This is a genomic window from Bacillus sp. EKM420B, from assembly GCF_011065565.1.
Classification (GTDB): domain Bacteria; phylum Bacillota; class Bacilli; order Bacillales; family Bacillaceae; genus Bacillus; species Bacillus velezensis.
Genome location: NZ_JAAMNX010000002.1, coordinates 287,245 through 343,896 on the forward strand (window position 1 = coordinate 287,245; position 56,652 = coordinate 343,896).

Annotated in this window: 64 protein-coding genes (2 of these 64 cut by a window edge); 49 read left to right on the forward strand and 15 right to left on the reverse strand. The window is 47.6% G+C overall.

Annotated features, from left to right (window positions below; translation table 11 throughout):
• Positions 1–471 carry the end of a sucrose-6-phosphate hydrolase gene (locus tag G9F48_RS06380; RefSeq protein WP_165409231.1) on the forward strand. It extends 969 nt beyond the left edge of the window, so 471 of the gene's 1,440 nt are visible here — the last part of the coding sequence; the start codon falls outside the window, past its left edge; the stop codon is at positions 469–471.
• 63 nt (positions 472–534) lie between these two features.
• On the forward strand, positions 535–810 hold the full coding sequence (locus G9F48_RS06385; RefSeq protein WP_046341456.1) for a hypothetical protein: 276 nt from the start codon (positions 535–537) through the stop codon (positions 808–810).
• Between the two features lie 30 nt (positions 811–840).
• Here G9F48_RS06385 and G9F48_RS06390 read toward each other — a convergent pair whose 3' ends face one another.
• Positions 841–1,653: a bifunctional hydroxymethylpyrimidine kinase/phosphomethylpyrimidine kinase gene (locus G9F48_RS06390; RefSeq protein ID WP_003150959.1), complete on the reverse strand. Its 813-nt coding sequence runs from the start codon at positions 1,651–1,653 to the stop codon at positions 841–843.
• 149 nt (positions 1,654–1,802) lie between these two features.
• Between G9F48_RS06390 and G9F48_RS06395 the strand changes: the two genes are divergently transcribed.
• The 8 genes from G9F48_RS06395 to G9F48_RS06430 all read left to right on the forward strand — a co-directional run bounded on the left by G9F48_RS06395 (position 1,803) and on the right by G9F48_RS06430 (position 7,184).
• Positions 1,803–2,141: a PadR family transcriptional regulator gene (locus G9F48_RS06395; protein WP_003150960.1), complete on the forward strand. Its 339-nt coding sequence runs from the start codon at positions 1,803–1,805 to the stop codon at positions 2,139–2,141.
• Positions 2,134–2,769 (forward strand): permease prefix domain 1-containing protein, encoded by a 636-nt coding sequence (locus tag G9F48_RS06400; RefSeq protein WP_165409232.1) that lies wholly within the window; start codon positions 2,134–2,136, stop codon positions 2,767–2,769. The genes G9F48_RS06395 and G9F48_RS06400 overlap by 8 nt, the downstream gene beginning before the upstream one ends.
• 44 nt (positions 2,770–2,813) lie before the next feature.
• Positions 2,814–3,341, forward strand: coding sequence for a hypothetical protein (locus tag G9F48_RS06405; RefSeq protein WP_165409233.1), 528 nt, complete (start codon positions 2,814–2,816; stop codon positions 3,339–3,341).
• Between the two features lie 84 nt (positions 3,342–3,425).
• Positions 3,426–4,232, forward strand: coding sequence for a glycosyltransferase family 2 protein (locus G9F48_RS06410; RefSeq protein ID WP_121984323.1), 807 nt, complete (start codon positions 3,426–3,428; stop codon positions 4,230–4,232).
• Positions 4,233–4,246: 14 nt separating this feature from the next.
• Positions 4,247–4,930 (forward strand): uracil-DNA glycosylase, encoded by a 684-nt coding sequence (locus G9F48_RS06415; protein WP_165409234.1) that lies wholly within the window; start codon positions 4,247–4,249, stop codon positions 4,928–4,930.
• A gap of 58 nt (positions 4,931–4,988) precedes the next feature.
• On the forward strand, positions 4,989–5,411 hold the full coding sequence (locus G9F48_RS06420; protein ID WP_015387535.1) for a YwdI family protein: 423 nt from the start codon (positions 4,989–4,991) through the stop codon (positions 5,409–5,411).
• Positions 5,412–5,429: 18 nt separating this feature from the next.
• Positions 5,430–6,749 carry a purine/pyrimidine permease gene (locus G9F48_RS06425; protein ID WP_003150968.1) on the forward strand — a complete coding sequence of 440 codons (1,320 nt, stop codon included), beginning with the start codon at positions 5,430–5,432 and terminating at the stop codon, positions 6,747–6,749.
• Positions 6,750–6,812: 63 nt separating this feature from the next.
• On the forward strand, positions 6,813–7,184 hold the full coding sequence (locus tag G9F48_RS06430) for a DUF423 domain-containing protein (RefSeq protein ID WP_003150969.1): 372 nt from the start codon (positions 6,813–6,815) through the stop codon (positions 7,182–7,184).
• A 46-nt stretch (positions 7,185–7,230) separates the two neighbouring features.
• On the opposite strand, the gene gerQ is transcribed toward G9F48_RS06430, so the two are convergent.
• Positions 7,231–7,776, reverse strand: coding sequence for a spore coat protein GerQ (gerQ, locus tag G9F48_RS06435; protein WP_003150971.1), 546 nt, complete (start codon positions 7,774–7,776; stop codon positions 7,231–7,233).
• A 281-nt stretch (positions 7,777–8,057) separates the two neighbouring features.
• Between gerQ and G9F48_RS06440 the strand changes: the two genes are divergently transcribed.
• From G9F48_RS06440 to G9F48_RS06515, 16 genes are all read left to right on the forward strand, one after another.
• The gene (locus G9F48_RS06440) at positions 8,058–8,828 is read left to right on the forward strand and encodes a glycosyltransferase family 2 protein (protein ID WP_146283959.1); all 771 of its coding nucleotides are present in this window, start codon (positions 8,058–8,060) and stop codon (positions 8,826–8,828) included.
• A gap of 4 nt (positions 8,829–8,832) precedes the next feature.
• The gene (locus G9F48_RS06445; RefSeq protein ID WP_077723011.1) at positions 8,833–10,257 is read left to right on the forward strand and encodes a capsular polysaccharide export protein, LipB/KpsS family; all 1,425 of its coding nucleotides are present in this window, start codon (positions 8,833–8,835) and stop codon (positions 10,255–10,257) included.
• 21 nt (positions 10,258–10,278) lie between these two features.
• Positions 10,279–11,448, forward strand: coding sequence for a DegT/DnrJ/EryC1/StrS family aminotransferase (locus G9F48_RS06450; RefSeq protein WP_165409235.1), 1,170 nt, complete (start codon positions 10,279–10,281; stop codon positions 11,446–11,448).
• Entirely contained in the window at positions 11,449–12,312 is an 864-nt protein-coding gene (locus tag G9F48_RS06455; RefSeq protein WP_165409236.1) for a GNAT family N-acetyltransferase, read from the forward strand. It abuts the gene before it with no gap.
• On the forward strand, positions 12,312–13,433 hold the full coding sequence (locus G9F48_RS06460; protein ID WP_165409237.1) for an N-acetylneuraminate synthase family protein: 1,122 nt from the start codon (positions 12,312–12,314) through the stop codon (positions 13,431–13,433). Before G9F48_RS06455 ends, G9F48_RS06460 begins: the two co-directional genes overlap by 1 nt.
• The gene (locus tag G9F48_RS06465) at positions 13,426–14,166 is read left to right on the forward strand and encodes a cytidylyltransferase domain-containing protein (protein WP_165409428.1); all 741 of its coding nucleotides are present in this window, start codon (positions 13,426–13,428) and stop codon (positions 14,164–14,166) included. The genes G9F48_RS06460 and G9F48_RS06465 overlap by 8 nt, the downstream gene beginning before the upstream one ends.
• A gap of 1 nt (position 14,167) precedes the next feature.
• A complete protein-coding gene (locus G9F48_RS06470) occupies positions 14,168–15,172 on the forward strand; it encodes a PseG/SpsG family protein (protein ID WP_165409238.1) in 1,005 nt (334 codons plus the stop codon).
• Positions 15,173–15,199: 27 nt separating this feature from the next.
• A complete protein-coding gene (locus G9F48_RS06475; RefSeq protein WP_003150981.1) occupies positions 15,200–15,937 on the forward strand; it encodes a sugar phosphate nucleotidyltransferase in 738 nt (245 codons plus the stop codon).
• 2 nt (positions 15,938–15,939) lie between these two features.
• The gene (rfbB, locus tag G9F48_RS06480; RefSeq protein ID WP_094247409.1) at positions 15,940–16,887 is read left to right on the forward strand and encodes a dTDP-glucose 4,6-dehydratase; all 948 of its coding nucleotides are present in this window, start codon (positions 15,940–15,942) and stop codon (positions 16,885–16,887) included.
• Between the two features lie 20 nt (positions 16,888–16,907).
• The gene (rfbD, locus tag G9F48_RS06485; RefSeq protein ID WP_077723005.1) at positions 16,908–17,756 is read left to right on the forward strand and encodes a dTDP-4-dehydrorhamnose reductase; all 849 of its coding nucleotides are present in this window, start codon (positions 16,908–16,910) and stop codon (positions 17,754–17,756) included.
• Positions 17,753–18,208 carry a dTDP-4-dehydrorhamnose 3,5-epimerase family protein gene (locus G9F48_RS06490; protein ID WP_003150986.1) on the forward strand — a complete coding sequence of 152 codons (456 nt, stop codon included), beginning with the start codon at positions 17,753–17,755 and terminating at the stop codon, positions 18,206–18,208. Before rfbD ends, G9F48_RS06490 begins: the two co-directional genes overlap by 4 nt.
• A 216-nt stretch (positions 18,209–18,424) precedes the next feature.
• Positions 18,425–18,886, forward strand: coding sequence for a biofilm surface layer hydrophobin BslB (bslB, locus tag G9F48_RS06495; RefSeq protein ID WP_003150988.1), 462 nt, complete (start codon positions 18,425–18,427; stop codon positions 18,884–18,886).
• A gap of 185 nt (positions 18,887–19,071) precedes the next feature.
• Complete coding sequence (locus tag G9F48_RS06500; protein ID WP_003150991.1) at positions 19,072–20,358, forward strand: Glu/Leu/Phe/Val family dehydrogenase; 1,287 nt, start codon at positions 19,072–19,074, stop codon at positions 20,356–20,358.
• 197 nt (positions 20,359–20,555) lie between these two features.
• Positions 20,556–22,103 carry an L-glutamate gamma-semialdehyde dehydrogenase gene (gene pruA / locus G9F48_RS06505; RefSeq protein ID WP_165409239.1) on the forward strand — a complete coding sequence of 516 codons (1,548 nt, stop codon included), beginning with the start codon at positions 20,556–20,558 and terminating at the stop codon, positions 22,101–22,103.
• Positions 22,104–22,173: 70 nt separating this feature from the next.
• Entirely contained in the window at positions 22,174–23,856 is a 1,683-nt protein-coding gene (locus tag G9F48_RS06510; RefSeq protein ID WP_165409240.1) for a M20 family metallopeptidase, read from the forward strand.
• A 24-nt stretch (positions 23,857–23,880) separates the two neighbouring features.
• The gene (locus tag G9F48_RS06515; RefSeq protein ID WP_165409241.1) at positions 23,881–25,299 is read left to right on the forward strand and encodes an amino acid permease; all 1,419 of its coding nucleotides are present in this window, start codon (positions 23,881–23,883) and stop codon (positions 25,297–25,299) included.
• 32 nt (positions 25,300–25,331) lie between these two features.
• Here the strand turns inward: G9F48_RS06515 and G9F48_RS06520 are convergent, their stop codons facing one another.
• Positions 25,332–26,534 (reverse strand): multidrug effflux MFS transporter, encoded by a 1,203-nt coding sequence (locus tag G9F48_RS06520; protein ID WP_094247411.1) that lies wholly within the window; start codon positions 26,532–26,534, stop codon positions 25,332–25,334.
• A 223-nt stretch (positions 26,535–26,757) separates the two neighbouring features.
• Here G9F48_RS06520 and G9F48_RS06525 point away from each other — a divergent pair, with 223 nt between their 5' ends.
• The 7 genes from G9F48_RS06525 to G9F48_RS06555 all read left to right on the forward strand — a co-directional run bounded on the left by G9F48_RS06525 (position 26,758) and on the right by G9F48_RS06555 (position 34,056).
• Positions 26,758–27,996, forward strand: coding sequence for an MFS transporter (locus G9F48_RS06525; protein ID WP_165409242.1), 1,239 nt, complete (start codon positions 26,758–26,760; stop codon positions 27,994–27,996).
• A 161-nt stretch (positions 27,997–28,157) separates the two neighbouring features.
• Entirely contained in the window at positions 28,158–28,772 is a 615-nt protein-coding gene (locus G9F48_RS06530) for a bacilysin biosynthesis protein BacA (RefSeq protein WP_003150997.1), read from the forward strand.
• A complete protein-coding gene (locus G9F48_RS06535) occupies positions 28,762–29,472 on the forward strand; it encodes a cupin domain-containing protein (protein WP_003151000.1) in 711 nt (236 codons plus the stop codon). Before G9F48_RS06530 ends, G9F48_RS06535 begins: the two co-directional genes overlap by 11 nt.
• Entirely contained in the window at positions 29,469–30,230 is a 762-nt protein-coding gene (gene bacC / locus G9F48_RS06540; protein WP_165409243.1) for a dihydroanticapsin 7-dehydrogenase, read from the forward strand. The genes G9F48_RS06535 and bacC overlap by 4 nt, the downstream gene beginning before the upstream one ends.
• Positions 30,231–30,247: 17 nt before the next feature.
• Positions 30,248–31,666, forward strand: a complete 1,419-nt coding sequence (locus G9F48_RS06545) for an ATP-grasp domain-containing protein (RefSeq protein WP_165409244.1) — start codon at positions 30,248–30,250, stop codon at positions 31,664–31,666.
• A complete protein-coding gene (locus G9F48_RS06550; RefSeq protein WP_165409245.1) occupies positions 31,663–32,844 on the forward strand; it encodes an MFS transporter in 1,182 nt (393 codons plus the stop codon). The genes G9F48_RS06545 and G9F48_RS06550 overlap by 4 nt, the downstream gene beginning before the upstream one ends.
• A 12-nt stretch (positions 32,845–32,856) precedes the next feature.
• Positions 32,857–34,056 carry a pyridoxal phosphate-dependent aminotransferase gene (locus tag G9F48_RS06555; protein ID WP_165409246.1) on the forward strand — a complete coding sequence of 400 codons (1,200 nt, stop codon included), beginning with the start codon at positions 32,857–32,859 and terminating at the stop codon, positions 34,054–34,056.
• 16 nt (positions 34,057–34,072) lie between these two features.
• On the opposite strand, the gene G9F48_RS06560 is transcribed toward G9F48_RS06555, so the two are convergent.
• Positions 34,073–34,852, reverse strand: a complete 780-nt coding sequence (locus tag G9F48_RS06560; protein WP_007407669.1) for an SDR family oxidoreductase — start codon at positions 34,850–34,852, stop codon at positions 34,073–34,075.
• Positions 34,853–35,385: 533 nt separating this feature from the next.
• On the opposite strand from G9F48_RS06560, the gene G9F48_RS06565 reads away from it, so the two are divergent.
• Positions 35,386–36,144, forward strand: a complete 759-nt coding sequence (locus G9F48_RS06565; RefSeq protein WP_165409247.1) for a hypothetical protein — start codon at positions 35,386–35,388, stop codon at positions 36,142–36,144.
• Positions 36,145–36,296: 152 nt separating this feature from the next.
• Positions 36,297–36,491 (forward strand): response regulator transcription factor, encoded by a 195-nt coding sequence (locus G9F48_RS06570; protein WP_101562527.1) that lies wholly within the window; start codon positions 36,297–36,299, stop codon positions 36,489–36,491.
• A gap of 397 nt (positions 36,492–36,888) precedes the next feature.
• Here G9F48_RS06570 and G9F48_RS06575 read toward each other — a convergent pair whose 3' ends face one another.
• Together G9F48_RS06575 and hemQ are read right to left on the reverse strand one after the other, a co-directional pair.
• A complete protein-coding gene (locus G9F48_RS06575; RefSeq protein ID WP_101562525.1) occupies positions 36,889–37,086 on the reverse strand; it encodes a helix-turn-helix transcriptional regulator in 198 nt (65 codons plus the stop codon).
• A gap of 142 nt (positions 37,087–37,228) precedes the next feature.
• The gene (hemQ, locus tag G9F48_RS06580) at positions 37,229–37,993 is read right to left on the reverse strand and encodes a hydrogen peroxide-dependent heme synthase (protein WP_003151011.1); all 765 of its coding nucleotides are present in this window, start codon (positions 37,991–37,993) and stop codon (positions 37,229–37,231) included.
• 262 nt (positions 37,994–38,255) lie between these two features.
• Here hemQ and pta point away from each other — a divergent pair, with 262 nt between their 5' ends.
• A complete protein-coding gene (gene pta, locus G9F48_RS06585; protein WP_003151012.1) occupies positions 38,256–39,227 on the forward strand; it encodes a phosphate acetyltransferase in 972 nt (323 codons plus the stop codon).
• 36 nt (positions 39,228–39,263) lie between these two features.
• Here pta and G9F48_RS06590 read toward each other — a convergent pair whose 3' ends face one another.
• On the reverse strand, positions 39,264–40,241 hold the full coding sequence (locus G9F48_RS06590; protein WP_015387551.1) for a YeiH family protein: 978 nt from the start codon (positions 40,239–40,241) through the stop codon (positions 39,264–39,266).
• Positions 40,242–40,356: 115 nt separating this feature from the next.
• On the opposite strand from G9F48_RS06590, the gene G9F48_RS06595 reads away from it, so the two are divergent.
• The 6 genes from G9F48_RS06595 (at position 40,357) to G9F48_RS06620 (ending at position 45,062) form a co-directional block, all read left to right on the forward strand.
• Positions 40,357–41,256, forward strand: coding sequence for a LysR family transcriptional regulator (locus tag G9F48_RS06595; protein WP_007407666.1), 900 nt, complete (start codon positions 40,357–40,359; stop codon positions 41,254–41,256).
• 46 nt (positions 41,257–41,302) lie between these two features.
• Positions 41,303–42,166, forward strand: coding sequence for a lipoate--protein ligase family protein (locus G9F48_RS06600; RefSeq protein WP_025853620.1), 864 nt, complete (start codon positions 41,303–41,305; stop codon positions 42,164–42,166).
• Between the two features lie 151 nt (positions 42,167–42,317).
• Complete coding sequence (locus tag G9F48_RS06605; RefSeq protein WP_003151018.1) at positions 42,318–42,497, forward strand: hypothetical protein; 180 nt, start codon at positions 42,318–42,320, stop codon at positions 42,495–42,497.
• Positions 42,498–42,545: 48 nt separating this feature from the next.
• Positions 42,546–43,469, forward strand: coding sequence for a DUF6895 family protein (locus G9F48_RS06610; protein WP_025853619.1), 924 nt, complete (start codon positions 42,546–42,548; stop codon positions 43,467–43,469).
• Positions 43,438–44,235, forward strand: coding sequence for a hypothetical protein (locus G9F48_RS06615; RefSeq protein WP_165409248.1), 798 nt, complete (start codon positions 43,438–43,440; stop codon positions 44,233–44,235). Before G9F48_RS06610 ends, G9F48_RS06615 begins: the two co-directional genes overlap by 32 nt.
• Positions 44,226–45,062 (forward strand): hypothetical protein, encoded by an 837-nt coding sequence (locus tag G9F48_RS06620; RefSeq protein WP_077722999.1) that lies wholly within the window; start codon positions 44,226–44,228, stop codon positions 45,060–45,062. Before G9F48_RS06615 ends, G9F48_RS06620 begins: the two co-directional genes overlap by 10 nt.
• Here the strand turns inward: G9F48_RS06620 and G9F48_RS06625 are convergent.
• The 5 genes from G9F48_RS06625 to G9F48_RS06645 form a co-directional block, all read right to left on the reverse strand.
• Positions 45,052–46,005, reverse strand: a complete 954-nt coding sequence (locus G9F48_RS06625; protein ID WP_165409249.1) for an ABC transporter permease — start codon at positions 46,003–46,005, stop codon at positions 45,052–45,054. The genes G9F48_RS06620 and G9F48_RS06625 overlap by 11 nt on opposite strands.
• Complete coding sequence (locus G9F48_RS06630) at positions 46,002–46,922, reverse strand: ATP-binding cassette domain-containing protein (protein ID WP_165409250.1); 921 nt, start codon at positions 46,920–46,922, stop codon at positions 46,002–46,004. Before G9F48_RS06630 ends, G9F48_RS06625 begins: the two co-directional genes overlap by 4 nt.
• 97 nt (positions 46,923–47,019) lie before the next feature.
• Entirely contained in the window at positions 47,020–47,574 is a 555-nt protein-coding gene (locus G9F48_RS06635; protein ID WP_003151028.1) for an HAAS signaling domain-containing protein, read from the reverse strand.
• Positions 47,575–47,889: a PadR family transcriptional regulator gene (locus G9F48_RS06640; RefSeq protein ID WP_012118696.1), complete on the reverse strand. Its 315-nt coding sequence runs from the start codon at positions 47,887–47,889 to the stop codon at positions 47,575–47,577.
• 261 nt (positions 47,890–48,150) lie between these two features.
• Positions 48,151–48,924 carry an RsfA family transcriptional regulator gene (locus G9F48_RS06645; protein ID WP_165409251.1) on the reverse strand — a complete coding sequence of 258 codons (774 nt, stop codon included), beginning with the start codon at positions 48,922–48,924 and terminating at the stop codon, positions 48,151–48,153.
• Positions 48,925–49,128: 204 nt separating this feature from the next.
• On the opposite strand from G9F48_RS06645, the gene G9F48_RS06650 reads away from it, so the two are divergent.
• The 3 genes from G9F48_RS06650 (at position 49,129) to G9F48_RS06660 (ending at position 51,355) form a co-directional block, all read left to right on the forward strand.
• A complete protein-coding gene (locus tag G9F48_RS06650; RefSeq protein ID WP_003151034.1) occupies positions 49,129–49,353 on the forward strand; it encodes a DUF1450 domain-containing protein in 225 nt (74 codons plus the stop codon).
• Between the two features lie 160 nt (positions 49,354–49,513).
• A complete protein-coding gene (locus G9F48_RS06655; RefSeq protein WP_109567282.1) occupies positions 49,514–50,815 on the forward strand; it encodes an HD domain-containing protein in 1,302 nt (433 codons plus the stop codon).
• Positions 50,816–50,854: 39 nt separating this feature from the next.
• Entirely contained in the window at positions 50,855–51,355 is a 501-nt protein-coding gene (locus tag G9F48_RS06660; protein ID WP_007407653.1) for a YwgA family protein, read from the forward strand.
• Between the two features lie 63 nt (positions 51,356–51,418).
• Here G9F48_RS06660 and G9F48_RS06665 read toward each other — a convergent pair whose 3' ends face one another.
• Complete coding sequence (locus G9F48_RS06665) at positions 51,419–52,798, reverse strand: amino acid permease (RefSeq protein ID WP_003151037.1); 1,380 nt, start codon at positions 52,796–52,798, stop codon at positions 51,419–51,421.
• 390 nt (positions 52,799–53,188) lie between these two features.
• On the opposite strand from G9F48_RS06665, the gene G9F48_RS06670 reads away from it, so the two are divergent.
• Positions 53,189–53,608: a MarR family transcriptional regulator gene (locus G9F48_RS06670; protein WP_003151040.1), complete on the forward strand. Its 420-nt coding sequence runs from the start codon at positions 53,189–53,191 to the stop codon at positions 53,606–53,608.
• A 37-nt stretch (positions 53,609–53,645) separates the two neighbouring features.
• Here the strand turns inward: G9F48_RS06670 and G9F48_RS06675 are convergent, their stop codons facing one another.
• Positions 53,646–53,834: a 2-hydroxymuconate tautomerase gene (locus G9F48_RS06675; RefSeq protein WP_003151042.1), complete on the reverse strand. Its 189-nt coding sequence runs from the start codon at positions 53,832–53,834 to the stop codon at positions 53,646–53,648.
• A 105-nt stretch (positions 53,835–53,939) separates the two neighbouring features.
• Here G9F48_RS06675 and G9F48_RS06680 point away from each other — a divergent pair, with 105 nt between their 5' ends.
• From G9F48_RS06680 to G9F48_RS06690, 3 genes are all read left to right on the forward strand, one after another.
• The gene (locus G9F48_RS06680) at positions 53,940–54,599 is read left to right on the forward strand and encodes a site-2 protease family protein (RefSeq protein WP_003151043.1); all 660 of its coding nucleotides are present in this window, start codon (positions 53,940–53,942) and stop codon (positions 54,597–54,599) included.
• 12 nt (positions 54,600–54,611) lie between these two features.
• A complete protein-coding gene (locus tag G9F48_RS06685) occupies positions 54,612–55,130 on the forward strand; it encodes a YwhD family protein (RefSeq protein ID WP_015387555.1) in 519 nt (172 codons plus the stop codon).
• Positions 55,131–55,273: 143 nt separating this feature from the next.
• A complete protein-coding gene (locus tag G9F48_RS06690; RefSeq protein WP_165409252.1) occupies positions 55,274–55,705 on the forward strand; it encodes a hypothetical protein in 432 nt (143 codons plus the stop codon).
• A gap of 24 nt (positions 55,706–55,729) precedes the next feature.
• Here G9F48_RS06690 and G9F48_RS06695 read toward each other — a convergent pair whose 3' ends face one another.
• Positions 55,730–56,652, reverse strand: the end of a protein-coding gene (locus G9F48_RS06695; RefSeq protein ID WP_165409253.1) for a transglycosylase domain-containing protein. It continues 1,150 nt past the right edge of the window; the window shows 923 of its 2,073 coding nt (coding positions 1,151–2,073); its start codon lies off the right edge, out of view — the gene reads right to left on this strand; it ends in the stop codon at positions 55,730–55,732.

Here is a 56,652-nt window from a genome sequence, read left to right on the forward strand (position 1 = left end):
CCGAGACAGCTGTCACTGTCCAACGGCAGAATCATACAGCGTCCGCTCCCGGAAATGAAATCGCGCCGCAGGGATGAACAAAAGCGCCGTCTTCAATTGAATTGCTCGTCTGTAAGCCTCCCGGTGAAAGATGCGTCCCGGGCTGAAGTGCTGCTGGAAGACATCACTTGCGAATCCGGTTTTGAAATCTCAATTCGGGGCGCGGCCCGGTTTATATTTCATCAGGAAGAGGGGCTGGCTGTGCTGGAGCGCACCGCTTTCAGCGGAGAAGAAAAAGAAAAGAGAAGCTGCGCCATCAGCGAACTGCATTCCGTCCAGCTCTTTCTGGATGCATCCTCCATCGAATTGTTTGTGAATGATGGAGAAGAGGTATTCAGCGCCAGATATTTTCCTTTCCCGGGAAATGATGACGTAACCGTCACTTCGGTTGGAAAAACGGAAATAAATGCCTCAATTTGGACACTTTTGTAGAAAATCGTTCTTTTTTCTTATGTGAAACCTATGCCATCTGTGCTATTCTTCAAACGAAAGCCTATGATTCCAGGAATAAAAGGAGTTGTTTTCTCAGTTTTGAAAAATCAGAAGATGACGCCGAAATGTTTACTTGTCAAAGCCGCAGAGCAAGTGGAAGATAAGCGGGAAGAATATAAAGAAGTATTGCTTCAGCTGAATCGCATGCTCAAGAGGGCTGAGCCGCACAATGAATGGAGTGATCGGCTGAGGCATACATATGAACAGATGAAGGAATATGCGCTGTTTGTGCAATCGATTGAGATGTTTTTGCGGTCATCCGCGAAAAAAATGAAATAATCCCCCTCGATCATGAGGGGGATATTTATTTTATTTTCCGCTAAGACGCATCGCCGAATGTTTAGTCGGTCCGATGTATTGGTTCAGCGGGAAAGATTCTTTGATTGCCGCAGTGATAAATTCTTTTGCCGCATAGATGGCTTCCTTCACTTCAGCGCCTTTGGCCAGTTCTGCCGTCACTGCGGCGGAGAATGTGCATCCGGCTCCGTGCGTGTAAGGCGTATCAATCATTTCGCTTTCTAATACTTCAGCGGTTTCTCCGTCATACAGCACGTCGATCGCTTTTTCGTGTTTCAATTTGCCTCCGCCTGTAATCAATACATATTTCGCGCCGAGTTCGTGAATTTTCTTGGCCGCTTCTTTCATGTCTTCCACCGTTTTTAATTCATCCATACCGCTCAGCTGGCTTGCTTCAAACAGGTTTGGCGTGATGACGGTTGCCAGCGGCGCCAATTGGGTGCGAAGCGCTTCGGCATGCTCCGGATACAGCACTTCGTTCGCTCCTTTGCAGACCATGACAGGATCAATAACGACATTCTTCAGCTGTTTTTCTTTAATCGTTTTCGCCGCAAGCTCTATGATCTCCACGGTAGGGAGCATTCCCGTTTTCATGGCGTCTACGCCGATTCCGTCAACAATCGTCGCCAGCTGTGCGCGAATCGTATCGGCATCAATCGGAAATACTTGATGATCCCAGCTGTTCTCCGGGTCCATCGCTACGATCACGGTCAAAGCCGTCATTCCGTATACGTTTTTTTCTTGAAATGTTTTTAAATCGGCCTGAATTCCCGCGCCGCCGCTGGAATCAGAACCGGCAATAGTAAGTGCTTTGTGCATTGACATATCAATGGCCTCCATCAGTGTTTTATATCTCATTATAGTTAGATTTTCTCCCGATCACAATACGGAAGGCTTGGAGGAATGATTTGACAGCCCCGGGGGATGTGCGTACAATACCTACATAAGATTACTAGGTAAGGGTGAGAAAATAAATGCTCAACAGGGAGCTTGTAAAGGGAAGCACGGTCATTCTGGTGCTGACGCTGCTGAATGAACGGCCCATGTACGGGTATGAACTTGTGAAAGAAATGGAGAAAAGAAGCGGGAATGAACTGCAAATGAAGGAAGGCACGCTGTACCCATCGCTTCATAAGCTTGAACGCCAAAGCTATATTTCTTCTTACTGGGAAAAGCAGACCAAAGGGCCCGACCGAAAATATTACCGGATCACCGATGAAGGAAAAAACATTCTAGCCGAACGGACGAAGGAATGGAATCTGTTCTCCGCTCTGATGGACCGGATGCTGAAGCGGGGCGGGCAGAATGGATAAGGACCTTTATGTGCAGGAAATCAGAAAAGGGCTGGAAGGCAAGGCCGGAAGCCGTGAATTATTAAAGGAAATCGAAAGCCATATTCATCATGCCATTTGTGATCATCTGGAAAAAGGCAAAACCGAAAGCGAAGCGATGGAGCTTATTCTGCGGGAAGTGGGGACTCCGTCTGAGATTATCTCTGCTTTTCAAAAAGCTTCGGCGGTGCCCGCGCGGACTTTTATGCTCTTTTATCTGTTCTGCAACTGCGCTCTTTTTGTGATGGGGGCGATGATTACGATGATGCACGCGTGGAGGGTTCATCCCGCTGTTGACGCGCTGTGGAAAGGGATTTCCGTGTCAGTATGGCTGATTATGATCGGTTATGTATTGTATTGGTTCCAAATCGGCTATCAAGCTGGCAAAGAGTTCGGGGCTGGCGGCAAAAAGCTTGCTGAGCGGACGGTATGGGCTTCAATGGTGCCGAATCTATGTTTTATGTTTGTCTTTTTGTTCAATCTGGTTCCGGCTGGGCTGTTTCCTTCGGCGGTCACACCGAGTTTTGCGGCAGTATGCGCCGTTGTGACGGTATGTTTTCCGTTTTGCGGCAAAATAGGTTTTTACGCAGGCAGGCAGAGACTTGCCTGATCTTTTTCACTATATACATAGGGAATCTATATAGGGGTGTTAAAATGAGATTAGGTTCGTGGATGTACGGCGCGTGCGCCCAAATAGCCGTTACCGTATTTACCGTCTGCGGCTTGGTTCTTGCCTTGCCCGTTGTGAGTTTTTTTATTATGGTTCTGAATGGGATGCAAGACGCTATTTTTGTTGTTTTCAGTATTTTGCTTCTTCTATTGTTTTATGCGCTGGGATGGATTTGGGCCGTTTCGTTTGCGCGTGAGTGGAAGGTGAAGCTTTTCGAGCTGCAGATCAGCTCGCTCATTCCGCTGGCGGGTATATTATACTTGTACATTGACAGCGGGGTGAGTATACCGGAACTGATTCATGATTGGCATGAGGATGGATGTGCGCTTGTCCCGCCGGCTTTTGTCTGCTTGTGCACATGCTATGTGATGGTGCTGGTGCCTGTTTATCAATCAAAACTGTGGAATGCCATGGAGGCGGGCAGACTTAATGCCAAGGCGGTATGCACTGTTTGGGGAGACCTTCTGATCATTCTGGTTTTGCTGGCGGGGATGACCTGGATTTGTTTCTGAATGGGCCGAAATCAAAAAACCCCCCTGATCTCTCCGCCGCTTTATGTTTTAATAGAACATGAGAAAAAGCAGAAGGAGCGGGTCATGAATATATCAATTGTCATAGTCACGTATAATCGGATTCCGGCTTTGTGTGAACTGCTGGAGTCGATTTCCAGGCAGACCATTAAGCCTTATGAAGTCATCATCGTAAATGATGCCGGGGAATCGGTCGAACAAGCGAAGCAGCTGTACAGCGATCTGCCGATTCAGATTATTGATTTAGAACAGAATGCCGGACATGTGGAAGCGCGGAACGCAGGTGTGAAAAAAGCGTCGGGTGATTACATCATGCTTTGCGATGATGATGATTTCATTACGCCGGGCCATTTGGAAAGAATGGCGGCTGCACTTGCTGATGCGGATTTTGTCCATTCTGACGCGGAAATTGTGTCATTTGAAGAACGGGGCGGCACGAGATACCCGGTGTCACGAAAGCCATTCGCCTATACGGCCGATTATGAGGATATGCGGGTATTTTCCACGTACGTTCCGTCAGGCAGCATGTACAGACGTTCTCTGCATGACACGTTAGGGTATTTTGATCCGGATGTCCATAATTATTGGGACTGGGACTTTTATTTGCGCGCCGCGAAACAGCACTGTGTGAAGCGTGTTCCTTGCGCAAGCGTCATATATGCGTTTTTTGAGGGAGGCGGCAATCAGTCCGCGGATCTCGGCGGCAAACGGAAGCGGTACTTAGACCGGTTAAGCGAAAAGCACGGGCTTGGGGAGCTCCCGACGAAAAACTTCGCGGTTCTTCTTGAAGAGCCGGACATGAAGAGGCGGGAGGCGCCGACTGACATTGTGTGGGACGGAAAGCCCGTCCATTCAAGACTGCACAGTTCATAAGGGGGACGGACAGTTTGAAACAGCTTTTAAAAGACAGCTGGTGGAATCAGCTGAAAGATGAATTTGACAAACCGTATTATCAAGAGCTGAGAGAGATACTGAAACAAGAATACAGCAGCCAAACGATTTATCCTGACAGCCATGATATTTTTAACGCCTTGCATTATACGCCCTATGAGGATGTAAAAGCGGTCATTCTCGGACAGGACCCGTATCATGGGCCGGGACAGGCGCACGGGCTTAGTTTTTCCGTTCAGCCCGGGGTCAGACAGCCGCCGTCTTTGAAAAATATTTTCATAGAGCTTCAGGACGATATCGGCTGCTCCGTACCGAACCACGGATCGCTCGTCAGCTGGGCGAAGCAGGGAGTGCTTTTGTTAAACACAGTGCTTACGGTTCGCCGCGGTCAGGCCAATTCCCACAAAGGCAAGGGGTGGGAGCGGCTCACTGACCGCATCATTGATGTGGTGAATGAAAGAGAGAAGCCGATTGTCTTTATCCTGTGGGGGCGTCACGCGCAGATGAAAAAAGAGCGCATTGACACATCGAAACACATTATTATTGAATCGACTCATCCGAGCCCGTTTTCGGCAAGGAACGGTTTTTTCGGGAGCAGACCGTTTTCCCGTACAAACGCCGCCCTTGAAAAAATGGGGGAGCAGCCGATCGATTGGTGCATCCCCGACCTGCCGCAATAAACGGTTTTTTGAGGCGCTTCCGCCCGGCGGAAGCGTCTTTTTTGATGTTCCGGGCGGTATGCCGTCAGAAAAAATAACAAACTCAATTCTGCGATTCGCTCAGAAATTTGATAAAATGCAGGAAGAAGACAAATTACTGCTGGAGGATTTACTCATGAACATACATATTTCTGCTTTGATTCAGAAGATGGAAGAAGAACTGAGGCAGGCGAAAACGGCGACCCGCACCGAGGAGGTCAAAATGCACGCGGCCGCCATCCGCTCTCTGTGTGATGTCGTGCTCGGCACTCAGACGCACACCGCTCCGGCGCCTGTGCAGAATCCGATTCCGAAAGCGGCGCCGAAACCTTCCGCGTCTCCTTCGACAGACCCGCTGCTGCTTGAAAAAATGATGGGCAGCGCCGGGCTGAACCAATATCAGAAAAAAGCGAAAGACGAACGTGAGGAAGACGGAAACGGGGATTCCATTTTCGATTTTTAACAGGAGAGGTTGATTGACTTGAAACTGATACTCGGGGGTTTGCAATGGACGGCATTTATGATTGCGGCTGCGATTGTAGTTCCTGTCGCCATCGCACAATCATTTCACTTGAACCATGCCGATTCTGCCGCATTGATTCAGAGCACATTTTTTGTGCTTGGCGTCGCGGCGGTCATCCAATGTCTCCAGGGACATCGTCTGCCGATTAATGAAAGCCCGGCAGGCTTGTGGTGGGGCGTATACACGATTTACGGCGGACTGACGGGCACGGTGTTTGCGACATTCGGCGAGACGCTGCGGGCGCTGCAGGGGGCGCTGTTATTAAGCGCTGTCTTTTTCTTTTTGTTCAGCCTTTTTAAAGTGATTGAACGGCTGGCCGTGCTGTTTACGCCGGTTGTGACCGGTGTGTATCTGCTGCTGTTGGTCATGCAGCTGAGTCAGCCGATTGTGAAAGGCCTTTTGGGCATCGGCTATTTAAAAAACAGCGTCGACGGCCTTGTATTCGGGCTCGCCATGGTTGTGACGGCGGCGATGTTCATCATGTCCCGATCGAATGTTACGTTCTTAAGACAGTATGCGATTCTCCTTTCGCTTGCCGGCGGATGGATCTTATTCGCCGTCTTCGGCGCTGCCAAACCGATTCAAATACCGGATCGCGTGATTCAGCTGCCGGTTCTTTTTCCGTTTGGAAAACCCGTGTTTGACAGCGGCTTGATCATTACGTCACTCTTCATTACCGTGCTTTTGATTGTCAACATGCTCGCGAGCATCCGGGTTGTAGAAGCGGCGGTGAAAAAATTCGGCGGCACCGTTGGGAAACGGCGTGAGCGTCCGGCAGGGTTTGCGGCTTCGATCAGCCACCTTTTGAGCGGGCTGTCAGGGGGCATTGCGCCTGTGCCGATTTCAGGGGCGGCCGGTTTTATTGAGACGACGAAGCTTCCTTCGAAAAAGCCGTTTCTTTTGGGAAGTGTATTTGTCATGATCATCAGTATGATCCCGCTATTTATGAATGCGTTTGCGAGTCTGCCCTCACCGGTCGGCTTTGCGGTAAACTTCGTCGTTTTCTCCACGATGGCGGGTCTTGCCTTTACAGAGTTTGACTCTTATGAGAAAGCGGAGCAAAAACGAATCCGCTCCATTATCGGTCTGGCGCTCCTCACGGGGGTCGGCGTAATGTTTGTGCCGGAGAGCGCGTTATCAGGGATGCATCCGATCCTGATTTCGCTCTTAAGCAACGGCCTTGTGCTCGGGACGCTGCTGGCGATAGCGATTGACCGAATCCAGCTTATCAAAAAGAAAAAATCCGACAATCTCGTGTCATCGGATGACGGACGTTGAATTTTGCCGATGTTGGGTTATGATTGAATTGGAAACTTTAACGAAAAGGCGGGAGAAAAATAGATGAAAGTGTTTATTATTCTTGGTGCGATTAACGCTTTATTGGCCGTGGCGCTGGGCGCTTTCGGCGCGCATGGGCTTGAAGGGAAAATCCCCGATAAATATTTGCAGGTGTGGCACACAGGCGTGCAATATCATATGTATCACGCGCTCGGTCTTCTGGCTGTCGCGTTTTTGGCTGAAAAGCTCTCTGGCGCAGGCAGTGTTTCTGTTGCAGGCTGGCTGATGTTTGCGGGCATCGTTCTGTTTTCAGGAAGCCTGTACGTATTGAGCGTGACGCAGATTTCCATTCTCGGCGCGATTACACCGCTCGGCGGCGTGGCGTTTATCATCTCTTGGATTATGATTATCGTCGCGGCCGTCAAATATTTATAAAGAAAAAAAGCCAATCCTCTGTCAAGTGAGCGATTGGCTTTTTGATTTATCTCGGAGAATAAGAAGACATGGAGTACGGATAAGTATAAGCGATTTCCTCATCAAATGTGATGTAATCAAGGTAAATGGTCAGAAGCAGATAGCGGGTGCCCGTTTTCGGATCGCTGATGATGATATGGTCACGTCCCGCCGCCTCAATCACACCGCGGAAAATCTTTGAATTCCATTCTTTGCTGTTTTCAAATGTCATATAAATCGTCGCCGTTTTGCCCCGGTTCAACCGCAGAATATTTTCAATGTATGACTCTTCAATCGGCAGCATGCCGGGAACGTTTTGTGACGATGATGGACCTGACGGGATTTGAAAGCTGCCGCCGCCCTGCTGTTGCGGCTGGCCGGGGAACCCCCCGCCGAAGCCCTGCTGGCCTTGCTGCATCGGCATTGTCATTTGCTGCTGCATCGGCATCATTTGTGATCCTTGGCCCTGAGGCTGCGGATAAGGATTAGGCCCGAGCTGCGGCTGGAATCCTTGCATATCCATTCCCATCCCCATCCCCTGCATTTGCTGATATTGATTCTTTTTCGGTTTCATATTGTTCCTCCTTTGATGAAAACCTCTTGATGCTGAAACCTCCTGACAAGTATCAGACAGCCGATAGAGCGGCTGCTGTTTTTATCTATTCCACCATATGAGCCCAAAGAAAGATTTATGCGAAAAAAGAAAATACGATCCAATGTTTCCGGACATCAGAGCCGGCTTTTTTTTGTGCGCGCAATGCTGACTTTTCACATAATAGTCTGTATTCCTAGCGCATCTTCCGCATAAGGAACATATGATAGCGGTAGTTTCAGGTGCGAAAAGGGGGTGACGAGTTGCCTAAAGTGTCAGTGATCATGACGAGCTATAACAAAAGTGACTATGTGGCCCGCTCTATTAAAAGTATTCTGTCTCAGACGTTTACAGACTTTGAGCTGTTCATTATGGATGACAACTCAAATGAAGAGACATTGGCGGAAATACGTCCTTTTCTCACGGATGACCGCGTCCGGTTTTATCAAAGCGATGTATCGGGCGTCAAAGAAAGAACGGAAAAAACACGCTACGCCGCTTTGATTAATCAGGCAATAGAAATGGCGGAGGGCGAGTACGTGACGTATGCGACCGACGACAACACGTATGTGCCGGAACGGCTTGAGAAAATGGTGAAAGAGCTTGATGAAGACCCGGAAAAAGCCGTCGTGTATTCAAGTTCCAAAACCTATCATCTGAATCAGCGGAAAGAGACGGTGAAGGAGACGGCCAGGCCCGCCGAACGGATCGTGTGGAACGCGCCGTGCGCCATTGACCATTGTTCGGTCATGCACCGGTTTTCCGTGCTGGAACAGGTCAAAGCGGCATTCGGTTCCTATTGGGATGAAAGCCCAACGTTTTACCGGATCGGTGACGCCCGTTTCTTCTGGAGAGTGAATCATTTTTATCCGTTTTACCCGATTTCTGAGGAGCTTGATATCAATTATATTACCGATCAATCCATCCATTATCAGCTTTTCGCGGCGGAGAAAAACGAGTTTGTGAACAGCCTTCCGCAGCAGACCACGTGCCGGGAGCTGAGGGAATCATTAAAAAAGCTTGGAAAGGGGTGAGGGCTTGTCGGCATACTTAGCGAACTATTGGGTGCTGTACCGGCAGTATATTGACCTTTTTCAGTCACTTCGCTACAAAGACATCCCGCTCGCATTGATCAGTAATTTTTATCAATATATCAGTCCGGCGCTTCGGGAGAGCATGGAGCAGAACCCAGAGCTTTTCGGTCCGGCGGATCAGCATATTCCTGAAGCCGGTATTCAGCCTTATTATGATCAAAAAAGGCAAAACATTAAGAAAACAGATGAGAAACCGGTAAACGGAAAAGTCATTCTGCATTTCGATCATCTTCGGTTCACCGAGGGAAATTACCGGCAGTTTGATCCGGCAAAAACAGCGGTACTGGCCAGATGGAGTCTGCCTGACCATCATGGGCTGCCCGTTATCTGCAAATTGGAGCTGACGGAAATGGGACAAAAAGGGAACCCCGTCCCTTATATTGAAAAAGCCCATTCCATTTTGAAAGAGCTTCACAGCCATCCCGCTTTTGGAAACAGAGAATTTCAGGAACGTTTGTATAAAGACATCCCGTTATTTATTGAAGCGATTGACGCCGTTGATATTTTGTTTACGGCCGAGAAGATTTCCGCCGTTGTAGTCGGCACGACGGAGGATATTTACAGCCGTGTGCTGGCGCTGATGTCCGCGAAAAAAAACGCCGTCAGCATCTGTCTGCAGCACGGAGCGCTCATGGGAGATGAAGCGTTTCTGCCCGTATTTACGGACTATCAGGCTGTATTCGGGGCTTATGAAGCGGAGTGGTATAAAGCAAAAGGCTGCAGGGATGAACAAATCATCATCACGGGGCATCCCCGTTTCGACGAGATTTTCTCAAGAGAGCCGATAGATCGGGACACGTTTTACCGCAAACTTTCTTTTCTCCCGTCACAGCGGACGGTGCTGATCGCCACGCAACCGTTTTCTGATGAATTTTATACGGGAGTGCTTGAAGAGCTTGCCGGCCAAAAGAACATGCAGCTCATTATTAAACCGCATCCGTGGGAAATCGGCAAAAACAAGCTGGATGCTTACAATCAGGTGCTGCGGAAATATAAAGCAGGCAAAATCATCAAAAAAGAGATGGAGCTGTATGATATTCTCCCGTATGTTGACGCTGCGGTGACACAGACATCAACGGTCGGTCTTGAAGCGATGCTGTTTCAAAAGCCCGTGCTGATCGGAAAATCAGCGGGAACCCGCCGATACCCTTATTATCATTCACTTGGAGAATTTGTCTTTGAGGACCCGCAGGCACTCGCTCAGGAATTAATCCGGATATGCGAAAGCCCCGCAGCATATCAAAAAGCGGAACAGGCGCGCCGTGCTTTTGTCGCCGCGAACTACCCGGTTCAGGATTCGCTTGCCGCTTTATGCCAAGTGCTTCAGGAAAAAACCGGAGTCAGCTTCAGACGGGTTGACCCTTCATAAAAAAGATAGGAGCGCAAAAAAATGGTGCAAAAAAGATCAGCTTTTCTTCCCTATTCATTGCCCATGATCGGGAAGGACGAAATTCAGGAGGTTATTGATACGCTTGAATCGGGCTGGCTTTCAAAGGGCCCGAAAGTAGAGGCGTTTGAAAAAGCCTTTGCCGCCTGGACGGGGGCAAAGCACGCGATCGCGCTGAACTCATGTACCGCCGCTTTGTTTTTGGCCCTGAAAGCGAAAGGGATCGGTCCCGGTGACGAGGTCATCACGTCTGCCGTGACGTTCAGTTCAACAGCCAATACAATCGTGCACACAGGCGCCGTTCCGGTGTTTGTTGACATCGATCCGCTTACGCTGAATGCAGACCCTGAAAAAATTGAGGCGGCCGTCACCCCGCGGACAAAAGCGATTGTACCCGTTCATTTCGCCGGCCAGTCATGTGATATGGATCAGATTCTGGCCATTGCCGAAAAGCATCAATTATTTGTCTTAGAGGATGCCGCACATGCTGTGTATACCACTTATAAACAGAAAATGATCGGATCAATCGGTGATGCGACGGCATTCAGCTTCTACGCGACAAAAAACCTGGCAACCGGTGAAGGCGGCATGCTGACGACGGACGATGACGGGCTTGCCGATCAGATCAGGGTGCTCAGCCTTCACGGCATGAGCAAAGGCGCGTGGAACCGCTATTCTTCAAACGGAAGCTGGTACTACGAGGTCGAAACGCCCGGCTATAAAATGAATATGTTTGATCTTCAGGCAGCGCTTGGGCTTCATCAGCTGAAACGGATTGACAGCATGCAGCAAAGAAGGGCTGACATTGCAAGCCGCTACCAGGACGCCTTCAGACACATGAAAGGGCTCACCGTCCCGTATGTCAGTGATGACGGGCGGCATGCATGGCATCTGTATGTTCTTCAAATAGAGGAGCAGGAGGCCGGGATCAGCCGGAACGATCTGATTTCCGCTTTGAAAGACCAATATAATATCGGCACAAGTGTTCATTTTATTCCGGTTCCGTTCCATCCGTATTATCAAAAAACGTACGGATATAAGGAAACTGATTTTCCGGCCGCGGCCGCGTATTATCACCGCACCGTATCACTCCCTCTTTATCCGTCAATGACAGATGATGACGTTGAATACGTCATTGCAGCCGTTACGGATATCGTCAAAGGGGCTGATTAGGTGTACAGACTGAGGGAAAATCTTGCGCAGGACATGATTCATGCCTTCCTGCATCAGAAGGGCATTCATCCGGAAGCCTATGAATCGTCGCTCTGTTTATTGGAAGAAAACAGCCTTCAAGGCGTGATTTTATATGAAAACTCTTCGTGGGAAAGTCAATTGTTCCGAAAAAATATCATCAATGTGAAGCTTGCAGCCGCAAACAGCACCGGACAGCTCAAAAGGCTGTTTCAGGAATTTTACGCGGCAAGGCGGGCGGACGGCACTGATTTTATATTTATTAAAATACCGGCTGAAGATATCGGCGCGATGCAGGTCGTGCAGCAGCTTCCGAACGCTTATTTTGTAGGGAGTCTTCTCAAGCTCGTCAGTCCGGTGCGTGTATATAACAGCACGCCGCCGTTTGAGATTACAGAAGCCGGACCCGGCGACACGGAAGCGATCAGCCGGCTGGCCCGCGACGCCTTTACAAAAAGCAGGTATTATCAGGACCCCCATCTCAGTTATAAAAGTGCAAACCGCCTGTTTGAAGAGTGGGCGCGGAATAACGCGGAAGGAAGAGCTTCGTTACAATTCCTCGCCAAATATAAGGGAGAGACCGCGGGCTTTGTTCAGGGGCTGTCTAAAGGCGATGAATTCGTCCTTGATCTGATGGCGGTAAAGCCGGGCTTTGAAGGAAAAGGAGCGGGATACCATTTAGCGGCGCACGTGATTGAACAATCATTGCGTTTTCAGCATAAGACTGTATCAGCGGGAACGCAGCTCCACAATGTAAGAGCCATCCGCCTGTATGAAAGAATGGGATTTAAAGCGGATGCGTCCTATTATTACTATCATGTGTGGCCCGGGAAGGAGGCGGACTGATGGCATCATGCAAAATCGGAACGAAGTCAATCGGCGAAGGTTCGCCCGTATTCATCATCGCCGAAGCCGGAATTAATCATGACGGAAAACTGAGCCAGGCGTTTGAATTGATAGATGCGGCCAGTGAGGCCGGCGCGGACGCGGTCAAGTTCCAAATGTTTCAGGCTGACAAAATGTATCAGAAAGACCCCGGCTTATACAAAACCGCTGCGGGAAAAAACGTCTCTATTTTTTCTTTGGTGCAATCAATGGAAATGCCCGCTGAGTGGATCGAACCGCTGCTTGAATATTGTAAGAAAAAAGGCGTGCTGTTTTTAAGCACGGTATGTGACGAAGGCTCTGCCGACTTACTGTATGCGACTTCCCCTTCAGCTTTTAAAATCGCCTCCTACGAGCTGAACCATCTGCCGTTATTGAAATATGTCGCGGGGCTGAAGACACCGATTATCTTCTCCACCGCGGGCGCTGATATTTCAGATATTCAGGAGGCTTATCAAACCATTACCGGCGAGGGGAACAAAGAAATTGCGATCATGCATTGTGTGGCGAAATATCCCGCGCCGCCTGAATACAGCAATCTGAGCGTCATTCCCATGCTTGCCGCCGCATTCCCGGATGCAGTGATCGGTTTCTCCGATCACAGCGCCCATCCGTATGAGGTGCCGTGCGCGGCTGTCAGGCTCGGAGCGAAACTGATTGAAAAGCATTTTACGATCGATAAAAACCTGCCCGGTGCTGATCACTCCTTCGCCCTCAATCCGGATGAATTAAAAGAAATGGTTGCGGCGATCCGCTCAGTTGAAGCGGAGCTGCGGCAGGGGTATCACGCTCCGGTGCCGGAAGTGCTGTCGGGAAGTTCCCATAAAACGACGACACCGATTGAAGGGGATATCAGAAGGTTTGCTTACAGAGGCATTTTTTCAACAGCGCCGATTCAAAAAGGCGAATGTTTTACGGCGGAAAACCTTGCCGTCCTTCGTCCCGGCCAAAAACCGCAGGGGCTTCACCCGAGATATTTTGAGCTTTTAACTGACGGCGCGCGTGCGGTCAGGGATATCCCCGCCGACACGGGCATCACTTGGGATGACCTTTTGACGAAAGGCAGCCCATATGATGACTGACATTTTGTTTATCATTCAGGCGCGGATGGGGAGCGGGCGTCTTCCCGGCAAAGTGCTGAAACCGATCGGCGGGTATACGATCCTCGATATGATTGTCAAAAGGGTTCGTCAAAGTGCGTTTTACGATCAATCACGGGATAATCTGATCGTCGCCGCGTCTGACAGCAAGACCGACGACATTCTGTCTGCGCACTGCCTCAGCAACCGTTACCGTGTGCACCGCGGCAGCGAACAGCGTGTGCTTGACCGGTTTGCACAAGTCATCGAACAAGTAAAACCGGACATCGCAGTCAGGCTGACGGGGGATAACCCGTTTGTCGACCCTTCGCTGCTTGATTTTCTGATTCAATCGCATTTAGATCAGCACGCAGACTACACGTATATCTGCGGTACACCGCTCGGGATCGGCGGCGAAGCGGTAAACGCGCGCCTTTTAACGGACATCAATGCCGACAAAACGCTGGCGGACAAATATCAGGAGCATGTCACCCTTTTAATAAGAGAATCTCCTGAGAGGTACCGGCTTCTCTTTCCTGAGCCCCCGCAGGAACTCCGGGCTCCTCACTTGCGGATGACCGTCGATACAGAAGAGGACTACAGGCTGGCCCGCGAGCTGTACGTAAAAGCGGGCTCGCGTCCTGATATTCCGGCAAAAGAATTGATCCATCTGCTGAATCGTGATCCGGAGCTCAGGGCCATTAATCAAATGATCCGGCAAAAAGAGGCTGATTAGCATGCGGGTTTTGATTTTCGCGGACGGGGGCCGTGACATCGGCATGGGGCACGCGGTCCGGATGAAGCTGCTTGCCGGTGCCATTAAGAACAATTGCTCAATAACGTTCTACACAAATAAAGAGGCTTTTTCTTATCTGTCATCTGATCAATGGGAAGTGATCATCAAGCCTGACAAGGGACAGAAGGAATTTATTGTCCGGGAAATAAACAGGCGGGCTCCCGACCTTCTCATATTCGATCTGCTCGATATGCCGTGTGACTGGCTGGAGGAAATCAAAAAGCATTCATCGGCTCGTATCGTCTTATTTGAAGAAAAGAGGGAACATGTCATTCATTTATGCGATGCCGTTATAAACGGCATTTACGGCGGGCTGAAAAGCCGGACGGTTCAAATGGGCAGCGCCGCGGTATATGAAGGCCCGGATTATATGATTCTTCATCCGGGTTTTGAAAAAGCAAAGCAGCTCTATCAGCTGAATAAAGAATGCCGGACCATATTGGTCTCATTAGGAGGAAGCGACCCGAAAAAGCTTGTCTTTAAAGTGATGGAAGCATGCCGCCGCATCCCCGGCATTCAGCGGAAACGAGTGATCATCGTCATGGGCGGCGCCGCGCCTCATGCTGATGACGTGCGCGCGTTGATCACACAAATGCCTTATGCCGAGATGGTAAGGCAGACAAATGACATGGCCGCGCTTCTCACGAGAGCTGATATGGCCGTCGTGTCCGGCGGGATCACTTTATATGAGACCATTTGTACAGGTGTGCCCTGCATCGTTCTTTCTCAAGTGGAGCATCAAACTGAGACGGCTGAAAAATTCGCCGCACGGGGCGCCGCCGTTCATCTCGGCCTGGGAGAACACACCGCGGCGGACGTGCTCGCTCGGCATATGTCTGAGCTGGCCGCTGATTATCCGATGCGGACCGGACTTCATCAAAACGGAAAGCCGCTGGTTGACGGCAGGGGCATCAAACGGGCGGCGGCGATTCTTTATGATTTGTGATAAAACCACACGTAAGGAAGTGTTCATGTGAAAGGTGTTATCTTAGCCGGAGGCACCGGCTCACGCCTTATGCCGCTGACAAAAGCGGTCAATAAGCATTTACTCCCTGTCGGTCCATATCCGATGATTTACTGGTCGATCATGAAGCTGGAAGAAGCGGGGATTACGGATATCTTGCTGATTACACAAAAAGAATATATTCCGCAATTTCATAAACTTCTCGAAACCGGAGAAGAGCTCGGCGTCTCAATCACATATCAGGTTCAGCCAGCCGCATCCGGCATTTCCGACGGTTTATCATACGCAAAGCGGTTTACCGGGCGCGATCCGTTCGTTCTGCTTTTGGGAGATAATATTTTTGAAGATTCATTAAAACCTTATACGGAGCGTTTCGCAAAGCAGGGAAAAGGAGCGAAAGTGCTGCTGAAAGAAGTTGACGATCCGGAGCGCTTCGGCATCGCCGAGATTGATGAGGAAAACAAACGGATCAAGTCGATCATTGAAAAGCCGGAGCAGCCGCCGACCAGACTATGCGTCACGGGGATCTACATGTACGATGCAGAAGTGTTTTCTTATATTGAACAAATTTCCCCTTCAAAACGCGGCGAACTGGAAATTACGGATGTCAATAATTTATACATTGAACACAGTGAGCTGACGTATGATGTGTTAACGGGCTGGTGGGTGGATGCGGGCACGCATGAATCGCTCTACCTCGCCGGAAGCCTGGCGCATCAGGCATTACAGAAAGGACAGGAGCATTAATCATGCCAAAATCATATTTAATTACAGGGGGCGCCGGATTTATCGGCCTTACCTTCACAAAGATGATGCTGAAAGAAACAGATGCGCAGATTACCGTCCTGGATAATCTCACGTATGCAAGCAGGCCGCTTGAAATAGAAGCCTTAAAAAAGAACGGCCGTTTCCGTTTTATCAAAGGTGACATTTCTGAAAAAGAGGACATTGACAAAGTCTTTTCCCAAATGTATGACGCTGTCATTCATTTTGCGGCTGAATCCCATGTGGACAGAAGCATAAATCAGGCAGAGCCGTTCATCACAACAAATGTGATGGGCACATACCGACTGGCGGACGCGGTGTTACAGGGAAAAGCCGGCAGGCTGATTCACATTTCCACAGATGAGGTGTACGGAGATTTGGCGCCGGATGATCCCGCTTTTACAGAGACGACGCCGCTTTCTCCGAACAATCCGTATTCCGCCAGCAAGGCAAGCTCAGACCTGATTGTCATGTCTTATGTGAAAACCCATAAGCTTCCTGCCATCATTACGAGATGCAGCAACAATTACGGGCCGTACCAGCACCACGAGAAAATGATTCCGACCATTATCAGGCATGCCGTAAACGGCACGCCGGTTCCGCTGTACGGCGACGGGATGCAGATCAGAGACTGGCTGTTTGCCGAAGATCATTGCCGCGCCATTAAGCTCGTGCTGGAAAAAGGAACACTCGGCGAAATTTACAATATCGGCGGAGGAAATGAACGGACGAATAAAGAGCTTGCGTCATTTATCATGAAGGAGCTCGGTGTCGAGGAACGGTTTGCTCATGTCGAAGACAGAAAAGGGCATGACCGCCGTTACGCCATCAATGCTTCAAAGCTGAAAAATGAGCTGGGATGGCGGCAGGACGTCACATTTGAAGAAGGAATGAGAAGAACCATTCGCTGGTATACAGACAGCCAAGACTAATCGGAAAGAAGGGGATCCGATTGACGAAGGTATTAGTAACCGGAGCGGCCGGTCAGCTGGGGCGGGAGTTATGCCGCCAGCTGAAGCGGGAAGGGTATGAAGTGATCGCCTTGACAAAAGCGATGATGAACATATCCGACCAGCGTTCGGTGCGGCACTCGTTCAGCCATTACAAGCCGGATATCGTCGTCAATACGGCGGCATACACCTCCGTTGACAAATGTGAAACGGAGCTCGACAAAGCGTATTTAATAAACGGAATCGGCGCTTATTATGCCGCGCTTGAGGCTGAAAACACCGGCGCGAAATTCATTCACATCAGCACCGACTATGTCTTCAGCGGCAAAGGAACACGGCCATACCAGACCGATGATCCCGCAGATCCGGGCACGATTTACGGAAAAAGCAAAAAACTCGGCGAAGAACTGATCCGGTTAACGGGAAAAAACCACACCATTATCAGAACGTCGTGGGTGTACGGCAGCGGCGGGCACAACTTTGTCAATACGATGCTGAAACTTGCGGATACACATGATCAGGTTCGTGTCGTTAACGATCAAGTCGGCGCACCGACGTACACAAAGGATTTAGCCGAAACGGTGATCGGTCTGTTTGACAAGCCGCCGGGCTTGTACCACGCCGCAAACAGCGGAGTGTGCAGCTGGTATGAATTTGCCAAGGCTATTTTTGAAGAAAGCGGCAGAACCGCCGCCGTGCTGCCCGTCACGACGGAGGAATACGGAAATGAGACGCCGCGCCCCGCTTACTCGGTGTTGAGCCTTGAGTCGATTGAACGGCAGGGGCTCGGCATGAGGCATTGGCGGGAAGCGCTGCAGGATTATTTACAAAGGGAGGGACAGTGCAAGTGATCGAAGGCGTAAAAATTAAAAAGCTGATCAAACACAGCGATGACCGGGGTTTTTTCTCAGAACTCGTCCGTGACGATGAACATCTCTTAGAGCGTTTCGGGCAGGCTTCCTGGTCCAAAAGCTATCCCGGCGTCATTAAAGCGTTTCACTATCATGAGAAACAGGATGACCTGTGGTTTTTCCCGACAGGCCACGCCCAGGTCGTGCTGCATGACCTTCGCGAAGAGTCGGCAACCAAGGGAGAAACGGATGTCTACTACATGGGAGAAGACAATCCGATGCTCCTTCTCATTCCCAAAGGCGTCGCACACGGGTACAGAGTGCTGGGCGAAACCCCGCTGACCATTATTTATTTCACGACAATGTCCTACAATCCGGATCAGCCTGACGAAAAAAGAATCCCGTGGAATGATGACACCATCGGATTTGACTGGCAGACGGCTCACCGGTAGCGCAGAAGACGAAGACAGCGGATGTCTTCGTTTTTTTGTGCTGATTCATCTCGCGAAAAATAAATGATTGAATATTCTAAAAAATAATTTACTTCCATGGATAAAGGTGGTAGATTATTCTCAGGAAAAGAGAAACCCAATTCGCGAATGGAATCATCAGACACGCTTTTCCGGCAGAGGACGCTCTGAATCCTATATGATCTGGAGGAATTCATGATGTTAAAAAGAAAATCATTTTCTGCCTTTCTCATCAGTGCTGCGGTATTTTCAGCTGTGTTCTTGCCATCTTTTCATGCGAACGCCCAATCTGCCGTTATTGAAGCGAAAACCGTCAATAGTACGAAAGAATACGCGACGTCTGATATTGAAGTCACATACAAGCCGAATGCGCTGCTTGCCGTCGGTGCCGTTGAATTTCAATTTCCTGACGGGTTCAACGCCACTGTGAGGGACTCTGTAAACGGAAGAACACTGAAAGAAACGCAAATTCTCAACTACGGAAAAACGGTCAGACTTCCGCTTACCCTTGACTTATTGGGCGCGTCTGAATACAATCTCGTCCTGGTGCGTAAAAACCTTCCGCGCGCGGGCACGTATACAATTAAAGGCGATTACGTAAACGGTTTGGGGGCCGGCAGTCTCTACGCCGAAACAAAGCTGGTTATTGACCCGCGTTAATCCGGGATGAAAGAGGCTGACAACAGCCTCTTTTTTGATGCGCAAAATCCTGGCATGAATCTTGCATATAAAAAGGGGTGTAACGACAATGTGAAAGGGATTGATGGGTTTTGGTGTAAAAGCGCTTACATTTCGTTCTGCCGGTAATTGAAGCTTACACGTAAAATACGATGAGGTGATAAAACATGTCAGCCAACCCGCTTTCTAAAAGCAATCAGAAAGATGAAGAAAAAGAAGTTCTTAATTTGTTCTTGTCCACACAATCGATCATAAAAGAGGCCCTGCGCAAACTGGGCTATCCTGACAATATGTATGAACTGATGAAAGAGCCGATGCGGCTTTTGACCGTACGCATCCCCGTCAAAATGGACAATGGTTCAGTACAGGTTTTCACGGGCTACCGCTCACAGCATAATGACGCAGTCGGCCCGACAAAAGGGGGCGTGCGGTTTCATCCGGAAGTCAGTGAAGAAGAGGTTAAGGCGCTTTCCATCTGGATGACTTTAAAATGCGGCATCACAAATCTTCCTTACGGGGGCGGAAAAGGCGGCATCATCTGTGATCCGCGGACGATGTCATTCGGAGAGCTGGAACGGCTGAGCCGCGGATATGTGCGCGCGATCAGCCAGATCGTCGGCCCGACAAAGGATATTCCGGCTCCCGACGTATATACCAACTCGCAGATTATGGCATGGATGATGGACGAATACAGCCGCCTGAGAGAATTTGATTCACCGGGATTCATTACGGGCAAACCGATTGTTCTCGGCGGTTCACAGGGGCGGGAAACGGCGACCGCGCAAGGCGTCACGATTTGTATTGAGGAAGCCGTTAAGAAAAAAGGGATTCCATTGGAAAATGCGCGGATCATCATTCAGGGGTTCGGAAATGCGGGGAGCTTTCTCGCTAAATTTATGCATGACGCCGGCGCCAAGGTGATCGGCATCTCAGACGCCCACGGGGCTTTGTATGACCCTGACGGCCTTGACATTGATTACCTGCTGGATAAGCGGGACAGCTTCGGCACGGTGACGAATCTCTTCTCTGATGTCATAACGAACCGGGAGCTGCTGGAAAAGGACTGTGATATTCTCGTGCCTGCCGCAATCTCCAATCAGATAACGGCTGAAAACGCCCATCACATTAAAGCCTCAATCATTGTGGAGGCGGCGAACGGCCCGACAACGATAGACGCCACGAAAATCCTGAATGAAAGAGGCGTGCTTCTCGTACCGGATATTTTGGCAAGCGCCGGGGGCGTGACGGTGTCTTATTTTGAATGGGTGCAAAATAATCAAGGCTTTTACTGGTCTGAGGAAGAAGTCGCCGGAAAACTGCGCAGTGTCATGGTGAATTCATTTGAATCCATTTATCAGACAGCGCATACCCACAAAGTCGATATGCGTTTGGCCGCCTATATGACGGGCATCAGAAAGTCGGCTGAAGCGGCCCGGTTCCGCGGCTGGGTATAAGTGTTATCCGCAAAGAGATTTTGCATCAGTTATATAGCGGATCGCAAAATTTCTTTGCGTTTTCAGATTGCAGCTGACAGATTCGGACAAGCTTTCGGCAAAGATTATCTTTTTTTATCACAAATTGCTATGCTGGTATGCTTCTTGCATCTTCATTAAGCGTGAGCACACATTACAAAATACGGGGAGGAATTCTAATGACAGTTTCATACGCACACGAACCATTTACAAATTTTCAGGAAGAGACAAATAAACAATCGTTTCAGGAAGCGCTGGCTTATGTGAATTCACAGCTCGGCAAGCATTATCCGCTTATCATCAACGGTGAAGCGATTGAAACGGATAAAAAGATCATTTCCGTCAATCCGGCAGATAAAAAAGAAGTGATCGGTTCTGTATCGGCAGCCGGAAAAGAACTTGCGGAAAAGGCCATGCAGGCTGCGCTGCAGGCATTTCAAACATGGAAAAAAGTACGGCCGGAACACCGCGCGAATGTGCTGTTTAAAGCGGCGGCGATCATCCGCAGAAGAAAGCACGAATTCTCCGCGTACCTGGTGAAAGAAGCGGGAAAACCGTGGAAGGAAGCGGATGCGGATACGGCGGAAGCGATCGACTTTTTAGAGTATTACGCCCGTCAGATGCTGAAACTGAAAGACGGTTCTCCTGTAAAGAGCCGTGACGGAGAATATAATCAGTATCACTATGAGCCGCTTGGGGTGGGAATCGTCATTTCTCCATTCAACTTCCCGCTTGCGATCATGGTGGGAACGGCGGCGGCAGCCATCGTAACAGGCAACACGATACTTCTGAAACCGGCGGATGCGGCGCCTGTCGTGGCGGCGAAATTCGTTGAAGTAATGAAAGAAGCGGGTCTGCCGGACGGCGTGCTCCAATTCATACCGGGCGACGGAGGAGAAATCGGCGACTATCTGGTAGAGCATCCGAAGACGAGATTTGTGTCGTTTACAGGCTCCCGCGCGGTCGGATGCCGCATCTATGAACGCGCCGCAAAAGTACAGCCGGGCCAAAAGTGGCTGAAACGGGTCATTGCCGAAATGGGAGGGAAAGATACGGTGCTTGTAGACAGAGATGCTGATCTTGATCTTGCCGCTTCCTCAATCGTGTATTCCGCCTTCGGATTCTCAGGCCAAAAATGTTCAGCCGGTTCGCGTGCGGTCATTCATCAGGACGTCTATGATGAAGTTGTTGAAAAAGCCGTCGCTTTAACAAAATCACTCACCGTCGGAAGTCCGGAAGATTTTGATACATACATGGGGCCAGTCATCCACGAAGCATCTTATAATAAAGTCATGAGTTATATCGAAATCGGCAAAACAGAAGGAAAACTCCTGACGGGAGGCGAAGGTGATGATTCAAAAGGATACTTTATTCAGCCGACCATTTTTGCGGATGTTGATGAAAACGCCCGCCTGATGCAGGAGGAAATTTTCGGGCCTGTCGTCGCGATCTCAAAAGCCCGTGATTTCGACCATATGCTTGAGATTGCCAATAATACCGATTACGGACTGACGGGCGCTCTGTTATCGAAAACCCGCGCGCACATTGAACGCGCCCGCGAAGATTTTCACGTCGGAAATCTATACTTCAACCGCGGCTGTACGGGAGCGATTGTCGGATACCAGCCGTTCGGCGGCTTCAATATGTCAGGAACCGATTCGAAAGCCGGAGGACCTGACTATCTGATTCTTCATATGCAGGCAAAAACAACGTCTGAAGCCTATTAATCTTTCGGAAATAGCGCGATGAAAAAAGAGTCGCGCTATTTTCTCTATATGAGGGTAAGGAGGATGGAATATGTATCAGCAGCTCAGCAAAATGCTTCCGGAGGAGAAAATAGAAGCCATTACGAAATCACTGGTGGCGTTAAACAGCATCAACGGCACATTGGGAGAAGGAAAAAAAGCCGACTATATCAAAGATATGATCAAGAGCTTTCCCTACTTTCAGGAGAATCCGTCACATGTGTGGGAGCAGGCGATTCCTGAGGACCCTTACGGCCGCAAAAATATTTTCGCATTTATTGAGGGAAACGGCGAAAGCCTGAATACGGTCATTTATCACGCTCATCTTGATACGGTCGGCATCGAGGATTTCGGCCCTTTAAAAGATATCGCTTTTGATTCCGACCGTCTCGCGGAATATTTCTCAAACTATGAATTTGATCGGGATGTGCAGCGGGACGCCCGCTCAGGCGAGTGGATGTTCGGAAGGGGTTCGGTTGATATGCAGAGCGGTATTGCCGTTCATCTCGCCAATCTGCTTCACTTTTCTGAACGGCGCGATCAGCTGCCGGGCCATATTCTGTTCATGGCAAACCCGGATGAAGAAAGCCAGCATTCCGGCATTTTAACCAGCATTTCTGAATTAAAACGGCTGAAACAAGAAAAGCAGCTTCGTTATTTAGCAGCGATTAACAATGACTTCATCACGCCGCTGTATGAGGGTGACACGACAAGGTACATATACACGGGTGCGGCAGGGAAGCTTTTGCCTTGCTTTGCGATTTACGGGCGGGAGGTGCATGTCGGAGATACGCTGTCCGGCATCGATCCGAATTTGATCGCGTCAGAAATCACCAGAAGAATTCACAACAATATTCATATGGCGGAAAACATTGAAGGGGAGCTTGTGCTTCCGCCGACCTGCCTCTACCAGCGTGACAATAAGGAAGCGTATAACGTGCAGACCGCCGTCAGCAGCTATGTCTATTTTAATTATTTTATTTACGAGAAAACCGCCAAAGAAGTCATGGATCAGCTGACCGCCGTGGCTGACGAAGCCTGCAAAGAGACAGAACAAAAATTATCTGATTATTACGACGAATACTGTGAGAGAACGAGCCTGCCGAAAAAAGAGATGTCATGGAACGTTCAAGTGTACAGTCTGGAAGATTACCTGAAAAGGCTGAGAAGCCGCGGGATAGACCCTGCACAGTGTATCAGGCAGGCATTTAAAACATATGAACATCTTGAACTGCGGATGAGATGTTTTAAAGCCGTCGAAGAATTGCAAAAACTCGATCCTGAGCAGGGAGCTAAAGTCATTATTTTCTATGCGCCGCCTTATCTTCCGCACAATTATCTGAAGGAAGAAAGCACACGGGACCGGCTTTTGCAGCATGTCATTCAAGAAGCGGTCGATAAAACAGCGGCATCAACCGGAGAAACATTCGTCTTTAAAAAGTTTTTCCCTTATTTAGCGGACGGAAGCTTTTTATCGCTGCATGAAACAGACGAGGAGGTCTCCGCCTTTACCGATAATTTTCCGGGCTGGGATGTCATCGGGACGATTCCTTTTAAAGAAATCAGGGAATTGAATATTCCGTCGGTCAATATAGGGGTATACGGAAAGGACGGCCATAAATGGACGGAACGCGTGTACAAACCGTACACATTCCATGTGCTGCCGGAACTCATTCAGCAGACGACAATGCATCTTTTGCACAGCTGCCGATTAGACATACGCACAAATGGCTGACATAACGGAATAAGGGGGATGTATATGCAGGGAGATACCAATCAAAATGAATTGCAGCGCACGATGAAGGGCCGGCATTTGTTTATGATCGCCCTCGGCGGCGTGATCGGGACAGGGCTTTTTCTGGGCTCCGGTTTTACGATCAGTGAAGCGGGACCGGTCGGCGCGATATTGGCTTATGTGATCGGCGGATTTTTAATGTATCTGGTGATGCTTTGTTTGGGGGAGCTCGCGGTTGCCATGCCGGTCGCAGGATCATTTCAGGCGTATGCCGCAAAGTTTCTCGGGCCGTCGACGGGATTTACGATCGGATGGATGTACGCATTCAGCTGGGCCAATACAGTGGGGCTTGAGCTGACGTCGGCGGGGATTTTAATGCAGCGATGGTTTCCGGCCGTTCCGATTTGGGTGTGGTGCCTGGTATTCGGCGTCGTCATTTTTTCCATTAACGCGCTGTCTGCGCGGAGTTTTGCGGAGATGGAATTTTGGTTTTCCAGCATTAAGGTCATGGCCATTGTATTGTTTATTATTCTCGGCTGCGCTGCGGTATTCGGCTTTGTCGGTTTTAACGGCGGGCAGACGGCTCCGTATCTGTCAAACTTTACGACGGACAAAGGGCTTTTCCCGAACGGTGCCCAAGCCGTGCTGTTTACCCTTGTCATGGTGAATTTTTCATTCCAGGGTACCGAACTGGTCGGAATCGCCTCGGGAGAAAGCGAAAATCCGGAAAAGACGCTTCCCCGCTCGATCCGAAACGTCATATGGCGGACGCTGTTTTTCTTCGTGCTGGCGATGTTTGTTCTCGTGTCCATTTTGCCGTACGAAACGGCAGGCGTCATCGAAAGCCCGTTTGTGGCTGTGCTGGATAAAATCGGCGTTCCTTATGCGGCTGATATCATGAACTTTGTCATTCTGACCGCCATGCTGTCGGTGGCGAATTCCGGGCTGTACGCTTCGTCCAGAATGATGTGGTCCCTATCAAAAACTAAGATGGGCCCCGCTTCCTTAACGAAACTGACGAAAAAAGGCGTGCCTCTGAAAGCTCTTTCCATCACCATCGCCATCTCCGGTTTATCCCTGCTGACAAGTGTAGTCGCGGCTGAAACGGTGTATGTGTGGCTCATTTCCATCTCCGGTATGATTACCGTCGTCGCGTGGATGTCAATCTGCGCTTCACAATTCGTTTTCCGGAGACGCTTTCTCGCTGAAGGAGGAAATCTGAAGGACCTGGCATTTAAAACGCCTCTTTATCCGCTGGTGCCGATTCTCGGATTTTCGGTTTACGGTCTTATCTTAATCAGTCTCATCTTTATCCCCGACCAGCGTATCGGTCTGTACTGCGGCGTCCCGCTGATGATCATCTGTTACGCGTATTATCACTTCGGTATCAAAAAACGCCTGAAGCGTGAGCCGGCTTCTTCGGAAAAAGGCGCTGCCGGATAAGAAAAAAAGCCCTTCGCTTAAAGCGGCGGGCTTTACTTTGTGTTTCGTTTGGCCGACAGAACATAGGATAGAACGGCACAGAACTGAAAACCGAAAATGCTGACGGCCATCGGCCAGGCATTTTCTTCTCCGGCAATACCGACAAGGGGAGCGGCAGCCGCACCGCCGATAAAGGGCAGGAGTCCGAGAAGAGCCGCAGCGCTTCCCGCGCCTTTCTCCTGTTTCTGCATAGCCAAAGAAAACCCCGTTGTTGTGACGATCCCGACAGAAGAAACAATGATGAATAAAGAAATGCAGACCGCCGTCAGGCCTAAACCAAACGCAAGTGATAAAAGCAAAGCGATGCTCCCGATGACGGCAATCATCAGACCGGAGACAAACAGCTTCCGTTCATCATGTGTTTTGGCCATCCGTCCGGTGATTTGGGTGGCGCATATGATTCCCGCACCGTTTACGGCGAACAGCAGGCTGAACATTTGCGCCGATACGCCGTAGATGTTTTGCAGTACAAACGGCGACCCGGCAATATATGCGAACATGCCGGTCATCACAAATGCCTGGCTGAGCGCAAATCCCATAAACATCCGGTCGCCAAGCAGGCCGCGAAACGTCATCAGCGTCTCCCGGAGTCCGCCGCTTGTCCGCTTTTCCGGCGGGAGTGATTCAGGCAACGCCGTAAGCACGGCGGCAGAAATGATACAGCCGATCACCGCCAGCACGATAAATACGATTTTCCAGCCGGCGAACTGAAGGATAAATCCCCCTGTAATCGGCGCTAAAATCGGCGCCGCCCCATTGACGAGCATCAGTAATGAGAAAAAAGCCGTCAATTCTTTTCCGGAATACATATCGCGTGCGGAAGCCCGTGCGATGACGATTCCGGCCGCCCCGGTGAATCCTTGAATAAACCTCATGACAATTAAAAACGAAACAGAAGGGCTGAAGGCGCATAATAAAGAAGACAGCGTATAAAGCAGCAATGACAGAATCAGCGGCTTCCGGCGCCCGATCATATCACTGAGCGGCCCGACAACGATCTGCCCGACCGCCAGCCCCAAAAGACAAAACGTCAGGCTCAGCTGCGCAAGTGACGCTGTCGTGTGAAGATCGGCCGCCACCTCAGGCAAAGCGGGCAGATACATATCGAGCGAAAGCGGCCCGAATGAAGCGAGCGTCCCGAGAATCAGTACCATGCCGAGGCCTGCGCGGGCGGCCTTTGAATCAGCGTTATTCATTTCATAACCCCCCACCTTAACAAATGATTCTATCACTATAGCATAAGCGGACGGCGTATTTTATATCATTTGTTGAATACAAACTAAATATTTTATTTAAAATCTGAATGTAAATAAAAAATCAGAATTAGTTTTCATGTGAAATGTAAAATGAAATATAAGGATGCTAAACTATAAAACAACAAAAGGTAGAAAAGTTTTACGGAAGAGGTGTTCAAAGAGCATGAACAGCAAACAAACCGATCACATCGAAACGAAACGCCGATTTCCGGTCTGTCTCGCGCTTGCTTTGACATTAGGCGTATTTGCCGCGGGTTCTGAAGAGCTGGTGATTTCTCCGCTGCTTCCGGATTTAGCGCGGGCTTTCAGTTCGGATGTCAGTGTGCTGGCGCTTTCCATCAGTATTTACGGAGTGATGATTTTTATCGGGGCGCCGCTTCTCGTTCCGCTGGGAGATAAATATTCCCGGGAACTCAGTCTGCTGGCGGGACTGCTTATATTTACGGCCGGCACGGTGATTTGCGCGCTGGCGCACAATCTCTTTTTCTTCTTTGTGGGCAGGGCGCTTTCCGGGCTTGCGGCGGGTGCGTTTGTGCCGACAGCATATGCGGTGGTCGGCGACCGTGTGCCTTACGCGTACCGCGGCAAGGTGATGGGTCTGATCGTGTCAAGCTGGTCGCTCGCTTTAATTTTCGGTGTTCCGATCGGCTCTTTTATCGGCGGCGTTTTGAATTGGCGGTGGACGTTTTGGATTTTCGCCCTGATGTCTGTCCTCGTTGCTTCGCTCATTTTCATTGAGGCGCGCCGCAGCACGGCGGATGGGAATAAAACAGAAGAGGAAAACGGACGGCAGGCAGGCACTTTCCGGGATGCGCTGAAGGTGCCCCGTGTCCCTGTATACCTCACGATCACTTTTTGCAACATGATCGGTTTTTACGGCATGTATTCCTTTCTCGGCACATATCTTCACCGCGTGCTGCCGGGGGGGAATACAGCTTCAGGGCTGCTGATCATGGTGTACGGAATCGGTTTTTCCATGAGCGTGTTCACCGGAAAAATCGCAGATAAGGCGGGGAAAATGCGCTCTTTGATCGCGGCATTGGCCGTGATCAGCATATGGCTTTCCTGTCTCGCCTATGCGCCGTCATCAATGCCGTTTTTGGTCATCGGGTTATTCGTCTGGGGATTGATGCAAAGCCTGACGGTGACCTTGCTCAGCACTATTTTAAGTGATTGCTCACAGAGCCGCCGGGGCAAAATCATGGCATTTTACAGTCTGGCGTCCAATTTGGCCGTCACCTTGGGTTCTGCTGTCATGGGTCCGGTCTATGTCGGATACGGATATGCAGCTGTCGGATTTATCTGTGCGGCCGTCACCCTCATCGGCCTTGTCCTCAGCGTTTTCGCATACAGAAGGTATGGAAAATATGAGCATAAGACCGACCAATCATTGTATCGGTAAAATAAAGTTTCTATAATTTTGTAAATGTTAATTTTTAACACCTTATATCATAAGGTGTTTTCTAATATATAGGAATAATTATCAATATTTTCAAATAATATTGACAGCTTGAACGTCTATGGATAATATTTACTTAAAATTTAACAGATTGGTTGGTGCTCATGATTATATTGGATAATAGCATTCAAACAAAAAGCAAGGCTTATTCAATATCTAAACTGATTACGATCAACACGCTCGGTCCTGAAGGGACAAGCAGTGAGTACGCAGCAAAAAACTTCATCACCAATTTTACCCTTCTCCAAGGGGTGAACAGCAAATTATCACTGCATGATACATTTGAATCGTGCATTGAAAAAACGCTTCAAAGTCCGCTGGAATACACAATTGTGCCTCACGCGTATGACGGCATTAAGCACTTCTACATGAGACCGGATCTGCAGCTTCTGCAAATTTTCAGGTGCGACACCCCGATGTACGGCCTGGCTGTCCGGCCCGGTTTTGAATATACGGATGACATGCTTGATAAGACTGTCATCGTATCCCACCCGTCTCCTATCAATTTGATTAAGTATTTTACCCGTAAAGATGTCACGTTTGATCTGGTGAACTCAACGAGCGCAGCCGCGAAAAGAGTGAAGGACGGTTTGTCCGACATCGCGCTGACAAATGAGCTGGCCAGACAAAAGTACGGCCTTCACTTTGTCAAAACATTTAAAAGCATTCCCATGAGCTGGTCATTATTCGGAAAAGGAGAGATTCATGATGAAAACTGAACAAGATTTGCAGGAACTTTATTTCCCGACGCCTAAATTAATAGAATGGGATAACGGAGTAAGACAATATTCGTCCGTCAGAGGCGATACGGAAGTTCTGCTTTCTTACGTTCCGCCGCATACAAACGTGGAACCGCATCAGCATAAGGAAGTCCAAATCGGCCTTGTCGTTTCCGGCGAGCTGTCCATGACTGTCGGAGATGTCACAAGAAAGATGACAGCGCTGGAATCAGCCTATATCGCGCCTCCTAACGTGCCTCACGGCGCAAGAAACGAGACGGATCAAGAAGTGATCGCCATTGATATTAAACGCCTGAAAGCCGGTGAAACCTATACAAGCCCTGAAGATTATTTTTTGAATATTTTTAAAACAAGAGACTTATTGCCTGGGATGGAAGTCACGTTCTTCGTGGAAGACTGGGTGGAAATCATGCTTGCCAACATTCCGGGCAACGGAGGAGAAATGCCGTTCCATAAACACCGCAATGAACAGATCGGCATCTGCATCGGCGGCGGCTATGATATGACCATTGAAGGCTGCAAAGTGGATATGACATTCGGTACAGCTTATTTCTGCGATCCGAGAGAAGATCACGGCGCCATCAACAGATTTGAAAAAGATTCAAAATCAGTCAATATCTTTTTCCCTCCGCGCTATAACAGAGCAAAAGCGAAAAAATTAGAGGCGAAAGAGTCATGAACCTGACGGATAAAACCGTCCTCATCACAGGGGGCGCATCAGGCATCGGTTATGCCGCGGTTCAGGCGTTTCTGAATCAAGAGGCGAATGTGATCGTCGCGGATATTGATGAGGCGCAGGGAGAAGCGATGATCCGGAAAGAAAACAATGACAGGCTGCATTTTGTCCGGACGGATATTACAGATGAACCGGCATGTCAAAACGCCATCCGGTCAGCGGTTGACAAGTTCGGCGGATTGGATGTGTTAATCAATAACGCCGGCATCGAAATTGTCGCCCCGATTCATGAGATGGAGCTGAGCGATTGGGAGAAGGTGCTCAACGTCAATCTGACGGGCATGTTTCTTATGAGCAAGCACGCGCTCAAGTATATGCTCAAAAGCGGCAAGGGCAATATTATTAACACGTGCTCCGTCGGAGGAGTCGTCGCATGGCCCGACATTCCCGCGTATAACGCCTCTAAAGGCGGCGTACTGCAGCTGACGCGTTCGATGGCCGTCGATTACGCCAAACACAACATCCGCGTCAATTGCGTGTGCCCGGGAATCATTGACACACCTTTGAATGAAAAGTCGTTCCTTGAAAACAACGAAGGCACGCTTGAAGAAATCAAAAAAGAAAAAGCGAAAGTCAATCCGCTGCTGAGACTCGGCAAGCCTGAAGAAATAGCGAACGTCATGCTGTTTCTCGCTTCGGATTTATCAAGCTATATGACCGGAAGCGCGATCACCGCAGACGGTGGATACACCGCACAATAGAGAAGGAGTGTTTACATATGGAGAGAAAAACAGTATTGGTTATCGCTGACCTTGGGGGATGCCCGCCGCATATGTTTTACAAAAGCGCAGCCGAAAAATACAACCTCGTCAGCTTTATTCCGAGACCTTTTGCAATTACAGCCTCTCATGCGGCATTAATTGAAAAATACTCGATTGCGGTCATTAAAGATAAAGACTATTTTAAGAGTCTGGCTGATTTTGAGCATCCCGATTCGATTTACTGGGCTCATGAAGATCATGACAAACCTGAGGAAGAAGTCGTCGAAGAAATCGTCAAGGTGGCTGGCATGTTCGCGGTTGACGCCATTACGACCAACAATGAACTGTTTATTGCTCCGATGGCAAAAGCGTGTGAACGTCTCGGCCTGCGGGGAGCGGGCGTACAGGCCGCTGAAAATGCCAGAGATAAAAACAAAATGAGAGCCGCCTTCAACCGGGCCGGCGTCAAGTCTATCAAAAATAAACGGGTGACGACGCTGGAAGATTTCCGCGCCGCGCTTCAGGAAATCGGAACGCCGCTCATTCTGAAGCCTACATATCTGGCGAGCTCCATCGGCGTGACGCTCATCAAAGAGAGGGAAACGGCAGAAGCCGAATTTAACAGAGTCCATGAATACCTGAAGTCGATTAACGTACCGAAAGCGGTCACGTTTGAAGCGCCTTTTATCGCGGAAGAATTTTTGCAGGGCGAGTATGACGACTGGTACGAAACAAGCGGTTATTCCGACTATATCAGCATAGAAGGCATCATGGCCGACGGGGAATACTTCCCTGTTGCGATTCATGATAAAACACCGCAAATCGGATTCACGGAGACATCGCATATTACGCCGTCCATCCTGGATGATGACGCGAAGCGGAAAATCGTCGAAGCAGCCAAAAAGGCGAATGAAGGACTCGGCCTCGAAAACTGCGCGACACATACAGAAATTAAATTAATGAAAAACCGGGAAGCCGGATTGATTGAATCAGCGGCGCGATTTGCGGGCTGGAACATGATTCCGAATATTAAAAAGGTCTTCGGCGTCGATATGGCGCAGCTGTTATTGGATGTTCTCTGTTTCGGAAAAGAAGCCGATCTGCCGAATGGATTATTGGAGCAGGAGCCGTGCTATGTCGCCGACTGCCACTTGTATCCTCAGCATTTCAAAGAGAACGGCCAGCTGCCTGAGACAGCTGTCGATTTCGTCATTGAAAGCATTGACATTCCCGACGGCGTCTTAAAGGGAGACACCGAACTCGTTTCTTTCTCGGCGGCAGAGGCGGGTACATCCGTGGATCTGCGGCTGTTCGAAGCGTTCAACAGCATTGCGGCGTTTGAGCTGAAAGGAAGCAATTCGGGTGACGTGGCCGAATCAATCAAACAAATTCAGCAGCAGGCGAAGCTGACTGCAAAGTATGCGTTACCGGTATGAAACAGCTGAAACCGAACTCGAAGTATTTGCTTTTCGGGCAGGCGCTTTCGTTTATGGGAGACTATTGCGTTCTCCCGGCCCTGCTCATTTTGTCTACATACTATCACGACTACTGGGTGACGTCCGGCGTCATCGCGGTCCGCAGCATTCCGATGGTGTTTCAGCCGTTTTTAGGCGTGCTCGTGGACAGGCTCGACAGGGTGAAAATCATGCTGTGGACGGATGTGATCAGAGGTGTCATCTTTTTGGGGCTGACATTTCTCCCGAAAGGCGAATATCCGCTGCTTTTTCTGGCGCTGCTGTTTATTTCTTACGGAAGCGGCGTGTTCTTTAACCCGGCACGTCTCGCGGTCATGTCGTCTTTAGAAGCGGATATTAAAAATATCAACACTTTGTTTGCAAAAGCCACGACGATTTCGATTATTGTCGGCGCTGCAGCCGGCGGACTTTTTCTGTTAGGCGGTTCTGTGGAGCTTGCCGTCGCGTTTAACGGGGTGACCTATCTTGTCTCCGCGTTTTTCATCAGCCGCATTAAGCTTCAATACGTGCCGATTCAGTCAGAAAACGTAAGAGAAGCTTTTCAGTCGTTTAAAGAAGGCCTGAAGGAAATCAAAACAAATGCTTTTGTGTTAAACGCCATGTTCACGATGATTACGATGGCGCTTTTGTGGGGTGTCGTCTACAGCTATTTCCCGATTGTCAGCCGCTTTTTAGGCGACGGGGAAATCGGCAATTTCATCCTGACGTTCTGTATCGGCTTCGGCGGCTTTATCGGCGCCGCTCTTGTCAGCAAATGGGGCTTTAACAACAATAAAGGGCTGATTTATTTTACAGTGTTATCGATCGTCTCGCTTGCGCTGTTTTTGTTTACCCCGATTTTCGCCGTGTCAGTCATTGCCGCCATTCTTTTCTTTATCGCAATGGAATACGGTGAAGTGCTGGCAAAGGTCAAAGTTCAGGAGAACGCGGCGAACCAGATTCAGGGCCGGATCTTTTCGGTGGCGGAGGCGTCCATCGGATTGTGCATCGCCGCCGGTTCCATGCTGATCAACATTGTAGACGCGGCAGTCATCATGGCGTTTATCGTCCTTTTGGTCAGCGGGCTGTTTTTGCATACAAAACTGGTCAATAAATCCTTTTCAGAACGGAATAACGAATCAGAGCAAATCCATTTATAAGGAGTCTTTCAGATGGAAATCATACCGTCCGACGTCATCAAGACACTTCCGAAACAGGAATTTTCGCTCGTTTTTCAAAAGGTAAAAGAGATGGAGAAAACAGGAGCCCAGATCATTAATCTCGGGCAGGGGAATCCCGATCTCCCCACTCCGCCGCATATCGTTGAAACATTGCGGGAGGCTGCGCTGAATCCTTCGTATCACGGATACGGCCCGTTCAGAGGCTATCCGTTTCTGAAAGAAGCCATCGCGGAATTTTATGAGAGAGAGTACGGGGTATCGGTCAATCCGGAGACAGAAGTCGCGCTGTTCGGCGGAGGGAAAGCTGGTTTGTACGTTTTGACGCAATGCCTGCTGAACCCCGGCGATATCGCCTTAGTCCCGAATCCCGGCTACCCTGAGTATTTATCGGGAATCACAATGGCCAGAGCGGAGTTGCATGAGATGCCGCTTCATCCTGAAAACGGCTACCTGCCGGATTTTGAGCGGATTGATCCCGCCATCCTGAAAAAAGCCAAGCTGATGTTTTTGAATTACCCGAATAACCCGACGGGCGCGACTGCGGATCAGGCGTTTTATGAAAAAGCGGCAGCGTTTGCAAAAAAACATGACATCCACCTTATTCACGATTTTGCATACGGCGCGTTCGAATTTGATCAGAACCCGGCCAGCTTTCTTCAGGCGAAAGAAGCGAAAACGGTCGGCGCGGAGCTTTATTCATTTTCGAAAACCTTCAATATGGCAGGCTGGAGAATGGCATTTGCCGTGGGGAATGAGAAAATCATTCAGGCGGTCAATGAGTTTCAGGATCACGTCTTCGTCGGCATGTTCGGCGGCCTTCAGCAGGCGGCAGCGGCGGCGCTGTCAGGAAATCCTGAGCATACGGAGCGTCTGAAGCGCACATATAAAGAACGGATTGATTTTTTCACGGCGTTATGTGAAAAGGAATTAGGCTGGAGCATTGAAAAACCGAAAGGGACTTTTTATGTCTGGGCTGAAATTCCGAATGAATTCGATTCTTCACACCAGTTTTCGGACTATCTGCTGGAGCATGCCCATGTTGTCGTGACGCCCGGCGAGATTTTCGGCAGCGGCGGAAAGCGTTATGTCAGAATATCAATGGTGGCAAAACAGGGCGATTTAAGGGAATTCGTGCTGCGGATTCAAAAGCTAGGTTTGTCCTTTCCTTCATTACAAGAAACATCCCGCTGAGAGCGGGATGTTTTTATTATATGCTTTTCATGCTGCCGCCGTCGGCTGACACTTGCTGCCCGGTAATATAAGAGGCTTCTTCAGAGGCAAGAAAGGCAGCCAGCGCCGCGGTTTCTTCCGCAGTTCCGACACGCTTCATCGGGACGCCTGAGGCAATCCGTTCTTCCGCTTCCGCTTTAGAAATGCCGTTTTGCTTCATGACATTCTTCACGAATTGGTGATAACGGTCTGTGGCGATAAATCCGGGATTCAGACAGTTGACAGTAATGTGAAAAGGCGCAAGCTGAATGGCGATGTTTTTGCTGGCATTAATTAAAGCGGCGTTCATCATGCTGTTGGTAAACATATTGGCGCCGGGTTCTTTCCATAGGTTTCCGACGATATTAATGATTCTGCCGAATTCGTGCTGTTTCATGATTGCTGCGGCCGTTTTCATAGAGTCGATATAGGCGATCGTTTTATTCGTAAAGGTATTTGTCATATCCTCTATATCACAGTTTTCAAAGGTATCCGGCGAGCCGCCCGGAATGTTGTTGATCAATACATCAAGCCGTCCGCATTGTGATCTGATCTCTTCAAAAATGCCGGCTCTTGTCTTCTGGTCCGACATATCCCCGGCCAGAACGGTGACGCCCGCATCCGGATGTTTGGCGAGGATCTCTTCTTTTACGGATTCGATATTTTCGGGAACTCGTGAATTAATGACGGTATGAAAGCCATTGTCCGCCAGTTTCAGAGCGATCGCTTTGCCGATCCCCTGACTGGCTCCCATAATAAATGCGGTTCGTTTTGACAACTGTCTGCACCCCTTTACCAAAATGGAATCTCCTTTACATCGTAAAAAAAAATGATAAAAATAGCAAATTTTATTTAAATTCTGACAAAGAAAAAACCCGCCGGACAGGCGGGGGAGTGTTACACGTGTTGAGGAGTTTAGAAATCTATCGATAAGTCATATCAAGGGAATTGCAGTTAATCAACAAGATCAGAAAAATGCTATTATTTTTAAAAAAATAAGCGAACTTAACCTTAGTTAAAACTAAAATTTCATTAATCAGTATAGAATATTATTTTGAAATGAAGTGTAAAATCGCAATATTTCTCATTTTGTTAACGGCTAATTTTGGTAGATATTTTCCGTATGGTTGTGGTTGTTTTGGTAATGGAAATGCAGAAACTATTGGTTATTCAACGATTTTCAAAGAGGTTTTGTTTTTCATTCCAAGTTCTTTGTACTTAATCTTAAGGAAATATTGAATATATAAATATTTTCGGTTAACCGCAATTTTTTTATATTATAATTACAAAAAAAGGAAGAGGAGAGATCGTATGATTAAAAAAATTTGGGATTCAAAGCACTACCTACTGTTGACTTTATCAATTTTATTGGCAATTTCGTGTATACTACCTAATTTTGCATCAGCGGGTTATGAGCCAGGAGATGAAAAATTAAGTAGAGCATCCAAATCTGAAACATTAAAAATTGATGACCGGATTAAAGATTGGGGAAAAAAAGATGAAAAACTGGCGTTGATGAAGAAGTACAGCAAAAACATAGAGTTTGATAACAGTAAAAGACATATGATGAAAGTTGAGAATTATGGAACTAAAACGCTTTATTATGCTTATTATCCCTTAAAAGGAGAAAACGTCGAAAAAGATAGCAATTTTATCGTTATACTAAATGAAAATGGTAAAATTATAGAAGACTACTCTTTATTTGGTGTAAGAGAGAAATCAGGGAAAGTTGCTTCAAAGGTGATTAAGAATAAAAAACTCATTTATAATGCTGAAATTAATAAATCTGGAGAAGTTGAATCAGGTTTTGTTATTAAAGACAATGGTGAAAAAGTTGATTTAACAAAAAGCATGTCTTCTCAGGGGTTTAAGCAATGGTGGAACTGCTTTAATTCTTGTTTATCGGGACAAGGAGTTGCTTCGTGGGCAATTGCTGCATTAGCCACACTATGTGGCGTTGCTTGTGCTAGCACTGCTGGTGCTGGTTGCTATGCTTGTCTGTTGGCAGCTGATGTTGCAACTGGTTCTGTAATAGGAGTTTGTTATGGACGATGTAAAAGTAAATTCTAAATTTGTAAAATTAGCAGGGCAATCCCCTGCTAATTTTTTATAAAAATCAAGTGAATATTGGGCTCAGTAAATCGTTTTTTAATTATAAATATAAGGAGCCTAATGTATGCTAGCATGGTTCCAAAGATTTTGTTTTAAAGGGGTTTTCTAAGGTGTACAATATAACGAAAACAGAGAGTGAAATCATTGATCTAATAGCTAAAGAAAAATCGAATATAGAAATAGCTGAACAATTAGGTTATTCTCAAAGAGCTATCGAGTATCATATAGCAAAAATACGTAAAAAGTTAAATGTACGGTCTCGAGTTGGAATTATAGTGAAAGCTTTCAAAAAAGAATTAATTTAACTAACTTTCAGTATTAATTGTTAGTATTTCTTGTTTAGAATGAGGATCGATATAAATGCTGTACTTATAACTAACGAGGAAAATAAAAGTAAAATCTGCTCTTTGTCTAGGTTGATTAAATCAAAATAAAATATTGTCAAGAAAATGAAAAGATAGATTAAGGTTAGTATAAAAGTATAAGCTAAGCTCTTCTGTACTATAAATTTTCCTCGTTCATCTCTTTTTAATGGTAATGATGGGGAGGTAGCCCATAGAACAAAGCTTATTATGGAAAGAGTTAAGATGGGAAAAGTTATTGAAGGTAATTTTGTTTGCGTAAATATTGATAGTGCTATAAAAGCTCCCGAGACGATAATGAAAAAAACAAAAGATATTAAAAAAAAGTTCTTCTTCATTTTTATTCCTCCTCTAACAAAAATATATTCTCTACACTTTCCCTGAAAATCTTTGCTATTTTCAAAGCTAAGGGCAGGGAGGGATTATATTTCCCATTCTCAATTGAAATGATGGTTTGTCTGGATACTTTTAGTTTCAAGGCTAACGTTTCCTGTGAATAAGAATGCCTCTGTCTAATTTCTTTTAACCGATTTTTCACTCATATTTCACCTCATTTCAATACACAATTCTCCGATAAGTAAAGTTAACTTTACGTTAAGTACACTTTACGTTTAATTCAATATTTTGTCAATGGTTTTTTGAAAAAAGCCTGATTTTAAAAATCAGGCTTTAACAACTTATTACACGTGCAAAAACTTCGGAAGCGTGTCGAGAGACAAGCGGTTTCCGACAAAAAATGAACCGAATTCGCCGTAGCGCGCGCTGACTTCATCAAAGCGCATTTCATAAACAAGCTTTTTGAACTGAAGCACATCATCGCTGAAGAGCGTGACGCCCCATTCGTAATCGTCAAAACCGACAGATCCCGTGATAATCTGTTTGACTTTGCCGGCATAGCTCCGTCCGATCAAGCCGTGGCTTCTCATCAGGTTTCTGCGTTCATCCATAGAAAGCATGTACCAGTTGTCATTGCCGCTTCTTCTTTTATCCATCGGATAGAAGCAGACGTATTTCGCTTCGGGCAGCTCAGGATACAGGCGGGCGCGGACATGCGGATTTTCATACGGATCGCCTTCTCCGCTTGCCAGGTAGTTGCTCAGCTCAACCACGGACACGTAAGAATAAGCCGGGATTGTAAATTCAGCAAGCTTTGATTTGTTAAATTCAAGCTCGATTTCGTTCAGCTCTTCCATTGTCGGGCGAAGAATCATCAGCATGAAATCAGCTTTCTGTCCGACGATGCTGTAGATGGTTTGCGAGCCTTTGCCTTCTTTTTGGGCGACGCCCCATTTTTCAAGCAGTCCCGTAAATTCGTGAATAATCGACAGACGCTCATCGCTGGATAACATCTTCCATGACGTCCAGTCCATTGTGCGGAAATCGTGAAGCGCGTACCAGCCGTCAAGCGTTTGGGCGGCTTCGTTCGTTTTTTGCTGCTCACTCATGTATCTTCACTCCTATATCTTTTCATTACATTGATGCCTTCACTATATCACAGTTTAACCGTTTCGGCTGTGGAGAAACCTTGAATAATCCGAAGCCTTGTGTCAGAAACTAAGCCGTGAAACAAACCGTCAATTAAATTAGTTAGAAAAATAAGATTTCTTTTTGAAAGCGCTATAATAGAAGTTGGTTATTTGAATTTAGCTGGAAGAAGAGTATGCTGTAAAAGTAAGCGTTTTTTGTCAACATAGAGGAGGGAATATCGTGGCAGATTTATTTACAAAAGTACAAGAAAAAGTCGCAGGAAAAGATGTGAAAATCGTATTTCCTGAAGGGTTGGACGAACGTATCCTGGTTGCGGTCAACAACTTGGCGGGCAACAAGGTATTAAAGCCGATCGTGGTCGGCAATAAAGAAGACATTCAAGCAAAAGCGAAAGAATTAAATCTTACGCTTGACGGCGTGGACATTTTTGACCCGCATACATATGAAGGCATGGAAGAACTCGTTCAGGCTTTCGTAGAACGCCGCAAAGGCAAAGCGACGGAAGAACAGGCCCGCAAAGCTTTGCTGGACGAAAACTATTTCGGCACGATGCTTGTGTACAAAGGTCTCGCAGACGGACTTGTCAGCGGAGCTGCACATTCTACAGCCGATACGGTGCGCCCTGCACTGCAAATCATTAAAACAAAAGAAGGCGTGAAAAAAACATCAGGCGTCTTCATCATGGCCCGCGGTGACGAGCAGTATGTGTTCGCTGATTGTGCGATCAACATTGCTCCTGACAGCCAGGACCTTGCCGAAATCGCCATTGAAAGCGCCAATACGGCTCAAATGTTTGACATTGACCCGCGCGTTGCCATGCTCAGTTTCTCTACAAAAGGATCGGCGAAATCAGACGAGACGGACAAAGTGGCTGAAGCCGTGAAAATTGCGAAGGAAAAAGCGCCTGAGCTTACGCTTGACGGCGAATTCCAATTCGACGCTGCATTTGTGCCGTCTGTCGCGGAGAAAAAAGCGCCGGACTCCGACATTAAAGGAGACGCGAATGTATTTGTATTCCCAAGCCTTGAAGCAGGAAACATCGGCTACAAAATCGCTCAGCGCTTAGGCGGCTTTGAAGCGGTCGGACCGATTCTGCAAGGATTGAATATGCCTGTAAACGATCTTTCCAGAGGATGTAATGCGGAAGACGTCTACAATCTTGCGTTAATTACGGCTGCTCAAGCGCTGTAATCCGCAAAAGCCGGCCTTTACGAGGTCCGGCTTTTTTTATAGAAAGAACGTGACTGCGGCCCAGCCGAACAGGGACAAACAGAGAGAACCGATCAAGCCTGCTGCGAGCGCCCGCCAGCCGCTATGACGAAACGCCGATATATGGACTTTCAAACCGAGACCCGCCATCGCCATGCCGATTAAAACATAAGACACTTGAACAAGAAACGCGGAAAACGAAGCTGAAATAACGCCTGATGTATGGATGGCGCTCATTCCGAGAAATCCGAAGATAAACCAAGGGATGGGGAGCGAAGCGGCAGAAGCCGTCTTTGACTTTCCGCTGCGGCGCGCCCGCATTCCGAGCATGAATGCGGCCGGGACGAGCAGCGCGACCCGGGTCAGTTTGACGATCACCGCCATCTCGACGGCTGCTTTTCCTCCGGCGCTGCCGGCCGCCGCCGCATGCGCCACTTCGTGAAGCGTTGCCCCGCAAAAGGCCCCGTAAGCCGCAGGAGAAAACCCCAATCCATGATAAGCAAGAGAATATACAACAGTAAAAACGGTTCCTAATAACGAAACGGCGGCCGCGCTGATGGCGGCTGCATTTTCATTTGATCTGATCTGCGGCGCGATCGCGGCAATGGCAGCCGCCCCGCAGATCGCTGTGCCGCAGGCTGTCAGCGTGCTGAGTGTCTGATCTATACGGAACAGCCGGGACAGTCCGTATACAACGGCACCCGCAAACATCATACAGCAGACGGCAATTGCAAATACGTGCCAGCCCGCATGATAGATATCCGCCAGATTCAGTCTCATGCCAAGCAGGATGATGCCTGCTTTCAGCAAGTATTTGCTTGAGAACGCGATCCCCGGCTCTAATGCCGCCCGCTGTCCGAATACGGCGCGCCAGAGCATGCCGATCAGCATGGCAAGGACAAGCATTCCGAGCATATGCAAAAACGGCAGGCGGCTGACATAGAAAGCCGCAAACGCAATTCCTGCGGTAACTGAAATACCCTTTATCATCTTCATCTCAGTCACTTCCCATTATCTTGATAACTCCACTTTACTGCGGTCTTAATCATTAGTAAAATATATTTATATGATCTAAACGATTAGGAAAAATAATGATTAGGGGCGATGCTTTTTGTATTATGGGGAACTGAAAACATTCATTGCCGTCGTGGAAGAAAAAAACTTTACAAAGGCGGCGCAGAAGCTGATGATTTCTCAGCCAAGCGTCAGCCTTCACATTAAAAACCTGGAGAAAGAATTTCAAACTGCTTTGCTGAACCGCTCTCCGAAGCACTTTACGACGACGCCGACGGGGGACATTCTCTATCAGCGCGCCAAGCAGATGGTCTTTTTGTACGAACAGGCGAAATCCGAAATTTACGCCCACCATCATTATGTCAAAGGGAAGCTCAAAATCGCCGCGAGCTTTACCATCGGCGAATATATTCTGCCGCCGCTTCTCGCCAAGCTTCATAACGAGTATCCCGAACTGAACCTGGACGTCATGATCGGAAACACGGAGGAGGTCAGCGAAGCGGTTCGGATGCTTCAAGCCGATATCGGATTAATTGAAGGGCATACGGGGAAAAACGAGCTCGACATTCAGCCGTTTATGGAGGATGAATTGTGCATTGCCGCACCGAACGGACACCCGCTCGCCGGCAGAAAAAACATCCCGGCTGCCGAATTGCAAAATCAAGCGTGGGTGACAAGGGAGAAGGGTTCGGGAACGAGGGAATATTTAGACCACGTCCTTCAATCAAACGGACTGCGGCCGAAATCCATGATGACGATCAGCAGCAACCAGGGCGTCAAGGAAGCCGTGATCAGCGGAATGGGTCTTTCCGTTCTGTCAAAAAGCGTGCTGCAAAAGGATCTGCTTCACGGCAGCATTTCCGTGCTTGAGATAAAAGGATTCTCCTTAAAACGGAAACTGTCTATCATCCAATCTTCCATTATGGAGAACACAAAAAACAAAGAAATCTTCATCGCTCTTTTGAAAAGCCAATTTCAATCATCTCAAGCGGAGTGATATAATAAATGCATGGAAAGCCTATGACGAAAGGGATTTAATATAGATGGGAAAGCAACCGATTGATTTACTGATGCAGCCGAGCTGGAGAATCATTGACCAATCCAGCCTCGGCCCTTATTTTGATGCGAAGCAGTCATTCGCAATGGATGATACGCTGTGCGCCTCCGTAGGCAAAGGGGAATCGCCTGCGACGGCACGCTCTTGGGTGCACCACCGGACGATCGTGCTCGGTATTCAGGACACACGCCTGCCGTTTTTAGAGGACGGCGTGAAATTGCTGGAGGACGAAGGCTACCGTGTCATTGTCCGCAATTCAGGAGGCCTAGCGGTCGTTCTCGATGAAGGCGTATTGAATATCTCGCTTATTTTTGAAGATGAGAAAAAAGGCATCGACATTGACAGAGGCTACGAGGCGATGACAGAGCTGGTGCGGCGGATGCTGCGTCCGCACAATGCCGAAATTGAAGCATATGAAATTAAAGGATCGTACTGTCCGGGCAGCTATGATCTCAGCATCGGCGGCCGAAAATTCGCGGGAATCTCACAAAGACGCCTGCGGGGCGGAACCGCGGTTCAGATTTACCTCTGCGCCGATAAAAGCGGAAGCGAACGCGCCGATCTGATCAGACGTTTCTATCAAGCCGCTTTAAAAGACAAAAGCAACGATACAAAAGGCGTATATCCCGATATCCGGCCCGAAACGATGGCTTCATTAAGCGAATTGCTGCAAACAGACATTACCGTGCAGGACTTAATGCTGGCGCTTTTGACTGAACTGAAGGAACTCAGCGGACGCCTGTATGCAGCCGGATTATCGCCGGAAGAGGAAATGGTATTTGAAAAAAATCTGACCCGAATGCTGGAACGGAATGAGAAGGTGTTCGGCACGCAGGAAAGCTTGGACTGAGTCCGGGCTTTTTTGTTTTTGGTAATTATATACTATTTAGTTATAGTGAAAAAGAATCGTTATATCAAAACTAGTTTACATTATATACCTTATTTGATTAATATATTTATGTAGGTTCCAAATAATTCTATAAACTGAAGGAGATGGAGATATGAACTTTAAAAAAATAAAAGAAGAAAAAAGAATCACGATCCCGACACATTTGTTAGCCGGAGATGCGGAACAATCAGGCAATTCTTTCGCTTGGAGCGGCTGGGTGCTTGTAGTGCCGAGCCAAGAAGACAATCAAAACCCGAATTTGAATTTCTCTGATTTAGCCGCTCAAAAGTAAGATAATCACTGTTTGGAGCCTACGCATCTGAGACGAGGCGGTGAGAGTGTGACACAAGAGTATATAAGAGAAATTAAGCGGGGAGCACTATCGTGGATTGTTGAAAATATCCATTATTTTGATATGAATCATAAAGTAGCGAATGATTTCAGATGGCGTCTTAAAACATTTATAGAACTCATTTTTCTTACCAATTACCTGATCAGAAATCAGGCAGATGATAAGGAGGTTGCTGTTTTAACGGAGTTTATTACAGAAAGGCTCCGTAATGATCAGCTTGAAGAATTTATTCATTTTGATCCGGACGGTCTCGCCGGATTGGCTATTGCGGGTGAATTTCTTACCTTGACTGATCATCCGTCACAGGCTTCGGTGATATGGGAGCTGGAAAAATTCACTGCAGCGCGTTTTGATTGCAGCCTTGCTAAAATTCCCTTTCGGAAAATGGATCTGAAGTACAGTCTGCAAAGAGCGGGCGTAACCTCGGAAATAACGGATTTTTCTGACTTATATCACTATACAGCAGCTGGTCAGGATATCCCAAATACATATATGACGGATCATGATGCATACAGCATCACTCATACGATTTTTTATATAACAGACATGGGATGTTCTTCGCTTACGGATAAAGAATATCATCTGCCGTCCTTAAAAGAAAAGGTCCTGAAATTTCTCGGGATCTATATCTGTCTTGAGAATTTAGATATTACCAGTGAATTATTGATGTGCAGCTCTTTTTTACATATCGACATGGATAAGGACAACCATAAACCGCTCTATGAAGCAGCCTGGAATAAAATCTATCGGGGCCGAATGAAAGAGGGGAATGTCCCGAGCATCACCTATCAACATAAACCCGGTTTGAAAGGTGAACAGCGAAGAGAAGATGTGTTTAAACATTGCTATCATACAACACTTGTCGCCGCGGGTGCCGCGCATGCCTGTCTTAGAACAGAAAGGAACGATTAACTTGAACAGATTAGCTGAAGAGACGGATCAATTTTTATTATCTTTTGCTGAACAATCGCTACCGGATCAAAAGAGCATTCAGCTGTTTGCCGGCTTCTGCAAATACTACAGAAAGACGAGCCATTCTTCCGCTGTAAAAGAACATACTGAAAGGATTGCCTCCGCTTGCGTTGATAAGTCATGCTGGGAAGATCTGTTTCACTGTAACACGGCCATTGTCAATGAGTTGATTCATATCTATTTAACGGCAAAAGCTTATAAAAAGAAGCAGGGAATGGAAGCGGATGATCAGATCATACGTCACGGATTGCAAAACGGCTATCTTATAAAAAAAGAATGGCCTTATTTTAAATATGCCGAATTCGTCGGTTTACTGAATGAGCTGGGAATGTCAACTGACCATGAAAAAGTGCGCTTTTACAAGAATTCGATGTTTCAGCCTTTGCTCCATGACGCATGGAAAAGATCAGCTGAAAACGAGCTGGAGTTTGTCGAGTACTGCCTTCTTCATTTGAATGAGGGAGAGCACCTGCTTCATCCCGGCTTGAAGGCCTCCATTCAAAAATGGCTTGTGTTTTGTCTCGGCAGCCGAAAAATGAAACAGCTGTGCGATATGTTATTTATCCAATCGTGTATCGATCCATTTTTTTATGGCTGTCAAGCGGCTCTTCATCATATAAATAACGAGAATCCATCCATTCATTGTGCTCCGGCTCTTCTGCCGGCGATTGAGATTCTGAATCTGGAGTGTGGAACATGCGGATAGTCAAGGAACATTTTAATATAAAAAAAACAGAAGAATGGCTGCTGGGTTTTTGGAAGAACATTCAGCTGCAGCCGGAAGAAATGGAAGCAGATGATCTCATGCACCTGTTTTGCGGTTTAGCGGCATGTCATCATTTTGAAAAAAGAAAGGATACAGAAGAAATTATTCTATTCTTAGACCGTTATTTTTGGGAAAAAACGCACGAATGCCATCCGGTCCTGTTCGCGTATGCGTATCATGTGTACCGCAGGATGGATGCCGCAAAAAGCATCTTTTTTCATAACGGACTTGAACAAATGGTCCGCGGTTTACAAGAGGAACTGAAATCAGAGCCTTCCTCTATGATCCTCATGGTGTTAGCAGCTTATTTTGGGGCGGTGACCCCGGAAGAACTGATCGTTTTCTTAGAAACCGCAATGAAACGTGAGGCCGATTTGCTCATGGCACCGGGCGGCATCCAGAAAGAACAGGCGGATGCTCTTTATGCCGTCTCTTATTTGCAAATGAAAGAATTACAGCCTTTTCTCACAAAATGGTATAAAACATCAGACTTTGCTTTTTCAGGTTTAATGTTAGCCGAGTGCAGAAAGTATCACATTGACGCCGTTGCAAAATACACAGCCATTATGAAATTTCTCCGATTCGATGAGGCGCTTTTTATACGGGAAGGGCGGGAATTTCTACGCTTTCAGCAGCGAAGCAGCGGGAGCTTCGGTTATTTGAATCCATTAGCGATGGACCAAGGGGCGGTCAGCGGCAAATTGCTGGACCGTCAGTATTTCCTGCCGTCCGCTCATTATGCCGCCGCCTCTCTGTCTATGCTGTAATGTCTCTCTTTTGAAAGACGGAAAAAGAAATCAATAAACAAATAAGAAAGTAGATCGCTATAACTGTCACGGAATAGGGGATGTTTAACGTTGAAATCGCATCACCCGCATTTTTATTTACATAAGCAACGAGATTTAAATGCGGAAAGAGCGTAAATTTATACCACGTAAATTGGGCAAGCAAATCAGTTCCGCCCAATATACTGCCGGCAAACAGCAGTAAAATGGATAAGCAAAGGGAGAGCGCCTGGCTTTTGCACAATACTGACAAAGTGAACGCAATGGTGACAATACTTATAATTGATATGAAACGCAAAAGCAGAATGATTCCGGACGCTTTGATTGAACTGATGGTATACAGACTGTCATTTAAATGAGTAAAGACGAGCGGATATGAAGCATTGGAAAAACCGAATAACACGCCGCCGATCAGCAAACAGCTCACACAGTAAAATAAGTAAATCATACCGGTAAACAGAAGAGAGGCCAGAAATTTCGATGTTAAAATCCGCCATCTTCGGTTCGGGCTTGTAGCGATAAACTTAATCGTCCCAAGGGCAAATTCTTTAGAAACAACCCCGCTGACGGTTAAAATCGCGGTCAAGCTTACGAAAATCTCAAGCCCGTTTGAAGTAACCGTGCCGAAAAACCTCCAGCCGTTCCATTCATAGGGGTTGATGTCATGCTCCAAATAATAGTCTTTATTCTTAACATCAGCAGAATAATAAACGCCTGCCGTTTCAGCCGGTTTATTAATTTCTTCCTGTTTTTTTTCGGCGAGAAGCCGTTCTTTCCAATTGTTATCCGAGGAAGCATCTAACTCATGATTCATAATAAGGCCGGCCAGCAAAACGATGAGAAACAGGAAAAAAAGAGATAAAAGTGTGCCTTTTTTTCGGGTTATTTTTATGAATTCGTTCTGCGCCAGATGAAATATGCTCATACCGCGTCCTCCTGATCTGTAATCATCATGTATTTCTCTTCCAATGACAAAGTCCTTGCAGAAACGCGGGAAATCAGAATCTCTTTCTCTGCCAAAGTTTTAATGATATACGGGATGGTATCTTCCTCCGCTTCCAATTCAATGATGCGGCTGTCTTTTTGCTGTACTTGAAGAATACCGTCCTGCTCTAATATTTCTTTCGCCCTTGCCGGATGATCGACCGTGACGGTAAACAGCTTTTTCTGACCAAGGTCATTTCTGCTCTTCATGTCTTCAATTCCTAAAATCCGTCCCTTTTTAATGTAGGCAACCCTGTCGCAAATCTCCTCCATTTCCGACAATAAATGGCTTGATAATAAAATGGAAACCCCTTGCTTCGCTAAATCGGAAAGAATGGTGCGCAATTCTTTCATACCTTTAGGATCGAGACCGTTCATCGGTTCATCCAGAATTAATAACCCGGGATTGTGAAGAAGAGAATAAGCGAGCCCCAAGCGCTGTTTCATGCCTAATGAGAAATGTTTCACTTTTTTGCGGGCAGCCTGCTCCAGTCCGACTTTTGCAAGGGTATTCATAAGGTCATCCGTTCGCAGCGAGGTGCTGCGCAGTTTAGTAAAATAATTTAGGTTTTGCAAAGCGGTCATGTTCGGATACATATCCGGGCCTTCAATGATAACCCCGATATGTCTCATAAAATATTCAAAGTCGCTGTCCGGTCTGCCACTGAATGAAATGGCTCCTTCTGTTTTTTTAATAAGCTGTACGATCATTCTGAAAATAGTGGTTTTACCTGAGCCGTTAGGCCCTAAAAGGCCGAATATCTCACCTTTTCTCACATCGAATGAAATTGACTGTACAATAGGGGTATGATTGATGGTTTTAGAGACATCTTTTAATATCAGGGCTGGTTCACTCATGCTACGTGCACACCTTCCTTATGATTTAGGATAAAAGCCGTCAAAACCGAAGAACATGCTTCCGATCAGGCCGGCAGCAATTAAAATGAGAGCAATGCTATACCACATTTTTCGATTCAATGGTTTCCCTCCTTACAATGCTGACATTCCATTTGAAATAGCGCAAAAAGATGCGGAATATCAGTTTCGAAAGATCAAATCCGGCCATAAACACCGCCATACCCGCTCCGAGGACCATACATCCGTTAAAAATGGCTGTTACAATCGGCACTTTTACGAGGAGAAAGAATGATCCGGTCATCAGCATCAGGCCGATTGCCATCAAACTTAACACCGCAACAGAGGCAAAAAGAAACGGTGTCAGCATAAACATGAAGTTGAACATGCCCATACCCAGCATCAGGCCGAATGCTTTGAAAAAGGAGCGCCATGTTTTCTGCTCCTCGGCATCACTGATGAAAATATCCGCTTTTAAGGCGCGCGCAAGTGTTTTGGGGTTTCCTAAATTGCCGGCGATTTGTTCATCGCTTTTTCCTTCAGCGCCGCCCATTTGGAATATTTCGCCGATATCGGCGAGTATCTCTTTTTGTTCAAGTTCCGGCAGATCTTTTATTTCCCGCCGGAGATGTTTTAAATATTGGTCTTTACACATTCATTTTCCCTCCTTAATGATGCTGTTCACTTTTTCGGACAGGTCAAGCCATTCCGATTTTAATGTGTGATGATAAAAGGCGCCTTCTTCTGTTACTTTGTAATATTTGCGTGACGGGCCTTGATCTGAAGCTGCTGTATACGTTTTTAAATAGTTATTTTTCGTAAGTCTTCGTAATATGGGGTAGATGGTGCCCTCCGATACAGGGAACGTTTCACTTATGATCTTGATTAATTCATAACCATATAAATCTTCATAAAGAAGCAGGGACAACACACAAAGTTCCAATGCTCCTTTTCGTAATTGGCTACTCATTTACTATCATTCCCATCATATCTAATAATTGTATTCTCTATACAGTGTATTGCACAGTAGCTAATCGATCAATAATTCCCAAGAACCATTTGGGATGAGGAATTGAATCTTTATGCTTATGTGCGGGCGGGGACCGAGATGCGCAGCCCTTGCGGGAAGAAGGCCTCCTGAACAATGTTTACATTAATATAGATCAGGATGCGCGTCATTGACAAATGGCAAAAACCCCTTTTTCTATGACAAGGAAAGGGGTTTTTTGCGTTATTCGGCCATTTTTTCTAAATTGCCGTTCCGGTCCATTTTAAAGGACGGAGAGGCATGCTCGTCGTCTTCAAATAAAACTAGTTTTCTGGCTCTGTTCATAATTTTCACCAAGGTTTCGTAGTCTTCCTGAATGGTCTTTTGATCTTTTTCAAGCTTTTCGACGGCCGCTTCCAGCTGCTCGGTTTTAGACTGAAGTTCTTGATTTTCCCGTTTTAAACGGTCATTTTCCATCTGCAGGGCGGAAGTTTGCTTTCCGCTGCCTTCATAGCTCTGCAGAAATTGAATGACGTCTGCCATTGTGAGCTCCGTCTTTTGGCTCGGCTGCTGAGGCGCCAGCAAATGTGATAAACTAGCTAACTCTTCCTTAAAGCTTTCATCGACATAAGGCATATGTTCGCCGGACATGACGGCTTGCCGGTCCTCTTTTGGCGCTTCCGTTTGAACCGTCTCTTCGGCTGCGGTTTCTTGAATGATGTCCGCATCCGGTGCAGGCGGCTGGTATAATAGTTTCTTCTTGGCCGGCTGGCCGTTTCCGAGCGCGCGCATCCGCTGTTTCCGCTGTTTTTTTGCAAGCTGAAGCGCTTTTTCATATTGATGGCGCACGACGGCATTCCATCTGAATCCGCACGCTGCCGACGTTCTGTTTAATTTATCGCCTACCTCTTCAAAGGCGTTCAGCTGCGTGCTTCCTTCCCGGACGTGCCGGAGCACGGTTTCCGCAAGCAGCAGGTCATTTTCCTCCGACCAGGCGTCCTGTCTTTGCTTTGTCAATGTTCTCAACCCCCAATAATCTTTGATGGTATTAGAATGTCCAGATTGGAAAATATTTATACAAATTGGCTGAAAGAATGAGAGATACGCAGAGCCTTGCAGGATAAGATGAATCCTTGTACAATAAAACGTGATGTGATTTTTTTCGTTTTTAAAAATTAAGATTTAACATAGAGGAACATTGAATGAAGGGAAGCGTACATCATGGCTAATGAATTCCGAGTGTGTGATGATTGCCAGGCCACCAATATTAAGACATTGCTGCCGCGTTTGAAAGAAGCTGACCCGGATGCAAAAGTGGAGGTCGGATGTCAGTCATATTGCGGGCCCGGACGCAAAAAATCGTTTGCTTTCGTAAACAACCGCCCGCTGTCGGCGCCGACTGAGGACGAGCTGATTGAGAAAGTGAAAAAGAAGATCAAAAAGTAAATGTGCATTTTTACGACAGCCTCGCCCGATGGGTCAGGCTTTTTTGCTTCAAAAAATCAATGTCGGAAAACTGGAACAAAACGCCGGACAAATTCAAGGATGTTTTCAAATTACAGAGCCGATATAATAGAATCACGGCTAAAAAAAAGAGGGAATGACGATGGCGTATCCAAACGGAAAATTATCAGAAGAAAAAGTGTTTAAAGATCCCGTTCACCGCTATGTTCATGTGCGGGACAAGCTGATCTGGGATTTGATCGGCACCCGTGAATTTCAGCGGCTGCGCCGGATCAAACAGCTCGGTACGACGTATTTGACCTTTCACGGCGCGGAACACAGCCGTTTTAACCATTCTCTCGGCGTCTATGAGATTGTCAGACGAATGGTTGATGATGTTTTTAAAGGGCGTTCTGAATGGGATGACAATGAACGCGAACTCTGTCTCAGCGCCGCGCTTTTGCACGATTTGGGACATGGGCCGTTTTCGCATTCCTTTGAAAAGGTTTTTCATCTGGATCATGAAGACTATACGAGGGAAATCATTCTCGGCGACACCGAGGTGAATCAGGTTCTCAGAAAGGCGGGACCGGGATTTCCCCAGGATGTTGCCGAAGTCATTGCCAAAACATACAAAAACAAACAGGTGGTCAGCCTGATTTCGAGCCAGATTGATGCCGACAGGATGGATTACCTTCAGCGGGACGCATACTATACGGGCGTCAGCTACGGACATTTTGATATGGAACGGATTTTAAGGGTCATGCGTCCGCGAGAGGACCAGATCGTCATTAAGCAAAGCGGCATGCACGCCGTCGAAGACTATATTATGAGCCGCTATCAAATGTACTGGCAGGTGTATTTTCATCCCGTGACGAGAAGCGCAGAAGTCATTTTGACGAAAATTCTCCACCGTGCGAAGCAGCTCCATGAAGAAGGGTATATATTCACTCATGCTCCCGTTCATTTTTATTCCATTTTTGAAGGGAAGCTGACGCTTGCGGATTATCTGAAGCTTGATGAAGCCATCATTTTATATTATTTCCAGGCTTGGGAGGAAGAAGAGGACCCGATTCTGTCCGACTTGTGCCGCCGCTTCATTAACCGCCAGCTGTTTCAATACGCCGAATTTAACCCCAATGAGGAAATGTCGGCTTATTTTGAACTGACCGCTCTGTTTAAAGAGGCGGGAATTGATCCCAATTACTATTTAGTGGTCGATTCTTCATCGGATCTGCCGTATGATTTTTACCGGCCGGGTGAAGAGGAGGAGCGTCTGCCGATTCATCTGTTAACGCAGAACGGCCAGATCAAAGAGCTGTCCAGGCAGTCCGCCATTGTCGAATCCATTTCGGGCAAACGCCGGACGGACCATAAGCTCTACTATCCGATGGACCTCATTTGCGACGATTCAGAAAACCCTGAAGCAAAATTAAAAATCCGGCAGCTGTTGGGACTGACATAAAAGGATTTTGGTAAAGAAGGAAAAGGAGATGTCGGGAATTTGTTGAAAGAACATGCAAAACTGATGAAGGTGTTCTCGGATTCTGGAGAAATCATCGGGCGGAAAAAGCTGCAGAAAATCATTTATATCGCGAAGAAAATGCAGTATCCTTTCTACGAAAAATATGATTTTCATTTTTACGGCCCGTATTCCGAAGAACTGACGCTTCGAATTGAAGAGCTGTGCAATCTTGGGTTTCTGGATGAGGTGAAGGAAAAAAAGGGCGGCTACTTTCAATACCGGTACTCGCTGACGGAGACGGGAGCCGAGTTTTTACATCATGCGGAGCTTACGATGCCGGATATGAAGAAGTATATCGACAGCGTCAACAGCCGCTCATCCCGGTTTCTGGAGCTGGTGTCTACGATTTTGTATTTTGACGGCCTTGAAGCTGAGGAAAAGAAAGAGAAAGTGTTTACGATAAAAAGCAAACAGAAATATACGGATGAAGAATATGATGAGGCGCTTCACTACATAGAAGAGCTGAAACACATTTGTTAAAGGCGATGCTTTCGTCTTTTTTTATGAAAAAACCAGGCCGCAATGAAGCGGGCCTGGTTTTGTTTATTGTCTCAATTTGCTGTGCTTGTACGAATATAAAAAGTAAACGATGACGCCGATGATCAGCCAGACGGCAAAATAAAGCCACGTTTTCAGCGGCAGATTGACCATTAAAAACAAACAGCAGATAATGGCCAAAATCGGCAGTACGGGTACAAAAGGCACTTTAAATCCCCGCGGCAGATCTTTATGGGTGCGGCGCAGAATCAGCACGGACAGACTGACCATGGCAAATGTCAATAGCGCGCCGATGTTTGAGAGATCTGACAGCTCTTTCAGATCAACAAAACCCGCGATGCATGCGCTGATCAGTCCGATCAGCCACGTATTAAAGATCGGCGCTCCCGATTTCTTTCCGACAATGGTAAAGACTTTCGGCAGCATTCCGTCTCTTGCCATCGCAAAAGATATACGGGTCGCCGCATAGGTATGGGCGAGAACGACGGCCATCAGTCCGATCACCGCACCGGCAGCGATAATGCCCGCCACCGCGTTTTGTCCGACAGTCTGCAGCACATAAGACATGGCTTCCGGCACATTAAGCTGTGAATACGGAACCATACCCGTCATGACGAGACAGACGATGACGTATACCAATGTACAGATCACCAGTGAACCGATAATACCGATCGGCAGGTTGCGCTGCGGTTTTTTGACTTCTTCAGCCGAAGCCGAAATCGCGTCAAACCCGAGAAACGCAAAAAAGACGGCAGAAGCCCCCGTAATGACGCCTTTGATTCCAAAAGGCATAAAAGGATGCCAATTGCCCGGCTTTACAAAAAAGCTTCCTGTGATGATAAACAGCAAAACAATTCCGATTTTTACGAGAACCATTATATTATTAAAGGTTTTGCTCTCTTTAGAGCCGCGTGACAGAACGACGGCAATTAATAGAGTAATGATGATGGCAGGAAGGTTGACGATGCCCCCCTGGCTCGGCACGTGCAGCAGACTGTCCGGCAAAGGCATGCCGATTTCGGCTAACAGATTATTAAAATAACTTGACCAGCCGCTTGCCACCGCCGACGCCGTCACCATATAAACGGATAAGAGCGTCCAGCCCATTAAATGGCCGACAATTTCTCCCATGGTGGTATAAGAGTAAATATAGGCGCTTCCGTAAACCGGGAGAACAGAAGCGATTTCGGCGTAACATAATGCTGCAAGGCTGCAGACAACGGCTGCAATGATAAAAGAAAAGATTACGGAAGGCCCGGCGTTTTTCGCGGCCGTAATGCCTGTAAGGACCATGACGCCCGTCCCGATGACGGCGCCGATGCCCAGTAATGTTAAATCAAATCCACCCATCGTTTTGGCAGTCTGCCTTTTTCTGCTTTGTTCAAGCAGCTGGGTGATGTCTTTTTTTTGTAGGATATTCCGCAACACGCATCCCTCCATCCAAAAGCAAAAGCCAAGAGGGACTCTTTGGCTTTTACCCGTGTCACATCTTCTGTGTAATCGACAATCCTGTGTTCTGTTTCCCCGTCTGTTCCGTTTCTTTTCTTTTCCAATCATATTGTCTGCCGCATCCGATCAGATTATCCTTTCCGTCAAACGCAGTCACCCTTAATGATTTTACCTGAATCGTGTCTATAAAACCAGCATTGCATAAAAGGATATGGTAAAAAAGAGGGAGACAAAAGCCTGTGCAGGGCAGGATAAAAGTTGCGGGCATTCCGGCCGGAATTTTGACTTTCTCCGTAAGGTATCAGTAAAATGTAATAAAAAACAAACAAATGATGATGGATGCATCTTGAAATGGGGAGTTTCTGCATGAAGCACGATAACTTGCAAGCAAATGTACTGGATTACGCGCTCACGAAATATTTAAAGAGCACGAAAAAGCTTGATGAGGCGACAATTCCGAAGAGTATAAACAATATCAGAGGATTTATTCTGAGGATTATTTACCGGCACGGCACATGCACGATTAAAGATATATTGCAGGAGGTCACATTATCGCCTTCCGCCACGACAACCGCTCTCAATCATTTAGAAAAAGAAGGATTCGTGGAAAGGTCGAGAAACAACGAAGACCGCCGCACGGTATGGATGACGCTTTCCGAATCGGGAAAAATGGCGGCCATGCAAATGATTGAAAACCGGCAGCTGCTGATTGACGAACTGTTCGAAGCATTGACAGAGGAAGAAAAGAAAATCTTTTTCAGCCTGGTTGAAAAGGTTGTGAAATAAGCCGGCCTGACATAGCAGCGCCGGCCATTATCAAGGATTACTCCGTATCGCTGATCCGTTTGCCGGCGACGGCGTAATGATCCTTTCTCATTTCTTCAATCATGACAATAATCTTTTCTTCGGCTGCGCCTGTCGTTTCTTTTACGGCTTCGGTCACTTTTTCAACCAGATTCCGTTTTTGTTCATCTGTGCGGCCTTCAAGCATTTTAACGGTTACGAGCGGCATGGTGCTGATCCTCCTTTATCGTTTCCTCTCTTTGGAAGAGAGATCACTTATAGTATACTGAATGAAGGACAATCTTGCATTTTTAAAAAAAGGGGATCTTGACATTTGGACAGATTTTTATATTATCCGCTGGAGCTTATGCCCTATGTCGTGATTACGCTGATCGTGGCATTTACGATGCATGAACTGGCGCACGCGTATGTCGCGTATCGGTTCGGAGACGATACCGCGGCGAGACAGGGCAGATTAACGCTCAATCCGATTAAACATCTTGATGTTTTCGGAACGATTCTAATTTTGGTCGCGGGTTTCGGCTGGGCCCGTCCGGTGCCGGTGAACCGCCGCGCCTTTAAAAGACCGCGGCTGGCGGGAGTGCTGGTTTCCGTCGCCGGCCCCGTAAGCAACCTGCTTCTTGCCTTTATCGGTTTCTTTTTGCTAGTGTTGATGCATGCTTACGGAATGGAGCTGCTTTCTGCATTCAGCATGGGGCTTGACCGCTTTTTCTCTATTTGGATTCAGCTGAATCTCGCGCTGTGTTTATTCAACCTGCTGCCGCTTCCTCCGCTTGACGGCTACCGGATTATTGAGGATCTCGTGCCGCCGCGGGTGCGCGCCAAAATGACTCAGTTTGAGAGCTACGGGATTATCGTGTTTCTCGTGCTGTTTGTGACACCGGTCGGCTCCTATGTCGTGTGGCCGCTGTTAAGCGAGGGGAGAGACTGGATTCTCAAGGTATTTGCCATTATATTTCAACCGCTTTTGTAGGAGGGTATTTTCATGGAAGAAAAAAAGAAGAAAACAATCGGATTTAATATTATTAAAAGTGATCCGACCGACGGACATGGCGGTTTCGGCGCCGGGTCGCTGAGCCTTGACAATATTTCTCCGGTATTTGTCGATGTGGAAGAGAAGGAAGCCTTCGTTGACATCGGCGCAATGCATGCCCGCAGTGTCGTTGAAAAAGGCATCAAATTCCTGCCGAACAAAGATGAAGTGCCGAACGGAAAACCGTACTGGCTCGTGTGGGTCACCATCGACAGAAAAGAAGAAGGCCCTTATTACGCGGGTGTGACGGCTTGTGAAATGACCGTGGACAGAAGTATCCGCAGAGGCTATAAGTCATTGCCGGAGCATGTGAATTTAATGGATAAATCAATGAAGCGCCGCATTATCGTGGACAAAATGGACGCCAGCTCAAAGCAGGTGCTTGCTGAATTTCTGCAGAAGCATGACCAAGGGCTCTGGGAACGTTCATCCGATGAATTGAAAACGGGTCTGCTTCCGGGCGAAAAATAATTTGTGAACTTTTTGTGAACTTTATAAATATTTGCACTATTTCGCAATTGTACTGAGTAAACTGTTGATACAGAATCAGGACATGGAAAGTCCCGAGCCGAACCAAGACTCGGGGTTTTTCATGTTTACACGGAGGTTTCATCATGTTCACCGTCTTTGACATCGGGCCTTGGGTCATTGAAGCAGATGCGGCGGAAACGAGAAAACAATATGAAAAATCATGGCCTGATCCCTGCGATTGCGGGAGCTGCCGGAACTTTTCCGAGGCGGTGAATCTCCTTCCCGCCGAGAAAACAAGATTGTTTACGCAGTTTGGGATTCGTCCGGCTGTCTGTCACGACTTGGGGGAGCATGGAAAGGAAAACGGCCTGCATCATTATGCGGGCAGCTATCCGATTGTCGGCATGCTTAGGGAAGGCTGGCCGAAGTTTCATATTGAGAGAGCGGGAGATACCCGCTTTTCGTTTTCTTTGCCTAGTACAACATTTTTTATACCGAAGGGTTTTCCTGACCCTATTATCCATCTCGACTTTTCACTCTTGCTCCCATGGGTGCTTGAGGAAGACGCGGAGTAAAGCCCGGCGCGCAATGCACCGGGCTCAGTCTTTTTTGCCGAGCCACTTATCCCACCACTTTTTGCGCGGAGCTTCTTTGCGGGCGGGAGCGTGTTCCTTTTCTTTTTTAGACGGTTCCGGCCCGTAGCACACATCGGCGGGCTCTGTGCCTGCGATAAAATACGTATAATGCTTTGCGGCGCATCCGGGTCCGGAAGTGTAGCCGGAAGCGGGGTCGATATAGACGCCCGTGACGCCCTTCGGCGGTTTAAGCGCTATTTCCGGTTCTCCTTCGAGCGCCTTCTCCATAAAGTCCGCCCAAATCGTCTTCGCATAGCTTTTTTCTTCTACTGAATCAATCGTGCTGCTTTTGTCATAGCCTGTCCACACACCGGCGGCAAGAGCGGGATTAAAGCCGATCATCCAGCTGTCTGCGCTGGTCGTGCCTGATTTACCGCCATAGGTTCGGGTCAGCCGGTCAGAAATGGTGCGTCCCGTGACGGAAGTATAGCCGTTTAAATCCTGATCAAACATGCCCGTCATCATGCTCGCCGTCACAAAAGCGGCTTTTTTATCAAGCGTCTGCTGATGTCCGCGAGGCTGTTCATACAAGATGTTGCCGGCGGTATCCGTCACTTTTGTGATAAAGGAAGGGGTGATTTGTTTTCCCCCGTTTGCGAGCATCGCGTAGGCATTAACCATCTCAATCGGGCGCACGGGTTCAGTTCCGAGCGCCAGAGACGGAAGGGGCTTTAAATGTTCGCTGATGCCGAATTCCTTTGCCGCCGACACGAGCTTATTCATGCCGAGAAAGAGATGGGTCTTCACGGCATAAATGTTGTCTGATAACGCAAGCGCCTGAAGCAGCGTAATCGGTTTATTGGCGTAGTAGCCGTTGTAATTGCTTGGAGAATAGGTATCTCCGTTGTCGTCAATCTGGAACTCTGTGGCTTCGCTTTTCATCAGCG

Excerpts from the sequence above, each read along its gene's own strand:
- G9F48_RS06390 (WP_003150959.1), bottom strand. The coding sequence starts at position 1,653 with ATGTCAATGCACAAAGCACTTACTATTGCCGGTTCTGATTCCAGCGGC.
- G9F48_RS06620 (WP_077722999.1), top strand. The coding sequence starts at position 44,226 with ATGCGGATAGTCAAGGAACATTTTAATATAAAAAAAACAGAAGAATGG.
- G9F48_RS06535 (WP_003151000.1), top strand. The coding sequence starts at position 28,762 with ATGAAAACTGAACAAGATTTGCAGGAACTTTATTTCCCGACGCCTAAA.
- G9F48_RS06615 (WP_165409248.1), top strand. The coding sequence starts at position 43,438 with ATGCCTGTCTTAGAACAGAAAGGAACGATTAACTTGAACAGATTAGCT.
- G9F48_RS06420 (WP_015387535.1), top strand. The coding sequence starts at position 4,989 with ATGCCGTCAGAAAAAATAACAAACTCAATTCTGCGATTCGCTCAGAAA.
- bslB (WP_003150988.1), top strand. The coding sequence starts at position 18,425 with ATGTTAAAAAGAAAATCATTTTCTGCCTTTCTCATCAGTGCTGCGGTA.
- G9F48_RS06525 (WP_165409242.1), top strand. The coding sequence starts at position 26,758 with ATGAACAGCAAACAAACCGATCACATCGAAACGAAACGCCGATTTCCG.
- G9F48_RS06590 (WP_015387551.1), bottom strand. The coding sequence starts at position 40,241 with ATGAAGATGATAAAGGGTATTTCAGTTACCGCAGGAATTGCGTTTGCG.
- G9F48_RS06395 (WP_003150960.1), top strand. The coding sequence starts at position 1,803 with ATGCTCAACAGGGAGCTTGTAAAGGGAAGCACGGTCATTCTGGTGCTG.
- G9F48_RS06630 (WP_165409250.1), bottom strand. The coding sequence starts at position 46,922 with ATGAGTGAACCAGCCCTGATATTAAAAGATGTCTCTAAAACCATCAAT.
- G9F48_RS06520 (WP_094247411.1), bottom strand. The coding sequence starts at position 26,534 with ATGAATAACGCTGATTCAAAGGCCGCCCGCGCAGGCCTCGGCATGGTA.
- G9F48_RS06600 (WP_025853620.1), top strand. The coding sequence starts at position 41,303 with ATGGGAAAGCAACCGATTGATTTACTGATGCAGCCGAGCTGGAGAATC.
- G9F48_RS06430 (WP_003150969.1), top strand. The coding sequence starts at position 6,813 with ATGAAAGTGTTTATTATTCTTGGTGCGATTAACGCTTTATTGGCCGTG.
- G9F48_RS06685 (WP_015387555.1), top strand. The coding sequence starts at position 54,612 with ATGGAAGAAAAAAAGAAGAAAACAATCGGATTTAATATTATTAAAAGT.
- G9F48_RS06405 (WP_165409233.1), top strand. The coding sequence starts at position 2,814 with ATGAGATTAGGTTCGTGGATGTACGGCGCGTGCGCCCAAATAGCCGTT.
- G9F48_RS06500 (WP_003150991.1), top strand. The coding sequence starts at position 19,072 with ATGTCAGCCAACCCGCTTTCTAAAAGCAATCAGAAAGATGAAGAAAAA.
- G9F48_RS06640 (WP_012118696.1), bottom strand. The coding sequence starts at position 47,889 with ATGAGTAGCCAATTACGAAAAGGAGCATTGGAACTTTGTGTGTTGTCC.
- G9F48_RS06635 (WP_003151028.1), bottom strand. The coding sequence starts at position 47,574 with ATGTGTAAAGACCAATATTTAAAACATCTCCGGCGGGAAATAAAAGAT.
- G9F48_RS06670 (WP_003151040.1), top strand. The coding sequence starts at position 53,189 with ATGAAGCACGATAACTTGCAAGCAAATGTACTGGATTACGCGCTCACG.
- G9F48_RS06510 (WP_165409240.1), top strand. The coding sequence starts at position 22,174 with ATGTATCAGCAGCTCAGCAAAATGCTTCCGGAGGAGAAAATAGAAGCC.
- bacC (WP_165409243.1), top strand. The coding sequence starts at position 29,469 with ATGAACCTGACGGATAAAACCGTCCTCATCACAGGGGGCGCATCAGGC.
- G9F48_RS06385 (WP_046341456.1), top strand. The coding sequence starts at position 535 with ATGATTCCAGGAATAAAAGGAGTTGTTTTCTCAGTTTTGAAAAATCAG.
- gerQ (WP_003150971.1), bottom strand. The coding sequence starts at position 7,776 with ATGAAACCGAAAAAGAATCAATATCAGCAAATGCAGGGGATGGGGATG.
- pruA (WP_165409239.1), top strand. The coding sequence starts at position 20,556 with ATGACAGTTTCATACGCACACGAACCATTTACAAATTTTCAGGAAGAG.
- G9F48_RS06690 (WP_165409252.1), top strand. The coding sequence starts at position 55,274 with ATGTTCACCGTCTTTGACATCGGGCCTTGGGTCATTGAAGCAGATGCG.
- G9F48_RS06410 (WP_121984323.1), top strand. The coding sequence starts at position 3,426 with ATGAATATATCAATTGTCATAGTCACGTATAATCGGATTCCGGCTTTG.
- G9F48_RS06565 (WP_165409247.1), top strand. The coding sequence starts at position 35,386 with ATGATTAAAAAAATTTGGGATTCAAAGCACTACCTACTGTTGACTTTA.
- G9F48_RS06470 (WP_165409238.1), top strand. The coding sequence starts at position 14,168 with ATGCGGGTTTTGATTTTCGCGGACGGGGGCCGTGACATCGGCATGGGG.
- G9F48_RS06515 (WP_165409241.1), top strand. The coding sequence starts at position 23,881 with ATGCAGGGAGATACCAATCAAAATGAATTGCAGCGCACGATGAAGGGC.
- G9F48_RS06460 (WP_165409237.1), top strand. The coding sequence starts at position 12,312 with ATGGCATCATGCAAAATCGGAACGAAGTCAATCGGCGAAGGTTCGCCC.
- G9F48_RS06465 (WP_165409428.1), top strand. The coding sequence starts at position 13,426 with ATGACTGACATTTTGTTTATCATTCAGGCGCGGATGGGGAGCGGGCGT.
- rfbB (WP_094247409.1), top strand. The coding sequence starts at position 15,940 with ATGCCAAAATCATATTTAATTACAGGGGGCGCCGGATTTATCGGCCTT.
- G9F48_RS06400 (WP_165409232.1), top strand. The coding sequence starts at position 2,134 with ATGGATAAGGACCTTTATGTGCAGGAAATCAGAAAAGGGCTGGAAGGC.
- G9F48_RS06450 (WP_165409235.1), top strand. The coding sequence starts at position 10,279 with ATGGTGCAAAAAAGATCAGCTTTTCTTCCCTATTCATTGCCCATGATC.
- G9F48_RS06605 (WP_003151018.1), top strand. The coding sequence starts at position 42,318 with ATGAACTTTAAAAAAATAAAAGAAGAAAAAAGAATCACGATCCCGACA.
- hemQ (WP_003151011.1), bottom strand. The coding sequence starts at position 37,993 with ATGAGTGAGCAGCAAAAAACGAACGAAGCCGCCCAAACGCTTGACGGC.
- G9F48_RS06655 (WP_109567282.1), top strand. The coding sequence starts at position 49,514 with ATGGCGTATCCAAACGGAAAATTATCAGAAGAAAAAGTGTTTAAAGAT.
- G9F48_RS06550 (WP_165409245.1), top strand. The coding sequence starts at position 31,663 with ATGAAACAGCTGAAACCGAACTCGAAGTATTTGCTTTTCGGGCAGGCG.
- G9F48_RS06545 (WP_165409244.1), top strand. The coding sequence starts at position 30,248 with ATGGAGAGAAAAACAGTATTGGTTATCGCTGACCTTGGGGGATGCCCG.
- G9F48_RS06555 (WP_165409246.1), top strand. The coding sequence starts at position 32,857 with ATGGAAATCATACCGTCCGACGTCATCAAGACACTTCCGAAACAGGAA.
- G9F48_RS06625 (WP_165409249.1), bottom strand. The coding sequence starts at position 46,005 with ATGAGCATATTTCATCTGGCGCAGAACGAATTCATAAAAATAACCCGA.
- G9F48_RS06675 (WP_003151042.1), bottom strand. The coding sequence starts at position 53,834 with ATGCCGCTCGTAACCGTTAAAATGCTTGAAGGCCGCACAGATGAACAA.
- G9F48_RS06530 (WP_003150997.1), top strand. The coding sequence starts at position 28,158 with ATGATTATATTGGATAATAGCATTCAAACAAAAAGCAAGGCTTATTCA.
- G9F48_RS06650 (WP_003151034.1), top strand. The coding sequence starts at position 49,129 with ATGGCTAATGAATTCCGAGTGTGTGATGATTGCCAGGCCACCAATATT.